The 46751-nt window shown below is 41.6% G+C and carries 49 protein-coding genes and 2 tRNA genes; 3 read left to right on the forward strand and 48 right to left on the reverse strand.

Features of this window, described 5'->3' with window-relative positions; genetic code table 11:
• Positions 1 to 62: 62 nt before the first annotated feature.
• From HMPREF2918_RS10200 to HMPREF2918_RS10220, 5 genes are all read right to left on the reverse strand, one after another.
• A complete protein-coding gene (locus HMPREF2918_RS10200) occupies positions 63 to 989 on the reverse strand; it encodes an ATP-binding cassette domain-containing protein (RefSeq protein ID WP_003010296.1) in 927 nt (308 codons plus the stop codon).
• Positions 990 to 999: 10 nt separating this feature from the next.
• The gene (locus HMPREF2918_RS10205) at positions 1000 to 2067 is read right to left on the reverse strand and encodes an ABC transporter ATP-binding protein (protein WP_070590560.1); all 1068 of its coding nucleotides are present in this window, start codon (positions 2065 to 2067) and stop codon (positions 1000 to 1002) included.
• A gap of 11 nt (positions 2068 to 2078) precedes the next feature.
• Complete coding sequence (gene oppC, locus HMPREF2918_RS10210; RefSeq protein WP_003010290.1) at positions 2079 to 3005, reverse strand: oligopeptide ABC transporter permease OppC; 927 nt, start codon at positions 3003 to 3005, stop codon at positions 2079 to 2081.
• Positions 3005 to 4504 (reverse strand): ABC transporter permease, encoded by a 1500-nt coding sequence (locus tag HMPREF2918_RS10215; RefSeq protein ID WP_070595566.1) that lies wholly within the window; start codon positions 4502 to 4504, stop codon positions 3005 to 3007. Before HMPREF2918_RS10215 ends, oppC begins: the two co-directional genes overlap by 1 nt.
• Before the next feature lie 73 nt (positions 4505 to 4577).
• Positions 4578 to 6563 carry a peptide ABC transporter substrate-binding protein gene (locus tag HMPREF2918_RS10220; RefSeq protein WP_070595567.1) on the reverse strand — a complete coding sequence of 662 codons (1986 nt, stop codon included), beginning with the start codon at positions 6561 to 6563 and terminating at the stop codon, positions 4578 to 4580.
• A gap of 205 nt (positions 6564 to 6768) precedes the next feature.
• Between HMPREF2918_RS10220 and HMPREF2918_RS10225 the strand changes: the two genes are divergently transcribed.
• Complete coding sequence (locus HMPREF2918_RS10225; RefSeq protein ID WP_070595569.1) at positions 6769 to 8010, forward strand: serine hydrolase; 1242 nt, start codon at positions 6769 to 6771, stop codon at positions 8008 to 8010.
• A gap of 58 nt (positions 8011 to 8068) precedes the next feature.
• Here HMPREF2918_RS10225 and sufB read toward each other — a convergent pair whose 3' ends face one another.
• The 9 genes from sufB to HMPREF2918_RS10270 all read right to left on the reverse strand — a co-directional run bounded on the left by sufB (position 8069) and on the right by HMPREF2918_RS10270 (position 18284).
• Positions 8069 to 9481: a Fe-S cluster assembly protein SufB gene (gene sufB, locus HMPREF2918_RS10230; RefSeq protein ID WP_003010279.1), complete on the reverse strand. Its 1413-nt coding sequence runs from the start codon at positions 9479 to 9481 to the stop codon at positions 8069 to 8071.
• A 32-nt stretch (positions 9482 to 9513) separates the two neighbouring features.
• Positions 9514 to 9948 (reverse strand): Fe-S cluster assembly sulfur transfer protein SufU, encoded by a 435-nt coding sequence (gene sufU, locus HMPREF2918_RS10235; protein ID WP_003010276.1) that lies wholly within the window; start codon positions 9946 to 9948, stop codon positions 9514 to 9516.
• Positions 9935 to 11161: a cysteine desulfurase gene (locus HMPREF2918_RS10240; protein ID WP_070595571.1), complete on the reverse strand. Its 1227-nt coding sequence runs from the start codon at positions 11159 to 11161 to the stop codon at positions 9935 to 9937. Before HMPREF2918_RS10240 ends, sufU begins: the two co-directional genes overlap by 14 nt.
• Positions 11162 to 11170: 9 nt before the next feature.
• On the reverse strand, positions 11171 to 12433 hold the full coding sequence (gene sufD / locus HMPREF2918_RS10245; RefSeq protein WP_070595573.1) for a Fe-S cluster assembly protein SufD: 1263 nt from the start codon (positions 12431 to 12433) through the stop codon (positions 11171 to 11173).
• A 66-nt stretch (positions 12434 to 12499) separates the two neighbouring features.
• Complete coding sequence (gene sufC / locus HMPREF2918_RS10250) at positions 12500 to 13270, reverse strand: Fe-S cluster assembly ATPase SufC (RefSeq protein ID WP_003004238.1); 771 nt, start codon at positions 13268 to 13270, stop codon at positions 12500 to 12502.
• Between the two features lie 134 nt (positions 13271 to 13404).
• The gene (locus HMPREF2918_RS10255) at positions 13405 to 14562 is read right to left on the reverse strand and encodes a glycosyltransferase family 4 protein (RefSeq protein ID WP_070595575.1); all 1158 of its coding nucleotides are present in this window, start codon (positions 14560 to 14562) and stop codon (positions 13405 to 13407) included.
• Positions 14559 to 15296: an adaptor protein MecA gene (gene mecA, locus HMPREF2918_RS10260; protein WP_003004768.1), complete on the reverse strand. Its 738-nt coding sequence runs from the start codon at positions 15294 to 15296 to the stop codon at positions 14559 to 14561. The genes HMPREF2918_RS10255 and mecA overlap by 4 nt, the downstream gene beginning before the upstream one ends.
• 135 nt (positions 15297 to 15431) lie before the next feature.
• Positions 15432 to 16268 carry an undecaprenyl-diphosphate phosphatase gene (locus HMPREF2918_RS10265; protein ID WP_013904699.1) on the reverse strand — a complete coding sequence of 279 codons (837 nt, stop codon included), beginning with the start codon at positions 16266 to 16268 and terminating at the stop codon, positions 15432 to 15434.
• A gap of 108 nt (positions 16269 to 16376) precedes the next feature.
• On the reverse strand, positions 16377 to 18284 hold the full coding sequence (locus HMPREF2918_RS10270) for a DUF2207 domain-containing protein (RefSeq protein ID WP_070595577.1): 1908 nt from the start codon (positions 18282 to 18284) through the stop codon (positions 16377 to 16379).
• A gap of 117 nt (positions 18285 to 18401) precedes the next feature.
• On the opposite strand from HMPREF2918_RS10270, the gene HMPREF2918_RS10275 reads away from it, so the two are divergent.
• Together HMPREF2918_RS10275 and HMPREF2918_RS10280 are read left to right on the forward strand one after the other, a co-directional pair.
• Positions 18402 to 19964 (forward strand): ABC transporter substrate-binding protein/permease, encoded by a 1563-nt coding sequence (locus tag HMPREF2918_RS10275; protein ID WP_070590528.1) that lies wholly within the window; start codon positions 18402 to 18404, stop codon positions 19962 to 19964.
• Positions 19964 to 20704 (forward strand): amino acid ABC transporter ATP-binding protein, encoded by a 741-nt coding sequence (locus HMPREF2918_RS10280; protein ID WP_070595579.1) that lies wholly within the window; start codon positions 19964 to 19966, stop codon positions 20702 to 20704. The genes HMPREF2918_RS10275 and HMPREF2918_RS10280 overlap by 1 nt, the downstream gene beginning before the upstream one ends.
• A gap of 119 nt (positions 20705 to 20823) precedes the next feature.
• Here the strand turns inward: HMPREF2918_RS10280 and HMPREF2918_RS10285 are convergent, their stop codons facing one another.
• The 34 genes from HMPREF2918_RS10285 to HMPREF2918_RS10450 all read right to left on the reverse strand — a co-directional run bounded on the left by HMPREF2918_RS10285 (position 20824) and on the right by HMPREF2918_RS10450 (position 46647).
• On the reverse strand, positions 20824 to 21039 hold the full coding sequence (locus tag HMPREF2918_RS10285) for a capsule biosynthesis transcriptional regulator (protein ID WP_003004771.1): 216 nt from the start codon (positions 21037 to 21039) through the stop codon (positions 20824 to 20826).
• Positions 21040 to 21147: 108 nt separating this feature from the next.
• On the reverse strand, positions 21148 to 22041 hold the full coding sequence (locus HMPREF2918_RS10290; protein ID WP_049475093.1) for an SPFH domain-containing protein: 894 nt from the start codon (positions 22039 to 22041) through the stop codon (positions 21148 to 21150).
• Between the two features lie 110 nt (positions 22042 to 22151).
• Entirely contained in the window at positions 22152 to 23402 is a 1251-nt protein-coding gene (gene ilvA / locus HMPREF2918_RS10295; protein WP_014712946.1) for a threonine ammonia-lyase IlvA, read from the reverse strand.
• 76 nt (positions 23403 to 23478) lie between these two features.
• Complete coding sequence (gene ilvC / locus HMPREF2918_RS10300) at positions 23479 to 24501, reverse strand: ketol-acid reductoisomerase (protein WP_049483535.1); 1023 nt, start codon at positions 24499 to 24501, stop codon at positions 23479 to 23481.
• A 68-nt stretch (positions 24502 to 24569) separates the two neighbouring features.
• A complete protein-coding gene (gene ilvN, locus HMPREF2918_RS10305) occupies positions 24570 to 25046 on the reverse strand; it encodes an acetolactate synthase small subunit (protein ID WP_023919316.1) in 477 nt (158 codons plus the stop codon).
• The gene (locus tag HMPREF2918_RS10310) at positions 25039 to 26739 is read right to left on the reverse strand and encodes an acetolactate synthase large subunit (RefSeq protein ID WP_049483534.1); all 1701 of its coding nucleotides are present in this window, start codon (positions 26737 to 26739) and stop codon (positions 25039 to 25041) included. The genes ilvN and HMPREF2918_RS10310 overlap by 8 nt, the downstream gene beginning before the upstream one ends.
• 189 nt (positions 26740 to 26928) lie before the next feature.
• Entirely contained in the window at positions 26929 to 27528 is a 600-nt protein-coding gene (locus HMPREF2918_RS10315; protein ID WP_049483533.1) for a response regulator transcription factor, read from the reverse strand.
• 1 nt (position 27529) lies between these two features.
• Positions 27530 to 28627 (reverse strand): sensor histidine kinase, encoded by a 1098-nt coding sequence (locus HMPREF2918_RS10320; protein ID WP_070595581.1) that lies wholly within the window; start codon positions 28625 to 28627, stop codon positions 27530 to 27532.
• Positions 28624 to 29364 carry an ABC transporter permease gene (locus HMPREF2918_RS10325; RefSeq protein WP_031576461.1) on the reverse strand — a complete coding sequence of 247 codons (741 nt, stop codon included), beginning with the start codon at positions 29362 to 29364 and terminating at the stop codon, positions 28624 to 28626. The genes HMPREF2918_RS10320 and HMPREF2918_RS10325 overlap by 4 nt, the downstream gene beginning before the upstream one ends.
• Positions 29333 to 30250, reverse strand: a complete 918-nt coding sequence (locus tag HMPREF2918_RS10330; RefSeq protein ID WP_031576464.1) for an ABC transporter ATP-binding protein — start codon at positions 30248 to 30250, stop codon at positions 29333 to 29335. Before HMPREF2918_RS10330 ends, HMPREF2918_RS10325 begins: the two co-directional genes overlap by 32 nt.
• A complete protein-coding gene (locus tag HMPREF2918_RS10335) occupies positions 30237 to 30434 on the reverse strand; it encodes a hypothetical protein (protein ID WP_031576466.1) in 198 nt (65 codons plus the stop codon). Before HMPREF2918_RS10335 ends, HMPREF2918_RS10330 begins: the two co-directional genes overlap by 14 nt.
• On the reverse strand, positions 30431 to 30622 hold the full coding sequence (locus HMPREF2918_RS10340; protein WP_031576469.1) for a hypothetical protein: 192 nt from the start codon (positions 30620 to 30622) through the stop codon (positions 30431 to 30433). Before HMPREF2918_RS10340 ends, HMPREF2918_RS10335 begins: the two co-directional genes overlap by 4 nt.
• A gap of 135 nt (positions 30623 to 30757) precedes the next feature.
• On the reverse strand, positions 30758 to 31312 hold the full coding sequence (locus tag HMPREF2918_RS10345) for an SP0191 family lipoprotein (protein WP_031576471.1): 555 nt from the start codon (positions 31310 to 31312) through the stop codon (positions 30758 to 30760).
• Between the two features lie 283 nt (positions 31313 to 31595).
• The gene (locus tag HMPREF2918_RS10350; RefSeq protein WP_014712937.1) at positions 31596 to 33260 is read right to left on the reverse strand and encodes a DAK2 domain-containing protein; all 1665 of its coding nucleotides are present in this window, start codon (positions 33258 to 33260) and stop codon (positions 31596 to 31598) included.
• 2 nt (positions 33261 to 33262) lie between these two features.
• Positions 33263 to 33628 (reverse strand): Asp23/Gls24 family envelope stress response protein, encoded by a 366-nt coding sequence (locus tag HMPREF2918_RS10355; protein WP_003004393.1) that lies wholly within the window; start codon positions 33626 to 33628, stop codon positions 33263 to 33265.
• A gap of 142 nt (positions 33629 to 33770) precedes the next feature.
• Positions 33771 to 33959 carry a 50S ribosomal protein L28 gene (gene rpmB / locus HMPREF2918_RS10360; RefSeq protein WP_001140948.1) on the reverse strand — a complete coding sequence of 63 codons (189 nt, stop codon included), beginning with the start codon at positions 33957 to 33959 and terminating at the stop codon, positions 33771 to 33773.
• A gap of 118 nt (positions 33960 to 34077) precedes the next feature.
• Complete coding sequence (locus tag HMPREF2918_RS10365; RefSeq protein WP_070595583.1) at positions 34078 to 34773, reverse strand: LiaF transmembrane domain-containing protein; 696 nt, start codon at positions 34771 to 34773, stop codon at positions 34078 to 34080.
• A gap of 4 nt (positions 34774 to 34777) precedes the next feature.
• Complete coding sequence (locus tag HMPREF2918_RS10370; RefSeq protein WP_003004160.1) at positions 34778 to 35224, reverse strand: LytTR family DNA-binding domain-containing protein; 447 nt, start codon at positions 35222 to 35224, stop codon at positions 34778 to 34780.
• A gap of 143 nt (positions 35225 to 35367) precedes the next feature.
• Positions 35368 to 35679 carry a LiaF transmembrane domain-containing protein gene (locus tag HMPREF2918_RS10375; RefSeq protein WP_070595610.1) on the reverse strand — a complete coding sequence of 104 codons (312 nt, stop codon included), beginning with the start codon at positions 35677 to 35679 and terminating at the stop codon, positions 35368 to 35370.
• A 200-nt stretch (positions 35680 to 35879) separates the two neighbouring features.
• Positions 35880 to 35952 (reverse strand) — tRNA-Thr (locus HMPREF2918_RS10380).
• A 46-nt stretch (positions 35953 to 35998) separates the two neighbouring features.
• The gene (locus tag HMPREF2918_RS10385) at positions 35999 to 36460 is read right to left on the reverse strand and encodes a GNAT family N-acetyltransferase (protein ID WP_070595613.1); all 462 of its coding nucleotides are present in this window, start codon (positions 36458 to 36460) and stop codon (positions 35999 to 36001) included.
• Between the two features lie 38 nt (positions 36461 to 36498).
• Positions 36499 to 37284, reverse strand: a complete 786-nt coding sequence (locus HMPREF2918_RS10390) for an ABC transporter permease (RefSeq protein WP_003017328.1) — start codon at positions 37282 to 37284, stop codon at positions 36499 to 36501.
• A 1-nt stretch (position 37285) separates the two neighbouring features.
• Positions 37286 to 38104, reverse strand: a complete 819-nt coding sequence (locus HMPREF2918_RS10395) for an ABC transporter permease (protein WP_003017344.1) — start codon at positions 38102 to 38104, stop codon at positions 37286 to 37288.
• A 1-nt stretch (position 38105) separates the two neighbouring features.
• Entirely contained in the window at positions 38106 to 39098 is a 993-nt protein-coding gene (locus tag HMPREF2918_RS10400; protein WP_013904684.1) for an ABC transporter ATP-binding protein, read from the reverse strand.
• Positions 39099 to 39256: 158 nt separating this feature from the next.
• Complete coding sequence (locus HMPREF2918_RS10405; protein WP_003017340.1) at positions 39257 to 39664, reverse strand: hypothetical protein; 408 nt, start codon at positions 39662 to 39664, stop codon at positions 39257 to 39259.
• A 53-nt stretch (positions 39665 to 39717) separates the two neighbouring features.
• Positions 39718 to 40116, reverse strand: a complete 399-nt coding sequence (locus HMPREF2918_RS10410; protein WP_031576529.1) for a hypothetical protein — start codon at positions 40114 to 40116, stop codon at positions 39718 to 39720.
• Between the two features lie 36 nt (positions 40117 to 40152).
• A complete protein-coding gene (locus HMPREF2918_RS10415) occupies positions 40153 to 40500 on the reverse strand; it encodes a hypothetical protein (protein WP_024055414.1) in 348 nt (115 codons plus the stop codon).
• A gap of 66 nt (positions 40501 to 40566) precedes the next feature.
• Entirely contained in the window at positions 40567 to 41121 is a 555-nt protein-coding gene (locus tag HMPREF2918_RS10420; RefSeq protein WP_024055415.1) for a histidine phosphatase family protein, read from the reverse strand.
• A 51-nt stretch (positions 41122 to 41172) separates the two neighbouring features.
• The gene (locus HMPREF2918_RS10425; protein ID WP_037585685.1) at positions 41173 to 42111 is read right to left on the reverse strand and encodes an alpha/beta fold hydrolase; all 939 of its coding nucleotides are present in this window, start codon (positions 42109 to 42111) and stop codon (positions 41173 to 41175) included.
• Between the two features lie 84 nt (positions 42112 to 42195).
• A complete protein-coding gene (locus HMPREF2918_RS10430) occupies positions 42196 to 43077 on the reverse strand; it encodes a class II fructose-bisphosphate aldolase (protein WP_003004573.1) in 882 nt (293 codons plus the stop codon).
• Between the two features lie 197 nt (positions 43078 to 43274).
• A complete protein-coding gene (locus HMPREF2918_RS10435; RefSeq protein WP_256263213.1) occupies positions 43275 to 43874 on the reverse strand; it encodes a hypothetical protein in 600 nt (199 codons plus the stop codon).
• 82 nt (positions 43875 to 43956) lie between these two features.
• Positions 43957 to 44042 (reverse strand) — tRNA-Leu (locus HMPREF2918_RS10440).
• A gap of 122 nt (positions 44043 to 44164) precedes the next feature.
• Positions 44165 to 45778: a CTP synthase gene (locus HMPREF2918_RS10445; RefSeq protein WP_070595585.1), complete on the reverse strand. Its 1614-nt coding sequence runs from the start codon at positions 45776 to 45778 to the stop codon at positions 44165 to 44167.
• A 173-nt stretch (positions 45779 to 45951) separates the two neighbouring features.
• The gene (locus tag HMPREF2918_RS10450; protein ID WP_049514890.1) at positions 45952 to 46647 is read right to left on the reverse strand and encodes a B3/B4 domain-containing protein; all 696 of its coding nucleotides are present in this window, start codon (positions 46645 to 46647) and stop codon (positions 45952 to 45954) included.
• Positions 46648 to 46751 lie beyond the last annotated feature (104 nt).

Below are 46751 nucleotides of genomic sequence, written 5' to 3' on the forward strand. Positions count from 1 at the left end.
CCAAAAAATTTTATTTTTTTGAAAGTTTTTTTTGAAATAAAAAAATAGAGAGGGAATCCTCTCTATTTATATTCTTGTCTGTATTTGTTTTCTTCAGCTTTGTTAGCCCATACATAATGACCTGGTTTAATTTCAACCATTTGTGGTTTATCTTCAGAGTAATCATGTTGTTCTGGATCGTAGATTTTTAGAACTTTTTTACGTTCTAGAATTGGATCTGGAATTGGGACCGCTGAAAGCAGGGATTGGGTGTATGGATGGATTGGGTGGTTAAATAGCTCTTCAGTTTCTGCTACTTCTACAATAACCCCTTTATAGATAACTGCAATACGGTCAGAAATGAAGCGCACAACTGACAAGTCATGGGCGATAAAGAGGTAGGTCAAGCCTAATTCTCTTTGGAATTTTTTCAAAAGGTTCAAGACCTGCGCACGTACTGAAACGTCAAGGGCTGAGATTGGTTCATCCGCAATGACAAATTCCGGTTCCATGACAAGTGCACGGGCAATACCGATCCGTTGACGTTGACCACCTGAGAATTCGTGAGGATAACGTGTCAAATGTTCTGCTAGAAGCCCAACTTCATGCATAATATTTTTTACTTTTTCCTGACGTTCTTCTTCGCTGTTAAACAAATGGTGGTTGATCAAACCTTCAGAGATAATATAATCAACTGTTGCACGTTCATTCAAACTTGCTGCTGGGTCTTGGAAGATCATTTGAATTTTACGGATCAACTCTGATTTTTCACTATGAGAGTTTTTTCCGTTGATCTTGCGACCGTCATAAATAATTTCTCCAGCACTTGTATCATTCAAACCGATGATAGCACGTCCAATTGTTGTCTTCCCACTTCCTGATTCACCAACAAGAGAGAAAGTTTCTCCCTTATTAATGAAGAAATTGGCATTCTTTACAGCAACGAATTTTTTACTTCCTTCACCGAAGGAAATTTCTAAATCTTTAATTTCAACTAATTTTTCAGTCATTTCCTTCCTCCTATTCTGTAATGTGGGTGAAGCCCATTTTTGAGCCAATCTTTTCGTGAAGGTTTTCGATTACTTCTGGTTTATGAACTGTTGGTGCATCTGGATGGAGCAACCATGTCTTAGCCCAGTGAGTATCGGTCACTTTGAAAGCAGGTGCCTCTTCTTCAAAATCAATCTGCATCGCATAATCTGAACGAAGTGCGAAGGCATCTCCTTTGATTGGGGCATACAATGATGGCGGAGTCCCTGGAATAGAGTATAGATCACCATCTGAGGTTGACAATTGAGGCAAGCTTGAAAGCAAGCTCCATGTGTATGGATGTTTTGGATCGTAGAAAATTTCTTCTACTTTACCAAACTCAACAATTTCTCCAGCATACATAACGGCTACTTTATCTGCAATACTTGCAACCACACCTAAGTCGTGGGTGATAAAGATAACTGTAAATTGGTATTCTTTTTGAAGGGATTTCAACAAATCAATGATTTGCGCTTGAATGGTTACGTCAAGGGCTGTTGTTGGTTCATCACAGATCAAGATATCTGGACGGCAGGCCAAGGCGATGGCAATAACGATCCGTTGACGCATCCCACCTGAATATTGGAATGGATACTCATCAAAACGACGTTCAGCATCTGGAATTCCAACTTTCTCCATATAGTCCAAAGCCATTTCTTTGGCTTCTTTAGCTGTTTTCCCTTGGTGTTTGATAATGACTTCTGTAATTTGTGAACCAATTGTGTTGATTGGGTCCAAACTTGTCATTGGGTCTTGGAAAATTGTAGCGATCTTAGATCCACGAATATTTTCCCAATCTTTATTCGATTTCAAATCTGTCAATTCTTGACCACGGTATTTAATCGAACCTTGGGCAATACGGCCGTTATCTTCTAACATTCCGGTGAACGTTTTTGTCAAAACTGATTTCCCTGAACCTGACTCACCAACTAAGGCAAGAACTTCACCTTCTTCTAGCTCAAGCGATACGCCACGAATAGCTGTCAATACGCGATCGCGCACGTCAAATTCCACTACGATATCTTGAGCAGATAAAATAATATTCTTATTTGATGTCATATCTACTCCTCCTATCTATGTGTACGTGGGTCGCTGGCATCGGCCAAGTTTTGTCCGACGATAAAGAATGACAAGGATACTAAAATCAAAACAGTAAGCGGAATCCAGAATAGGTAGGCATTTGTAGTTACGTTTTGAGAATAGTCAGAAATCAAGCGTCCCAAACTTGGAACTGTGATTGGAAGACCAAGTCCGAAGAAGGAAAGGAAAGCTTCGTAAGAAATAAAGCTTGGAAGTAACTGTGATGTTTGTGTCACGATAACAGATACCAATTGAGGCAAAATATTTTTCGTAACAATTTTCAAAGTTGGTGTTCCTAATGTTCGGCTGGCCAAGTTGTACTCCAAATCACGGTAACGCATGATTTGGACACGAATGGTATAGGCAATTCCGATCCATCCAGTTAAGGACATGGCAAGAATCAAGTTCCAGAAACCAGATCCCATTGAGTAAGTCAAGACGATAACGATCAACATAAACGGAATGTTTGAAATAACGTTATAAACTTCCATCATGATACGGTCGATGGATTTTGAGATCCCCCAAATTCCACCAACGATAACTCCGACAACCACGTTAATAACAGTGGCGATGAAGGAAATGATAATTGAATTCCGAGCACCAAACCAAACTCCATCAAAGAGGGATTTACCGTTATTATCTGTACCAAAGAAAGCTTTGGCACTTGGTGGATTCAAACGTGCTGAAAAGTCATTTACCTTACTTACGTCGTTGTAATCAAAATTTGAAAACATAGGATAGACAAAACTCATCAAGAGAATCCCAATCAAAATAGCAAGCATAATGATAGTGGTTCTTTTTTTCAAGAATTGTCTGAATACAGATTTCCAGTATGAATACGCTGGAGCATCGATTACTTCAGAGGCAAAGTCATCACGTTTTACAAACTGAAATTTATTTTTATCGATTGTAGCCATTATTTGCCTCCTTTCGTATTCGTTAATTTAATCCGTGGATCAAGCACTGTCATCAAGATATCACCTAACATGGCAGCAAAGATACCAAGTGATGTGAAGATGAAGACAAGTCCGATGACCATGGTGTTGTTTGATGCTTTAATAGAGTCAATCAACATTTTACCCATACCTGGGAAAGCGAAGACTGTTTCAGTCAACGTTGCACCTGAGATAACTCCAATGATAGCCCCTGGAATTCCAGAAACTAGTGGAACCATCGCATTTTTGAAGATGTGTTTTCTTGAGATCTCACGTTCTGACAATCCTTTTGAACGAGCAAAACGGACGAAATCCTGAGAGTGAATATCGATCATATAACGACGAATCCAAACGGCGATAAATGGCGCACTCAATAAACCAAGAATCAGAGACGGCAATACATATGAACGCCAGTCCTGTGCTCCAAGTACTGGGAATGAGTCTGGAAGTCCAAAGAATGAACCTGCTAGACGCACGATATAGACAAGGGCAATGGTTGGGAGAGACATCATAAATGTCAAGGCCGCAGTAGAGATGCTATCAAACCATGAGTCCTTGAAAAGAGCCATATAAGATCCTAGTGGGATCGCAATCAAGTAGGCAATCGCAATACCAATCAAACCAATGATTGAAGAAGATGCAATCATGGATGGATTCTCATAGTTGCTCAACGTTGCTGTATAGGCATCCCCTTTACCAAATCGACTGATATCTTGTGAGTCTGCCTTACTTGGTGATTTGTAGGTACGTGAGTAGATATCGATGGAAGATGTCTTTTTACCTGTTGGGAAGTTCACTTCACTCTTCTTAGTCGTTCCTTGTCCTTGGGTAATCACTTGAAGAACAGGGGTATTTGAATAAGTTGGATATGAATTTCCAAGGTTTAAGGTCACAAAGTTTTGGTGTACATATGGGAACTGACCATTAAAGTACAAGAGGTATTTGTGTTTCGTACCAGAACCCACTACAGACCATCCAATAGATGGATCATTTTCAATACGGATATAGCGTTTAAGATTTGGATTCGAGGCATCTTTCACCCAACCTGGATGATCAAATTGAATCAAATTCGCATAGAAGCTAATAACACGTTCAAAAACCGGAATTTCACGCACCGCATAGAAAGACTTACTTTCTGGGAAACGTTTCAACTGCCAACCATGACCTAATTTTTCAATATATTTTTTGTAGATCTTTTCATTGGCATTTGTCGCATCAACCGTTACGGAAGAATCTTCTTTACTTGCTTTTTGTTGCAAGCTCTTTGAATCCATGTATTCCAAATAACCCATGCGATCATAGACTGTATTTTCGTAGTTGATCTTCGAATCTTTTGTCTTCGCTACTTTATTGTAGTTGGGGTCATTCTTAAAGATGAGATTTCTCGGTGTTAGCGTATAGATAATCATGTAGGTTAATGTCGTGACGAGAAAGATCGACACTAACGAACGCAAAATACGCATAAAAACATATTTTTTCATATTTCATTCCTTTAATGTCCAAAAGAACTTTCTCCCCTAGAAGAGAAAGTTCTAATGAAAAGCAATAATTTAATTATTTAACGTGTTTTTCAAGATCTTGTTGAGCTTTTTTGTTTGACTCAACTTTTTCTTTTTGCCATTTCTTAAGAGCTTCATCGTATTGTTTCTTAGTAACAGGTTCATCTTGAACTTCTACATATTTGAAGTATGCTGATCCTTTGTTACCAGCTTGAGCTGAAGCACCAGAGAATGGTACCACTTTAGAGATAACAGTTGCTGCGCCTGATGATGACATTGTAGGTACTACAATTGCGCTATCTGTCAACCAAGCTTGAGCTGCTGCATATTTTTCATAACGTTTCACAACATCTTGTGTTTCGTTGTTTGCATCGTCAAGAAGTTTTGCAAACTCATCCAAACCTACAGCTTTAGCTGATGGGTTATCTACACCACCTGCAAAACCAAGGTAAACTTTTGTTTGGTCTTCAGAAGATGGTTGAAGCGTATCAAGGTAAGTTGATGGATCTTGATAGTCTGGGTTCCAACCGACCATACCTTGAAGATCCCAATCTGCATCTGCAGCTGATGGAACATTCAATGTGATGTTCAACACTTCGTCTTGGTCCATCATTTGAAGGTCAACAACTACGTTGTCTTTACCAAGAGTTTCTTCTACCGTTTGTTTCAATGATTGCATACGTGTAACTATACTTGTTGCATTTTGAATAACAGGAACGTCAATATGAATTGGGAATTGAACGCCGTCTTTTTGAAGTTCAGCTTTGGCTTTTTCAAGTTGTGCTTTGGCTTTATCTTTGTTGTAAAGACCATCTTGACCATCTTCAAGGTTGATACCCTTCCATTGGTCTCCATAAGTAGTCAACTTATCTGCAACTACATTTCCGAAGTCTTTTCCGTCTACTTGTACGAATGCAGGTGCAACATATGTATTACGGATAGCTGGTTTAGCAAATTCTTTACCATTGACTTGTGCTGAGTAGTTTTCACGGTTCAAGGCAAAAGTGATGGCTTGACGGAAATCTTTGTTCAAGATTGCTTTCTTAGTAGAAGATTTTTCAGCATCTGATTTCTTTGCAGTGTGTTTGTAAGATTGACGATCGATGTTGAAACCAAGGATTGCTACACCTGAACCAGCTGGTGTGTTATAGATATTGTCCTTGTATTTTTTCTCTACTGTTGCAAAGTTTGAGCTTGATGGGAAAAGACGAGCAGCTGTATAAGCTCCATCAGAGAAACCACGTGCCAATGAATCTTGGTCTGATCCATCGTAATAAGTAAGTTTTACTTCCTTGACGTGAACGTTTTTCTTATCCCAGTAGTTGTCATTCTTTTCAAATACAACAGATGATTTTGATGTAATAGATTTAAGAAGGAAAGGTCCGTTTGCAAGTACTGATTTCACATCGTTTGGTTGACCAAAATCATCTCCCTTACTCTTCAAGAAATCTGTGCTAATTGGGAACAAGATTCCGTTTGTTGTTTTAGAGTTCCAGAAGGTTTCAGGTTTGTTCAATGTATATTGAAGTGTGTAATCATCAACCGCTTTGACACCAACTTGGCTGAAGTCTGTAGTTTTTCCTTGCACATAATCATCCAAGCCTTTGATTGAGCCTTGAACTAGTGGAAGTTCTTCTGATTTTTTATCAGCAGCGTGTTTCAAACCAGTCACGAAGTCTTTGGCAGTCACTTCACCGCGTTCTTCACCATCTGCATCGTACCATTTAACACCCTTACGAATCTTGTAGGTATAAGTCAAACCGTCTTTTGAAACAGACCAATCTTCCGCAAGTGATGGCACAAGATTTCCATACTTGTCATTTTCCATCAAACCGTCTACGATGTTTGTAGTGAGATCTTGAGTGGCAGATTTAGAAGACACAGTATAGTCCAAAGTTGTTGGGTCAGTAGTGTAGACATAACCATAGTTTTTGTCTTCGCCTGAGCTTGCTTTGCTAGTATTTGAACTAGAACATGCAGCTAACAATCCAGCTGCAAGGAGTGTTACTCCGGCAACTGCGAATACTTTACCTTTTTTCATAGGAATTCTCCAATAGTTTTTTTAGATTTGTTTAAGATTATATCACAAGTAGAAAAAAAAGTAAACTAAATTTTCTGAATATTCGTTTTATCACTATTCAAAAACCTTGCTATGACTGACTTTTTAGCCTAATTGATGATTTTACAATTTTCCATTAATCATTTGTATGATACAATAGAGAGGACTAAGCAACGAGGAAACAACTGTGAAAAAATTCTTTCTTTCTTTTTTAACCTTCATCCTGCTGTTATGCAGTTTACCTTATCAAGTCGTTCTGGCAGATGAGCTAGAACTTCCTGCTCAAAGTGCTATTGCTGTTGAAGCTGATACAGGTAAAATTTTATATGAAAAGGATTCAGAGAAAAAGCGAGATGTGGGGGGTCTATCTACACTCTTGACCACTTATCTGATTTTCGAAGCTATTCATGAAAAAAAACTTTCTCTAAAAGATCCTATCAAATTGTCTGAGAAAGCTCTGGCTTTAAATGATATCGAAGGTGCTGGTACTCTTCCTATGGAAGCGAACCAATATACGGTTGAACAGTTATTGACTGCTCTTTTAGTTGGAAATTCTAGTACTGCTGCCTTGGCCTTAGCTGAGAAAGTGGGGGGCTCCGAAAAAAGCTTCGTTGAAAAAATGAAGCAAAAACTTTCTGAATGGGGCATTCAATCTCCTCATTTAATTAATGCTACCGGATTAAATACTCAAACCATTAGCGGAGATCCTGACGGGAAAGGAGACGAAAATCAATTGAGTGCTTATGATATTGCTGTCATTGCCAAGCACTTACTCCAGGATTTTCCTGAAGTGACCAAATATACTTCAAAACCCACTGCTCTTTTTTCAAACACGCAGATTGAAAACCCCAACCTGATGCTAGAAGGCATGCCGAATTACCGTTCGGGAGTCGACGGCCTTCGGGTCAGCAACTCTACCAAAGGTGGTATCACATTTGCTGCATCAACGACGCAAAATGGCATCCACATGATCACGGTTGTCCTAGGAGTTGAGGCAGTTGACGGTGATCCATATGCACGCTTTGTGGCTACTTCTTCTCTGATGAACTACGTGGTACGAACCTTTGTTTCTTCCATTGTCGTCAAAGAAGGAGATCCCTACGGAAAAAGTAAGGCAACTGTCATGGACGGGAAGTCCGAGACTGTTTTAGCTGTTGCAAAAAAAGACTTCTATATCGTTGAAAAGCAAGGCAGTCAAGCGGAACCAAAAATTCAATTCAAGAGTAACCAAGAATCATTCCGAGCACCTGTCAAATCAGGCACAAATCTTGGAAAATTACACTACACTGATCCAGATAAAATCGGACGTGGCTACTTAGAAGATCAAGAGCCAACGGTCGATATGGTATCGGGAAGAACCATTGAGAAAAGCTTTTTCTTAAAGGTTTGGTGGAATGAATTTGTTCGTTATGTCAACGAAAAGCTATAAGCAAAAAAATCACAATGGAGTCAAATCCATTGTGATTTTATTTTGCTATTAAAACGAATTATCCTACAGATCCTTCCATTTCGTAGCTAATGAGTCGGTTTAACTCAACGGCATATTCCATTGGAAGTTCTTTTGTAAAGGGTTCTACAAATCCCATGACAATCATTTCTGTCGCTTCTGATTCAGACAGACCACGACTCATCAAATAATACAGTTGTTCTTCTGAGATTTTTGAAACCTTAGCTTCGTGCTCCAAAGCAACTTGTGAGTTGTGGATTTCATTAAATGGAATCGTGTCTGATGCAGATAAATCATCCATGATAATAGTGTCACACTCAATGTGAGAAACTGATTTCTTAGAGTTCTTGTTGAAAGTCACTTGTCCACGGTAGTCTACCTTTCCGCCACCCTTCGCGATGGATTTGGATACGATAGACGAGCTAGTGTGAGGGGCATTGTGGATCATCTTGGCACCTGTATCTTGGTGTTGACCTGCATTCGCAAAGGCAATGGACAACATGGTCCCACGCGCTCCTTCTCCATCTAGATAAACAGATGGGTACTTCATGGTTGTCTTCGCTCCTAAGTTCCCGTCGATCCACTCAACTGTAGCATCTTTTTGAGCTTTGGCCCGCTTGGTGACCAAGTTGTAGACATTGTCAGACCAGTTTTGGATGGTCGTGTAGCGCATATAAGCACCATCCAAGGCAAAGATCTCAACAATCGCTGCATGGAGGCTATTGCTTGAATAGGTCGGTGCTGTACAGCCTTCTACATAGTGAACACTTGCTCCCTCATCCACGATAATCAAGGTACGCTCAAACTGACCTGTATTTTCATTGTTGATACGGAAGTAAGTTTGAAGGGGAACGTCTACTTTTACGCCTTTTGGCACATAAATGAAGGTTCCACCAGACCAGACTGCTGAGTTTAGGGCAGCCAATTTGTTATCCGTTGGTGGCACTAACTTCGCAAAATACTGTTTGAATAGGTCTGGATATTCTTTTAGGGCAGAATCTGTATCGGTAAAGATAATCCCCAACTTTTCAAACTCTTCTTTCATATTGTGGTAAACCACTTCTGATTCATACTGAGCAGAAGCTCCCGCTAGGTAAGCACGTTCCGCTTCAGGAATCCCGATACGCTCAAAGGTTTCCTTGATTTTCTCTGGAACTTCGTCCCATGAACGGGCAGGTTTATCCGAAGGTTTTTGATAATAGATCAAATCATCAAAGTCAATCTCTGATAGATCGGCTCCCCAGGTTTGCATGGGCATCTTTTTGAAGGTTTCAAAAGATTTCAAACGGAATTCGAGCATCCATTCGGGTTCATTTTTTGCTGCAGACAATTCACGAATAACCGCTTCATTCAATCCCTTCCCGGTAGAGAGAATGGGTTGAACGTCATCGTGAAATCCAAATTTATATTCACCGAGATCAATTGGTTTCGGTTCGACTCTTTCTTCAGCCATAATTTCCTTTCTTTCTCTGTTTCTTCTTTTAATTATTTGCTACGTTCGATCGCTTTTTTAAGAGCATTCCAGGAGAGGGTCGCACATTTAATCCGTTGTGGAAATTTTGAGACTCCAGATAAGAAGGCTGCGTCTCCTAATTCCTCTTGGCGAGGATCTGACTGGCCTTGGACCATTTCTGAAAAGACCTGCGCCAATTCCTCGACTTCCTCTTTTGTTTTTCCCATTACAGCATCCGTCATCATACTAGCTGAAGCGGTTGAGATCGTACATCCTGAATTAACAAAGGCGATATCTTCCACCCTGTCATTCTCATCAAATTTCACACTTAACTGGATCACATCTCCACAAGTTGGATTGTTGAGTTGGATCTGATCAACATCTTCAATCTGGCCCTGATGGTGAGGGTGTTTTGAATGGTCAGCTACGACCGCCATGTACAGCGAATCTAATTTAGAAAGTGCCATTGAAAAACTCCTTTGCTTTGATCAATGCCTCAATTAATTTATCACAGTCCGCTTTGGTGTTGTAGATATAAAAACTTGCTCTCGTTGTCGCTGGGACTTGTAGGTATTGAAGAAGCGGTTGTGCACAGTGGTGACCTGCACGAACAGCAATCCCTTCATAATCTAATGCTGTTGCCAAGTCATGCGGATGGAGATCTCCTAGATTAAAGGAAATGACGCCAGAACGTTGGGCTAAGTCTTGGGAACCATAGATGGTCAAGTCTTCGATAGCCTGTAATTTTGGAAACGCATAGGCAATCAATTCTTGCTCATGCGCTTCTACCTGGTCCATTCCCAACTCCTCTAAATAATCGATTGCTGCACCAAGACCGATTGCACCCGCCATATTAGGCGTTCCAGCTTCAAATTTCCAAGGCAATTCCTTCCAAGATGCAGATTGTTCGTAAACAAAGTCAATCATCTCGCCCCCAAACTCGATCGGAGACATTTGCTCTAAGATTTCTTCCTTCCCATAGAGGACACCAATCCCTGTTGGTGCAGCCATCTTATGGCCAGAAAAAGCAAAGAAATCCGCATCTAAGTCTTGTACATCAATGGCCATATGAGGGGTTGATTGAGCCCCATCTACGACCATGATCGCTCCAACTTCATGAGCTAATCGAGCAATTTCCTTGATCGGATTGACCACCCCTAAGACATTCGAAGCATGGGTGATGGAGACAAATTTTGTCTTCTCACTAAGCTTGCTCTTTAAGTCCTGCATATCCAGTAAGCCATCTTTTAGATAGACATAGACCAGTTTTGCTCCTGTCTTCTTGCAGGCTTGCTGCCAAGGAATGATGTTGGAGTGATGTTCCATGATGGAAATCAGGACTTCATCCCCTTCCCTTAGGACTTCTTCTGCATAGCGGGCTACCCAGTTGAGTCCAGTCGTTGTCCCTCTTGTAAAGAGCACCTCCTTGGTTGATGAAGCGTTGATAAATTTTCTGACTTTCTCACGCGCCGCCTCATAAGCAGCTGTCGCTCGTTCAGCCAAGGTATGGACTCCACGGTGGACATTGGCGTTATCTTGCAAATAATAGTGATTAACTGCTTCAAGAACACGTTTAGGTTTTTGCGTCGTCGCTGCATTATCTAGATAAACCAAAGGCTCATCGTGGACTAGTTGATCGAGAATGGGAAAATCTTGAGCAATCGTATTTTTATCTAGCATTGTTTCTCCTTAGCGTTGAGATAACTTTTCTTCGATGGTAGCAATCATTTCATCACGTACTTCTTTAACTGGGATTTCAACAATAACAGATCCCAAGAAACCACGCACCACTAAGCGTTCTGCTGTGTGTTGATCCAGACCACGACTCATGAGGTAATACATATCTTCTGGGTCCACTTGACCGATCGATGCAGCATGGCCTGCTGTGACGTCATTTTCATCAATCAAGAGGATTGGGTTGGCATCTGAACGTGCTTGATCCGATAACATCAAGACACGGCTTTCTTGCTGGGCATCTGCTCCTTTAGCCCCCTTGATAATATGACCAATTCCGTTGAAGGTCAAGGTTCCTTTTTCAAGAATAACCCCGTGTTGCAAGATATTTCCGATCGAGTTGCAACCAAAGTTGGTCACGCGGGTGTCAATTCCTTGTACCTGACGACCGCTTGATAAGGCAACGACTTTCAAATCTGCATGACTTCCGTTTCCAACCAAGTCACTGTCAAAATCTGCAACCACGTTACCTTCGTTCATAACACCGATAGCCCAATCAATGCTGGCATCCTGACCTAGTTTTCCACGTCGACTGATGTAGGCTGTGACATTTTCACCCAGGCGGTCAATCGCCGCAAATTTCACTTGGGCACCTGAGCGGGCGATCACCTCAACCGTCACATTAGCAGTTGCTGTTGCTGAGCCATTACCTTTTGATTCTAGGCGTTCCAAATAGCTGAACTTACTGTTTTTGCCTGCGATAATCAAAATGTGCTTATTAAAAGGTACATCACTGTCGCTATCCTGGTAGAAAATGCCTTCGATTGGTTCTGCAATTTCGATATTGTCTGGAACATAAAGGACAGCCCCACTATTAAAATAAGCTGTGTGGTATGCTGCTAGTTTGTCATCATCGTATTTAACCGAAGACATGAAGTAATCTTCTACCACCTGCGGAATTTCTTCTAGGGCAGTATGGAAATCTGTGAAAAGGACTCCTTGGTCTGCCAAGGCTTGTGGCACCTGTTCAAATACAGTTTGAGTTCCAACTTGGACCAATTTTAAGTTTGAATCGAGGGCTGTAAAATCAGGAACATTGGCAGAAGCCTCGCTTTCTGTGATCGTCCCATCTCCAAGATTCCAGCGGTGGAATTTGACGCGTTCAATGGCCGGCAATTCCAACTGATCGATCTTGTCAAAAGCTTTTTTTCGTAAATCCTGCAGCCAGCTTGGCTCAGCATGCAGTTCCGAAAAGAGGGTAATATTTTCAATACTCATTTTTTTCTCCTAATAAAGATACTATCTGTTTGATTTTATGACAACATTAGTTCACTTGTCATCAGGTTATAGTTCTTCTTTATAGTCGTAACCGAGTTCTTCTGCAAGTTGGGCATAGCCTTCACGTTCCAAGCGTGCAGCCAATTCTGGCCCACCTGAAAGCACGACACGGCCTTCCATCATCACATGAACGACGTCAGGAGTAATATAGTTCAACAAACGTTGGTAGTGGGTGATGATCATAGCTCCAAAACCTTCACCCCGCATTGCATTAACCCCTTTAGATACGACCTTAAGAGCATCGATATCCAAACCAGAGTCAATTTCATCCAAAAGGGCAAATGTTGGTTCCAACATCAACAATTGAAGGATTTCATTGCGTTTTTTCTCACCACCAGAGAAGCCTTCGTTCAAATAGCGTTCTGCCATTTCTTCTTTCATGTTGAGCAGTTCCATCTTTTCATCCAATTTTTTGATAAAATCACGAATAGAGATCTTCTCGTCTTCTTCTTTACCAGCATTCATGGCTGCACGTAAAAATTCTGCATTCGTAATTCCTGGGATTTCTGAAGGGTATTGCATGGCAAGGAACAAGCCCATCCGTGCACGTTCGTCTACTTCCAATTCCAAGATGTTGACACCATCAAACAGAATCTCCCCTTTAGTTACTTCATAGTTTGGGTTTCCCATAATGGCAGCTGACAGAGTAGATTTCCCTGTTCCGTTTGGTCCCATGATGGCTGCGATCTCACCAGTTTTTAGGGTCAGGTTTACACCTTTTAAAATTTCTTTGCCTTCAATTTCAACGTGAAGGTCTTTAATTTCTAATGTCGACATTGCATTCCCTTTCTTTTTACTTTGAAGTCTAGAAGGTTCTCAAAGCATCGATTCCTTCATCACAAAGTATTTTTTTACCTTTCAAGTATATCAAAAAAAAGCCTAAATGGCTTTTCTTTTGATTAGAACTATTCTTATTTAGTTTTTTCTTTTCGTTTTTGACGAACTTCCTCCCGATAGGAAGAATTCCCTATATAGCGCAGAACATTTAACAAAGGACTATGATGTGGCCCTAAAACCCCAATCAATTCTGCTAACAACTCTACTCCAAACAAGAGCCCGATCACAAGTAGGACGCCCCCAATGCGACTCGAGATGTTGAGCAAGAGAGAAATCAAGGAGAAAATCATCGAGATTCCATAGATCACCAATACAGTTCCCCGATGTGTCAAGCCCAGAGACAGAAGTCGGTGGTGCAAGTGATTGCGATCCGGTTTATAGAATTTTTGACCAGACAGGGTCCGACGGATAATGGCTAAAAAGGTATCTGTAATCGGTACACCAAGGATAATCATTGGGGTGACTACTGCAACAGCTGTCGCATTTTTCAAACCTTGCAAGGACAAAACAGAAATCATGAATCCGATAAACAAGGCACCGGTGTCTCCCAAATAGAGAATGGCCGGATGGTAGTTAAAGGGAAAGAAACCAGCGATGGACGCAACCAATACAAAGATCGTCATGGTCAGAAAGAGATTGGGTACTGGTAGAAAGAAATAGGATACAATCCCCATTGTCACTAGGGAAATAATAGAGACCCCACTCACCAAGCCATCTAATCCATCAATCAGATTGACCGCATTGGTAATAGCAACAATCCAAATCACTGTCAAAAGATAAGAAAGCCACGGTTCAAAATGAAGTAAGGGACCACCGAATGGAATCTTGAAATCATTCAGCCGAAAATCTGTCAAAAACCAGACCAGGCTCGCTGCCAGCAGGATGCCGATCATCTTTTTCTTGGCAGACAACTCTTTTACATCATCGATCAAGCCTGTGAGAGCGATAATCCATCCTGCGCCCACGACCGGCAAGGTATAAGATAGGTAACTTTTGATTGGTGCGGTAGTGGATGTCAGCATAGGAATAAAGATGAGAGTCGCAATTGAAAAAGCAATCACAATAGACAGTCCACCCGCGCTTGGCATGGGCTTGGTATTGATCCGACGCGCATTCGGATAATCTACGGCATCAATCTTAAAGGAGAACAAGCGAACCAAGGGCGTCAATACCAAGGCAATCATAAAAGTTCCAATCAGCACCAGAACAAATTGCAAGGAAAAAGACATCATAAGCTAGCAACTTTCTTCAAATTCTCAATCGCACCAGACACCATTAGTAAGTGACCATGTTCCTGCAGAACAGCTCGTGTCACTTCTGAATCATCCGCATACTCCCGAATGATGGCAAGTAACCAGGTTGGATATTGATTTGGTTGATCCTCTGTATCGATCAAGACGGTTAAATAATAATCAGATCCCATTTTGTATAATTCAGAGGTATCCACTGGAAAGCTGACCGTTTTTGAAAAGGCAACTGCTTGCTGGATATTTGAAAAACGCAAAATGTAATAAATATACTGACTTACTGGTGCTTCAGATGTAGGATCTTGTTCTTGATTGTCCCGCAACTCTTCTTGTTCCAAATGGTGAATGGCTTCTGCATCCCCTTTTGTCTTATCAGAGATTGTTTTTTCCAGGGTTTTGATAAATTCATCTGGCGTCATGCGCGACAACTCTTCCATATCAGGAAGATCTGACAAATCCTCAAAATCCAATTGTTGGTCAATTTTTGATTTGGTAACAAAAACATCCAATTTGTCTGGTTTTGGTGTCACACGAAAACTCAGCATCCCGCTATCCAGGAAGCTTTCTGGCATTTCGAGTTCATCCAAAATAGCGTAGAAAAATTCTTCTGTTTTTTCTTGTGGGACAAGGAAATCAGCAATTTCCATTCCACGTTCTTCTAAGTCTTCTAGTTGGATCGTGATCTTAATTGTTGAATCACTAATTTGCTTCATCTTCATAGCATAACCTCATACTTCTAGTCTTACTATTATACTAAAAAATTGGATAGAATTCAAAAAAAGGATGCATCGAAAAGAGGTCGGGACAAAAGTCTCCAACCTCAGAAAACAATTTGATCAAGTTCAACCGTTCTCTTAGAAAATAACACGGAAGAGTCCATACAATAGCAAGATGGAACCAAGAACGATCCGGTATTTCCCAAAGACGGTGAAATCATGATTTTTCACATAATCTGTCAAGAAGCGGATGGCATACATGCTGACCACAAAGGCCACTCCCATCGCTACCAGTAGAATAAAGAGTTGCCCCAGTGCTAGTGAATGTCCGCCAAGAGCGAATTTTCCAACCTTTAAGAGGCTAGCCCCAAACATGGCTGGAATCCCCAAATAAAAGGTAAATTCTGTCACCACTGGGCGGCTAACACCATTGATCAAACCACCTACAATCGTAGCACCTGAACGGCTTGTTCCTGGAAATAGCGATAAAACTTGGAAGAGTCCGATATAAAGAGCTGTTCGATAAGGGAGCTTATGCAACTCCGTTACTGCTGGCTCAACTTGTTCCCGTCTTTCCAGATAGATAAAGGCAATCCCGTAGGTGATCAACATAATCGCAACGGAAATCGAATTGTGGAAATGCGCCTCAAACCAATCATCTAATTTAAAAACAAAGACAAGCGGAAGGGTTGCAACCGCAACTTTTGCCCATAATTGCCAAGTTCGACGTACTTCTAGTGGAGATTTACCAGGTTTGAAGGGATATAATTTATCGAAATAAATCACCACAACCGCTAGGATCGCTCCCAATTGGATCACAACATTGAACATCTCCATAAAGGCTGGATCTTGATTTTTAAACTGCACAAAATCCTGTAACAGAATCAAGTGACCTGTACTTGAGATCGGTAACCATTCTGTAATCCCCTCGACAATCCCAAAAAGAACCGCCTTGATTAATTCGATCAGAAACATCTTTTTCTCCTAAACTTACATTTGCTCTATTATATCATAAATCTATGGACTGGACCAGGCCTTCTAAACTAGAAGGGACAGAGCGACCAAGACCATTCTCAGCGCTACTTAGAAGGCGCCAAAGCCTCCTCCGCCTCCTCCGCCAGAGAAACCTCCTCCACTACCAGAGGAAACTGTGAAATGACTAGCTGTCGATGCTGTCGATCCATAAGTAGACATGGCATGACTTGAGTGGGTCACATCATGATAGAACGGGGTGTAAACGAAGGCGTTTAAGGCTTGATTTTCTAAATGAATATTCCGAAGTTTCATGACCTTTGTGACCTGATCGGCTACACCATACAAGGCCGCATAGACCAATAAGCGATTCCATAGGACCAGAGACTGCAACTCTGCATCGTTGAGGTGGGCAATCTCTTTCAACATCCGACCAAAACTATCCCAGTAATAGCGTTGCTCAGCACCCGCAAGATTGACAACCCCATCTCGTAGGCAGGCTTTAAAGACACCATTGAAGCGCACTGGCATAAACCAAAGTATGAGGATCCCTATCAAACAAGGAACAGAGAACCAACCCATCCCAAAGATAGCAAAGATTTCTGCTCCAAGAGCGATAAACCAAGCAGCCCAACCAAAGAAGAGACTTCGTCTAGCTTGCGCTTCTTCTTTTGCTTCTAAAGGGCGATAGTAGCTTGGCAAATGGAGATCTTCCACCTTGCGATGAACATCTCGGGCCACTTGGTTCACAGCCGTATCAAAACGAGCCTGAGCCTTACTTCCTAGTGAACGAATCGCATCTTGATCTGCTTTTTTGGCATGTTTGTATACATCATCACTGAATTCATAATTCTCAAAGAGACGGTTAACAGGACAGGAAACTTGATCCCCAAAAGCCATATTCATAAAGGAGCGTTCAAAATCATCCACATGTCCATGAGACTTCCTGGTCAAAACGACTTCATTTCCTTGTTGCTCGTAGACAATCACTCCACGATCCATCAAATCTAGCAATGTAGCTTGAAGCATTTTTTCAAATGTAAACACCGGCGGAGTTGCCTTCTCTTTATTGGTCGGGGAAGCCTCGTCTAATTCAGCTGAATAAACAACCGAGCTCATGACAAGAGGTGCAATATCCTGTGGAATTTCATAAAGACGAGTATCAGTCGGATAGGTCACACCAGGCCAAATCATTTTTTTGAACCGATTGCGACCCAAGAAAGAAAGAAGCCAGAGTGCAATAATGAAGGCTGGCAAGATCCAGTTCCAAAACATGCGTGTCCAGTATTTTTCCTGTTCAATTTTAGCTTGGTTCTTGTGAAATTCATCCAATTTGGTTAATCCTGTATTTCGACCAGAATCATACAAGGTAGTTAGATCTGACTTCAACCAGTAACCATACAACTCCACAGCCTTTCCTTTGCCTAGGTTATAGAAAGTGGCAGAATAGATTCCATCTTCTTTCTTTACAGTCACATCCGGTCCCATAAAGGCTGTATGGATATACAGTTCCGATTGGGCATTAGCTGGTGCAAACTTAGGGATGACACGAAACTGAACTTCACCCACTTTCTGATCACCATCTGTGATCGGTTTCCAGTTCAACTCCAAGATATCCTTGTGTGAATAGAGGAGATTTTTTAATTTCCATGTAACTTTAATTTTGACTGTATCTGTCGCCACACCACTGTTATAAATTTTCACTCGGTAGCCATCACCTAGATTCGTAATCTCGGGTTCTCTTTGAAGCTCACGACCTTCCACCTCAACCTTTGGCGGTATCTCAATTGCAAAGCCTTGTGGCATGTTCCCTGCCGTTCCTAGACTGACATACTGCCCTCTATAAGAATCTTTGAAATAATAAACCAGTTCTTCCTCATAGGTGGCGTCGTCCCAAGTGTCCAAGGTCAAGGTTCCACCATAGTAAAGCACATCATAAGATGGACTAGATGCATGGACATTCTGACTGACAAAAAGGCAGGCCAGAAAGGCGAAAAAAACATACAAATACTTTTTCATTTGATCACACTCCTTTGTATTATTATAGCATTTTTTAAATAAAAAGAGGACCATGTTTGAAATGCAGCCTATTTTACTGTACAATAGGAGAAGTTAAAATAAGGAAGAGGAGAAAAAATGAAAAAAACATTATTCGCGCTCTTAACGGGGCTTTTCATTTGCCTAGGGATCACACAGGTTGCTCATGCAGATGACTATTTACGAATCGGAATGGAAGCGGCCTACGCTCCTTTCAACTGGACCCAAGAAGATGATGCAAATGGAGCTGTTAAAATTGACGGTACCAATCAATATGCCAATGGGTACGATGTCCAAATCGCAAAAAAAGTTGCTGAGGAGTTAGGTAAAAAACCTCTGATCGTAAAAACATCATGGAACGGTTTAATTCCAGCCCTCACTTCTGGTAAAATCGATATGATTATCGCTGGGATGAGTCCAACCGCTGAACGTAAAAAAGAGGTCGCCTTCTCCAAGAGCTACTATACCAGTGAGCCAGTTATGCTCGTTCGTAAAGATGGAAACTATGCAAACGCCACTAGTCTAGATGACTTTAAGGATGCAAAGGTCACCTCTCAACAAGGGGTCTACCTCTATTCTCTCATTTCCCAACTCAAGGGTGCGAAACAAGAAACTGCAATGGGTGATTTTGCCCAGATGCGTCAAGCTTTAGAATCGGGTGTTATTGATGCCTATGTTTCTGAACGTCCCGAAGCCCTAACCGCCGAGTCCGCTAATTCTAAATTTAAGATGATTCAATTCAAAAAAGGATTTGAAGTTGGGGAAGAAGATGCGACTATCGCTATCGGGATGAAGAAGGGTGACACTAGAATTGACCAAGTCAATGCCGCACTAGCTAAGATTTCGTCTGAAGACCAAGTTAAACTCATGGATGATATGATTAAGAAGCAACCAGCTTCCAGTGATGCTAGTGATGATAAGCAGACATTCTTTAGCCAAATGATGAAGATTTTAAAGGATAATGGCCCACAGTTCTTACGGGGAACTGGAATGACCCTCTTAATCTCTATGACTGGAACTATCGCTGGGTTGATTATCGGTTTGTTAATCGGTGTCTTCCGGACAGCTCCGAAGGCTAAAAATAAATTCCTTGCTGGATGCCAAACTGCCTTTGGTTGGTTCCTCAATGTCTACATTGAAATCTTCCGTGGAACTCCGATGATCGTTCAATCCATGGTCATTTTCTACGGTTCCGCCCAAGCCTTCAACATTTCCTTGGATCGTACCTGGGCCGCCATCTTTATCGTATCAATCAATACCGGAGCTTATATGAGTGAGATTGTTCGTGGTGGGATCTTAGCAGTGGATCCAGGTCAGTTTGAAGCAGCGACTGCTCTAGGAATGACCCATGGACAAACCATGCGCAAGGTCGTCCTTCCACAGGTTGTTCGCAATATCTTGCCAGCAACAGGGAATGAATTTGTTATTAACATCAAGGATACATCTGTTTTGAATGTTATCTCTGTAGTTGAACTGTACTTTACAGGAAATACGGTCGCAACTCAAAACTACCAATACTTCCCAACCTTTACGATCATCGCTGTGATTTACTTCGTTCTCACCTTTACTATCACACGAATCCTTCGCTACATCGAACGTCGCTTAGATTCTGATACTTATACTACAGGTGCAAATCAAATGCAAGTCAAAGAGGTGAAATAATGGCAGAAAAAATTCTTGAAATCCAACATTTAAAAAAAACTTACGGTCAAAATGAAGTCTTGAAAGATATTTCGCTCACCGTTGAAAAAGGAGAGGTGATCTCCATCATCGGGAGCTCTGGTAGCGGAAAATCAACCTTCCTTCGCTCCATCAATCTTCTAGAGACTCCCACAGCTGGAGAGATTCTCTATCGTGGGCAAAATGTTCTTGATCCTGAGTATGATCTTACCCACTACCGCGAGAAATTAGGAATGGTTTTCCAAAGCTTTAATCTCTTCGAAAATTTAAACGTCTTGGAAAATACGATCGTTGCACAAACAACCGTCCTCAAGCGCGATCGTGAGACTGCAGAGAAAGTTGCCAAAGAAAACCTTGAAAAAGTCGGTATGGGATCTCAATATTGGGCTGCCCGTCCGAAACAACTTTCAGGTGGTCAAAAGCAACGGGTCGCTATCGCACGCGCCCTCTCAATGGATCCTGATGCCATTCTCTTCGATGAACCAACTTCTGCCCTAGACCCAGAAATGGTTGGGGAAGTCTTGAAAATCATGCAGGACCTGGCAAAAGAAGGGCTCACCATGATTGTCGTAACCCACGAAATGGAATTTGCCCGCGATGTCTCTAGCCGGGTCATCTTCATGGACAAGGGTGTCATCGCTGAGCAAGGAGATCCAAAAGAAATCTTTAGCAATCCAAAAGAAGAACGGACCAAGGAATTCCTTCAACGCTTCTTACATTAATCTCTTGAAACAGTTTGCTTACCAGTATAGAAGCAAGCTGTTTTTTTGTACCGCTTCTGCTTTTGAGGCATAGAAAAAACCAGAGAGCAAACTCTCTGGTTTTCAATTGGAACAACAAATTAATCTTCAAATTTTTGATGATTTTTGTCATAAAAATCAATCAATCCAAGTGCCGTTTCGAACGAGATGTTCTTTACTTTTGCACGTCCTTGAGCCAAGGCAATGATAGACATTTCACGGGCATTTGTTTCTTTACTGATACGATACCCCGTAATTTTCTTATCACGTACCCATCCAACAACTGATTCTACTTTTTCAAAGTTCGATTTAGCCATGATCTTTCTCCTATATTATTATTTCCAATACTAATATAAATTTTTTTGCACATTTTGTCAACTAAAATTGCTGAAAATACGAACCTTTTTTAAAAAATGAGAAAAAGTTTACTTTGCTTTCAGGGCTGATAATATTTGTGTACGAATGTTTTCGACTCCATCCGGGTTTGCTGGTAGGAAAATCGTATTATTCCCTTCTTTATCAGCAAAATTATTCAAGGTATCTAAGTACTGATTGGTTAACAGAATAGACATGATTTGCTCTTCGGTCAAGTCTACATTGGCTCCTTTTAACTCTTTAATAGAGTCTGCCAATCCATCGACAATAGCCTTCCGTTGCTCGGCAATACCGACCCCGTGCAAGCGGTCTTTTTCCGCCTCAGCTTCGGCAGCAGTAACGATCTTGATCTTGTCTGCTTCTGCCAATTCCTGAGCTGCCACGCGTTTTCTTTGCGCCGCATTGATCTCGTTCATGGATTGTTTCACTTCGGCATCTGGCTCAACTTTGGTGATCAAGGTTTTTACAATAATATATCCATAAGTTGACATTTCTTCTGCCACTTGTTTTTGAACTTCAAGGGCGATTTCATCTTTTTTCTCAAATAATTCATCCAAGGTCAACTTGGGAACAGAAGAACGCAAAGCATCTTCAATGTATGATTTAATCTGTGACTCTGGACGCATCAACTTGTAGTAGGCATCCTTTACGTTGCTTTCGTTCACTCGGTATTGTGTCGCCACATTCATGGTAACGAATACGTTGTCCTGAGTTTTTGTTTCAACCACGATCTCACTCTGCAAGACGCGCAATTGAACTCGTGCTGCAATTTTATCGATACCAAAAGGCGCTCGCATATGAATGCCACTATCGCTAATTTTTTGATAACGTCCGAAGCGCTCAATGATGGCAACGGATTGTTGCTTGACCACATATAGTGAGCTAATCACAATGAATCCTGCAACCAGTAGCAAGAATAAAACAAAGATAATAAATCCAGGCATAAAAAGTTCCTCCTTTTAATTTACGCATATCATATCACAAGTGTTGATAAAAAAGCAATATATTCCTTAAAAATATATTGCTTAAATGGTCGATTGTTTCTGTATGATACTCAGACGAGCATATTATAGAGTGTTTCATTGCCGTTCAAGTTAATGAAAGACGGATCAAAACGCTCGATACGGTTGACCAAGCCTGCATAGTCATGTTTATTGGCTAAAGTAACCCCAATCAAGACAGGGCCTGTTCCCTTACTAGCGCGCTTGATATATTCAAAACGTGTGATATCATCATTTGGCCCTAAGATATCATTTACAAACTCGCGAAGGGCCCCTGGACGTTGTGGGAAGTTTACGATAAAGTAGTGTTTCACTCCATCGTAGATCAAGGCACGTTCTTCCATTTCAGGCATGCGGTTAATATCATTATTCCCACCTGAGATAATACAACAGATCGTTTTACCCTTGATGTATTCGCGCAAGATTTCAAGGGAGGCCACACTAGCTGCTCCTGCTGGTTCGGCTACGATCCCTTGCTTAGAATAAAGATCAATCAAAGTCTCTGAAATCAAACCTTCATCGACTCCAACAAGAGTTTCCACATGCTGGCGGGTTACTTCATAAGTCAATTGGCCCACCTTTTGCACGGCAATCCCATCTGCAAATTTATCAATTTCTGGTAATTTGACTGGCCCCCCTGCTTCAAAAGCAGCCTTCATGGAGCGCGCCCCTTCGGCCTCTACCCCAATAACCTCAATCCTAGGCTCTGTTTCTTTGATATAGGTTGAGACACCTGAAATGAGGCCTCCTCCACCAACAGGAACGAGGACTGCATCAAAAGCAATCGATTCTTTTCGGGCTTCCTCAAGGATTTCGTAGGCCACTGTTCCTTGACCAGCCTGTACGTTTGGATCATCAAACGGGTCAATAAAGGTCCGTTTTTCTGCAAGAGTAAATTCTTGGGCCGCCTTAGCTGACGCGTCAAAGGTATCCCCAACCAACTTGATCGTTACATAATCCCCACCAAAGAATCGGACTTGGCCGATCTTTTGTTGCGGTGTCGTAATCGGCATGAAGATGGTCGCTGGAATCTTCATTTCATTACAAGTATAAGCAACCCCTTGCGCATGGTTTCCCGCAGAAGCACACACTACCCCACGTTCCCGCTCTTCTTTTGATAATTGAGAGATCGCAAAGTAAGCACCACGAATTTTGAAAGAACGAACACGTTGGGCATTTTCTTTTTTCAAATAAATCTTTGCCCCATATTTTTCAGATAAATAGTGGTCGTATTCAAGAGGCGTATTAACAACGACCCCTCTTAATATTTTATGGGCCTTAGCCACATCTTTTGCTGTTATCATTTCATACCTCTGTTGCTGTGTTTTGATGAAAAAAGCAAGCCAGGGTGTCCCAACTTGCTTAGTCTTCTACAGACAATTAGTTGTAGATTTTGAAGGCGTCATCGTCGTTTTGACCAACGAACGGCATTGCTTTACGTAATTCAGCACCAACTTTTTCAATTTCAAGTTCTTCAGCTTGTTTGCGGAAGGCTTTCAAACGTGGGAAACCAGCATCGTGGTCTTCAACGAATTCACGTGCAAATTTACCTGATTGGATATCAGCAAGGGTAGCTTTCATGTTTTCTTTTACTTCTGGACCGATAACACGAGGACCAGTTACAAAATCACCAAATTCTGCAGTATTTGAACATGATTGACGCATTTTCTTGAAGCCACCTTCGTAGATCAAGTCAACGATCAATTTCATTTCATGAAGGACTTCGAAGTAAGCCAATTCAGGTGCATAACCAGCTTCTGTCAAAACTTCAAATCCAGCTTCGATCAAGCTTGTCAAACCACCCATAAGAACAGCTTGTTCACCAAACAAATCTTCTTCTGTTTCTTCTTTGAAGGTTGTTGAAAGGAGACCAACACGTGCTGAACCAACACCTTTTGCCCAGTCCATTGCGATGTCTTTCGCGTTACCAGTAGCATCTTGGTAGACAGCGTAAAGTGCTGGTACACCAAATCCTTCAGTGTAAGTACGACGTACCAAGTGACCTGGTCCTTTTGGTGCAACCATGAAGACATCTACGTCTTCAGGAGCTTTGATGTAACCAAAGTGGATATTGAAACCATGGGCAAAACCAAGAGCTTTACCAGCGCTCAAGTTTGGAGCGATTTCATCTTTGTAGATATCTTTTTGGATTTCGTCTGGTGCCAAGATCATGATGATATCAGCCAATTTAGTTGCTTCTGCAACTGGGTAAGCTTCAAATCCATCTTCTTTTGCTTTATCGAATGATTTACCAGGACGCACACCGATGATGACATCGTGACCTGAATCACGCAAGTTTTGTGCGTGAGCATGACCTTGTGAACCATAACCGATTACGGCGATTTTTTTACCATCAAGTGCTGGTACTTTAACGTCTTTTTCGTATTCCATTTGAACTGCCATAAGTAAAATCTCTTTTCTATTTTATTATTTGCCTTTTTAAGGCGGGGTTAACAATGTTAAGGCGAGAATTAATCTCGAGTAAATCCGGTTGCACCGGTGCGGGCGATGTTTTTAATCCCATAAGGTCGAATAACACGAATGAGGGCTTCGCTCTTTTCTGCATTTCCCGTCATTTGAACGGTGATAGAGCTTGGAGCTACATCGACCACAGTCGCACGGAAAGGTTGAATAATGGCCAAGATTTCCGCCCGCTTCTCAGCAGGTGCAGAAACTTTCACCAGAATCACTTCGCGCTCCAAGTGTGGTTTATCTGTGATATCACGAATGCGAATCACATCAATCTGGCGGTTGAGCTGTTTGATGATTTGCTCTACTTCATCGTGCGAAGCAACATCAATGATAATGGTAATCCGCGATACATTAGGGTTTTCAGTTGCGCCAACAGAGATACTTTCGATATTGACTTGACGTCTCGACAAGACTCCAGTAAAGCGGTTCAGAACACCTGAGCGGTTTTGAAGTTTGGCTGTTAACATTCTACGCATTAAACTTCACCCCCAACATCTCATGATTACTCTTACCAGCTGGTACCATCGGTAAGACATGCTCTTTCCGAGAAATGTCTACTTCGATGAACATTGGTACATCTTCTGTGATGACTTCCAAATCCTTCTCTAGGGTTTCAGGATTATCAAATTTATAATTCTTGATCCCGTAAGCTTGCGCCATCAATTGGAAATCCGGAAGACTATCAAAGACTGACTCTGACGTCCGACCATCATAGAAGGCTTCTTGCCATTGACGGACCATTCCAAGCGAGTGGTTGTTGAGCATAACGACCTTGATCGGAACCTTATAAATATTTAAGATCGCCAATTCTTGGTTGGTCATTTGGAAACCACCATCTCCGACAAAGAGAACAACTTCTTTATCTGGATTGGCAATTTTCGCTCCGATAGCTGCAGGAACACCAAATCCCATCGTTCCTAGACCACCAGATGTTACCAATTGGCGCTCATTTTGGTAAGGATAGTATTGAGCTGCCCACATTTGGTGTTGTCCAACGTCTGTGACGACAATAGCGTCCCCCTTGGTCAACTCTCCAATGCGTTCAATCACAGCTTGTGGTTGCACAACCCGTTCCTTCTTATCGTAAGAACGAACCCGGTTCTTATCTTGGGTCACCTTTTCGATCCACTTTTCAGTGTTGTTATGAACCGTTGGCTCTGCTAGCAACTGTTGCAAGGCTTTCTTTGCATCGCCAACCACAGGAATGTCGATAGCAATGATCTTCCCAATCTCTGCAGGATCAATGTCGATATGGGCAACCTTAGCATTTTTAGCGAAAGTCTTTGGATTCCCTGTCAAACGGTCGTCAAATCGACAACCAACACTGATCATGAAATCCGTCTCTGTCATAGCGATATTGGCCGCGAAGGATCCATGCATTCCTCCCATCCCTAGGAAAAGAGGATGACTGGTTGCAATCGTTCCTTGACCTAACAGACTGGTCACTACTGGAATCTGATAGCGCTCTGCTAGAGCAATCAACTCTTTTGCGGCTCCAGCGTAACTCACTCCACCACCAGCAAGAAGAACTGGTTTTTTAGCCTTACTCAATTGCTTCAAAATCTTTTTGATCTGCAATTCATTGGGTTCAATGGTAGGCTGGTAGCTTGGAAGCTTCACACTTGGTTCATAGATAAAATCTGTCTCTAAAGCAGACACATCCTTTGGAAGGTCAATTACCACAGGGCCAGGGCGTCCAGTCGTCGCAATATGGACAGCTTCGGTGATAATTCGCGGAATATCTGCCGTCTCACGTACTTGATAGTTGTACTTGGTGATGGGCATGGTAATTCCCACAATATCTGCTTCTTGGAAGGCGTCTTTCCCGATCCCAGCACGATTGACTTGACCAGTGAAGACTAATAAGGGAACGCTATCGCTCATGGCATCTGCAATCCCTGTAATGGCATTTGTAGCCCCCGGTCCACTAGTGACGACTGCGACACCCAGCTTTCCAGTTGATTTAGCGTAGCCTTCAGCCTCATGCAAGCATCCTTGTTCATGACGACCCAAGATATGCTGGATACCCTCAAAGCTATAGATGGCATCGTATAAAGGCAAAACCGCTCCACCAGGATAACCAAAAATCGTGTCAATACCCAAATCACGCAGGGTTTCAAGAACGAGCTCTGAACCGGTTTTTGCAGTTTCTAAGGTAATTTTCTCCATGTCTCTCCTTTCCAGTACTTTGTATATCAAATTAGCATGCTACTATCATACCATTTTTAGAAAATATTTCAAGGAAAAATAGTAAATTTTCTGAATTTTCTATCCAAATCCGAAGAATGAGAGTTTTTCTAAAAATGCTAGGTCTATCAGAAAAAAAGTCTCTAGGAAATCCTAGAAACTTTTTCTTCCTTATAACCAACCCTTTTCTTGAGCGATCTTTGCTGCCTCGGTCCGGTTTTCCGCATCCAACTTGGTCAGAATGGCTGACATATAATTGCGGATGGTCCCGTTTGAGAGGAATAAGCGATCAGCAATTTCTTGGTTAGAAGCCCCTTTTGCGACTTCTTTTAAAACTGCCTTTTCTTGAGGGCTCAGAGGATTGGGATGGGTCAAGATCCCTTCCATTAATTCAGGCGAATATTCTTTTTGCCCTGCTAAAACTGCATGAAGAGTGGCCATCAAATCCGTAATGCGGCGTTCTTTTAAGACATAGGCATCGACTCCAGCCTTGAGGGCCCGCTCAAAATAGCCCGGTCGCTTAAAGGTGGTAACGATGACGACCTTGAGCTGGGGTTGTTGACTTTTAGCCCATTCCAACACTTCTAACCCTGTTTTGATGGGCATTTCGATATCTAAAATCGCAATATCGGCTGGATGTGTTTCGAGTAAACGAATGGCCTCTTGCCCATCGCCAGCCTGCAAGACATCTTCCACATCCTCTTGTAGGAGCAAGAGCTGGCAGAGCGCATCGCGTAACATACTTTGGTCTTCAGCAACTAATAAGCGCATCTTATTTCCTTTCTTGATAAGGGATCCGTATTTCTATCCGGGTCGGCTTGTGTTGATGACTGATCTCCAGCTCTCCTCCCAACAAGGCAATCCGTTCGCGAATCGAGTGCAGGTCTTTATCGGAGACTGTGGCAAAGCCGATGCCATTATCTTCTGCGACCATTTCCACACCTGTCTCGGTGGAGCGATAAGAGAGAAGAGCTTGCGTCGCTTTGGCATGTTTGATCATATTGGTAGCTAATTCCAGAGATACCATAGCCAGAGCAGATTCTAGGATCGGCGAGATGCTAGCAGTATCAAGCTCGTTTTGAATCTCCACTTTGATTTGAGCCACTTCCAGCATTTGCTTGACGGTTTCTAGCTCTCTTGCCAGGGTTCGCTGCTTCAAGTTATCGATAATCTCTCGGACTTGGTGCATGGACTCTTGACTGATAGCTTGAATCTCTTGCACCTGCTCCTGCGCCTTCTCAACCTGACCCAATGCTAAGAATTGATCAGCTAGGTCCGCCTTGACACTGAGCATGGCAAAGGTGTGTCCTAGACTGTCATGCAGATCGCGGCCAATCCGATGGCGCTCGTTTTCTGCCAACAAGAGATTGATCTGGGCATTTTGCTTGGCATGGTCAGCTTTCAACTCTTCCACCATCCGAATCCGAATCATGCCGTAGGTCATGGCATGGGTAAAAAAGAAAATAATGATTAAAAATACCCATTCATACTCCATCGCACTCTGTTTGAAAAAGATGGCCCCAAAAAGCAGGAATTGCGATAGAAAAACTGTCCAAAGATAGGGAGAGCGAAAATTGCGAATCTCAAAGTGATAGACCAATAGGTTGCTGATGAAGAAATAAAACCAAAAATAGTTGGCGTTAATAAAAAGAGTATTTCCTGCTACATAGGCTAGGAGGTATAGCCAACAAATCCAGGTCAGCTTTTTGTTTTCAGTAATCAAGACTCCTAGATAGGAAGCAATAAACAAGAGGGCTAAAAAGAAGTGCCAGTAGGGGACCTCCCCTAATAAAATAGAGATAAAGGGAAAGCCCATAAAGACTAGGCTAGCGTAAAACATATAATGGATACGCTTGAGTTTTTCAATCATGAACGAACCTCAGAATGACGACGATAGATGATAACAAGGGCAAACAAGACCAGGGTAAACAAGGTTAAATAGACACTCGCAAAGACATTAACCTGTCCCTTGTTTAAAAAGGTCTTAATCAGTTCCATCAATTGATAGGTTGGTAAGCATTTGCCGATGGCTTGCATCCATTCTGGAAAGACACTAATAGGCATCCATAGGCCACCCATAACAGCCAGTCCCATATAGAGGAGATTGCCTGCAACCGACATCAATTGACTGGAAGGAAGCAAGGTCAAGACCAGACCGATAGCTACAAAAGCTAGACTTCCTAGGATGAGAAGGAAGGCCGCTAAGACCCAATCCTGTAGGGACATATTCACATGGCGCACCACATGGCCCACAGTAAAGACAACTCCAATCGATAGGAGAAAGTCTACAAAGAGACCCGCAACCTTTATTAGATAATATTCTACCATAGATACCGGGGTATGGCGCAAGACTTTTTGCCAATTGTTGAGTCGATCAGTTTCAAGAACTGTTGGAAAAGAAAAGATAGCCGTAGACATCATAGAAAATGCCGTCATAGAAAGGAGATAATCCCTCATAAAGTGAGCAGGTGCTCCTGGTGTTTCCTGGTACATCCCTGAAAAGAAGAGATAAAAGGCCGTTGGCATCCCAATTGATAACAAGTAATAAATGGCTTGGCGTCTAGTCAAATGCCACTCAACCACGCCGAGAGCTTTCATGCGTTTCATCTTCTCTACCTACTTCCTTTGTATTTTCAAAAATAGAATCCAATAAACTTCTATTGGTCACCTCGATCTCTTGGATCGAACAGCCTTCTTCCTGCAATCGCCTCCACAAACGATTGGCATCACCTGTCACAACCTGAAGGGCATCGGGTTTGACCGTCACTTGACCAATCCCTTCCATCTCGGCCACTAGAGCTTTGTAACGCAAAGGAAGGGTGAAATGTTTTTCTACCTCTTCGCTTCGCATGGCTAGAGGCGTCGTATCCCGAAGCAAATGGCCCTGGTGCAAGACCAAAATCCGATCAGCTGTATGCTCTACTTCCTCGATGTAATGGGAAGAATAGACAATAGTCACACCTTGGTCCTTTAAATGCCCGACGATCTCCCAAAAGCGTTGGCGAGTGGACGTATCCATGGCAGCCGTTGGCTCATCCAAAAATAGGAGACTGGGACGACCAATCAAGGTCAACACAAAGGATAAGAGACGCTTTTGCCCACCAGACAGCTTACTGGCTAATTGCTTCTTTTGTTCTGGAGTAAAACGCAATAAATCATCGATGTCATTGACCGTTAAAGGGTTGGGATAAATGGAGCGAAAGAAACTGATCAGTTCCTGCACGGTTAGCTTTTGAACGATGGCATTCTCTTGAGGGAGATAAGAGACACTATCCTTTAACTGAGGATGACCAGGAGCTTTTCCTTCTATTTTAATGATTCCAGAAGTCACCTTCCTATCCCCTAGGAGGCAATCCATCAATGTTGTTTTCCCAGCTCCGTTTGGCCCAATCAAAGCCAAGCAATCCCCTCTCTCAACTGTGAAAGAAAGATCTTCTAGGATCACCTTTCCTTTGATACTTTTGTTCAAGTTCTCTACTCTAATGACACTCATGAGACTCTCCTTTCAACCAGATTTGGCCAGCTGGAATGATGACATAGACGACCAAGGTCACTCCCCAAACCGTTTGGAAAAACCAGCTAGGAAAATGGGCAGAAAACCAGCCCGTCATCATCTCAGTCGCCCAAAGGAGCAAACACAAAACAGCTACCAATCCAATTTCAAGTTTCTTTTTCATTGCTCCATCTCCTTTTTAACAGCCTTGACCATTTTTAGACCTTCTTGAACGGCCCAACTCATGATACCAATTCCAGCAAATAATTCCCAAGGAAAATGGTAATAGAGACTATCATCCTTTGAAAAGATCAAATAGACGACCATTCCAACCACTGTTAACGTAAATACTTTATAAATCCATTGTTTCATTTTTCCTTACCTCTTACTTTCTGACTATATTATAGCGAAAGGAATAACTGCCCACTAGATGATTTTGTCACTCGCTCACATGACAAAAGTCACTAAAAAAAGCCAAGTGACTTCACTCGACTTTTTCTATTCTTCTTACTGACCTTCTTCTTTCATGCCATGCAGTTTCAAGGCCTTGACCAAGGCATCTGCCTTCATGTTTTTCAAATCATTGAGACCAGCATCTTTGAAGTAAGAAATTTCTTCTAGAGACTTGGCGTCAATTAGGTTGATGTCAATCACACTTGTTGAGAGCAATTTTTTTTCTGGTGTGACTGTGTATTCCAAACTAAAACCGGGAACGGTTTTTAGCTTCTTATAGTCTTCATTTTGCTCCAGCAAAGCTTGAATGGCTGCTGTAAGTTCTTCAGGTGACTTCTCTGCTGCGATAGTTCTAAGTTGTTGGGGCAGATCAGCTGTCACTTCGATACGAAGGTTTTCAACCTTATCTCCCTTAGACTTGATGATATCCCGGTGTTTTGTTCCATTGATATCTCCTACTAAGGTTGTGGTTTTTTCTTCATTTTTTACTTCTTTTTTAACAGAGGAACTGCTAGATGAGCTAGCGGTTGTAGTTTTCTTTGTTTGTGATTGCGAACAACCAGTCAATACCAAAATGGCTAGCCCAAGGGTTACAAAAAATTTCTTCATTTTTATAACTCTCCTTTCACATACTGATACCAGTATAACATATCGCGTCTTTCTTGTCTAAAAACTCCACTTCTCAAACCATTTCCTCCTCTTTTCAAGCTCTTCAATTTGAATAAAAATCTGATGAATATGAGACTTTTTGCAGAAACTCCTTTTTCTCACGAATAAAGCCTCAGTGGACGGTTCACTTCAGTCTCAATCCCTCTGAATCACGCCGATTTCATAGGAATCTCCTCGTTTATCTATATACAAAAAAAGGTTCCGAAAGGAACCTTCTGTTCAATTATTCTACACTAAACAAGTATGGGTAGACTGGTTGGCCACCTTGGTGGATTTCCACTTCTACATCCTCATACTTCTCAGCAAGAGCTTGGGCCAATTCATTTGCCAACTCTTCACTGCCGTCTTCACCGACATAGATGGTCACAATTTCACTGTCTTCGTCCAACATATGAGCGAATGTTTCTTCCAAGGTTTCCATCATATCTGGATTTGAAACAACGATTTTGCCATCGACCATTCCAAGATTATCATTTTCATGGATTTCAAGCCCATCAATAGTGGTATCGCGAACCGCTGTTGTCACACTACCAGACGCAACATCACCCAATGAAGCGCTCATGCGTTCGTAGTTTTCTTCGATCGATTTGCTTTCATCAAAGGCAAGAAGACTAGTCAATCCTTGAGGGATAGTCTTGGTCTCAACAACTGCTGCAGGTTGATCAATCACTTCTGCTGCAGATTGAGCCGCCATCAAGATATTTTTGTTGTTTGGCAAGATAATGATGTTGCGCGCATTCAACTCTTCAACCGCTTTGACAAAGTCTTCTGTTGATGGGTTCATGGTTTGACCACCAGAGATGATGTAATCAACTCCTTGCGCTTTAAAGATATCAGCCAATCCGTCACCAGCAACTACTGCGATGATGGCATATTCTTTTTCTTCAACTGGTTTGGCTTGACGTTCTTCTTTTTCAACTTGCGCTTCGTGTTGGTTGCGCATGTTGTCGACTTTCACCTTGACCAAGCTTCCGTACTTAAGACCTTCTTGCATGACAAGACCTGGATCTTCTGTATGGACGTGAACTTTGACAATCTCATCGTCATTCACCACCAATAGGGAATCCCCAAGGTTGTTCAAATAGTTACGGAATTCATCGTAATCGAAGTCTTTGACATAGGTTGGACCTTGTTTCAAAGCGACCATGATTTCTGTACAGTAACCAAACTTGATGTCTTCAGTAGCCACATGGCCAGCAACTGACTTGTGGTGTTCTGCATTAATCATTTCTGACATGGTTGCAGGTGTTGCTTGGAACTCTTCAGAAGCGATGAATTCACCTGTCAAAGCTGACAAGAATCCTTCATAGATGAAGACCAAACCTTGACCACCAGAGTCTACCACGCCAACTTCTTTCAAGACTGGCAACATATCTGGAGTCTTCGCAAGAGCTGTTTTAGCTCCTTCAAGAGCTGCACGCATGACTTCTACTGCATCATTAGTAGATTCTGCTTTTTTCTTGGCCCCAATGGCTGCCCCACGAGAAACCGTCAAAATGGTTCCTTCAACCGGCTTCATAACGGCTTTATAAGCAACTTCTACCCCAGATTGGAAGGCTGCTGCAAGCGCTGCTCCATCCAATTCTTCTTTGTCTTTGACACTTTGAGAAAATCCGCGGAACAATTGAGAAGTGATAACTCCTGAGTTCCCACGCGCACCCATCAAGAGACCTTTAGCGAAGATCCCTGCCGCTTCTCCAACAGTTGATGCAGAACGGTCAGATACTTCTTTGGCCCCATTTTCGATGGTCATTCCCATATTGGTTCCTGTGTCCCCGTCTGGTACAGGAAAAACGTTCAAAGAGTTTACATATTCCGCTTGTTTATTTAAGCGCGTAGCCCCCGCTTGAACCATTTCTTGAAATAAACTTGTAGTAATATTAGCCACGATTATTCTCCCACAATCTTGATATTTTGAATATAGACATTCACAGTATCCGTAGTGATTCCAAGTTGATTTTCCAAACTAAATTTCACACGTTCTTGAATATTTTTTGAGACTTCGCTAATCTTTGTTCCATAGCTCAAAACAGTGTAAACATCAACTGCGATAGTTCCTGCTTCCGTTGTTTTGACAACAACACCTTTAGAGAAGTTTTCTTTCCCTAGGAGGGCTTGGAAATTATCTTTGATCGCATTTTTGCTAGCCATTCCAACCACACCGAAGATCTCAGTAGCGGCACCGCCTACAACAGTTGCGATAACCTCATCAGTCAATTCAATTTGACCGTCCTTTGTATTGATTTTTACTGTCATAATTTCTACCTCAAAAGTATTTTATATTCTATTTTACCATAAAAGAGGTCAACTGTAAAAGGGTAGGGACTATTCTTCACCCGCTGTGACAGCTGTCTCTAGAGAAAAAGAAAAGAACCTCTATGAGGTTCTATATTCTTTATTAAACGCGTTCTACTTTACCAGATTTCAATGCACGAGCTGAAGCCCAAACTTTTTTAGGTTTACCATCGATAAGGACAGTTACTTTTTGAAGGTTTGGTTTTACGGCACGTTTTGTTTGGTTCATAGCGTGTGAACGGTTGTTACCTGATACAGTCTTACGACCTGTGAAATAACATACTTTAGCCATTTCTGTGTTTCCTCCTATTAGATCTAATATAACGGATGTGCTAGCACCACATACCGTACTATATTACCAAAAAAAATCTCTCTTGGCAAGCTTTTGGCCAAAGTTTTTCATTTCCGACTTAAGAAAACGAATTCGCTCCGACATAGATAATTTCCAGATTTCCTAAGGAAACATCGCCCGTAATGTAGAAATCCTTGCTTGTCAGAGCACTTGGATTTTCCTGATGTTGGATCGCTGAGAGGGAATTATCCACATTTACATGGACACGCCAATCACTTGGTACATAGAGACTCAAACTTCCAAGGGAAACATCGACAACAAACTGAGCAGATGGACCCTCGATGCGGCAATTGTCAAAATACACCGATGCTTCGCCCATACTCACATCTGCACTTCCGCGGGTAAAGTGTTGGTCATTGAGATATTTTGTCACTGTTGAAAAAGTGACATCAATGTCATTGCCATCCGACTTACTCATGGACCCAGCAGAATAGGAAGCTAGGCGGGCTTTTGTTTTCTTAGAGGGTTTAAACAAAATGTTGAGCCCAATCACAGCGAGAATTGAGGAAAGGATGACAACTGAATTTGAAATTGGGAGGAAATGGTATTGCCCATTGAGACAAAAGAGGGCTAAAAGTCCATAGATGAAGCCCCAACCAAAATGGCGTTTTAAGAAACTAGAGAGGGACAGGACGGCAAGCAAGGTAACCCAAGCTAAGGTCCAGATGCTGATGTCCCATTTTACAAAATAGCCCTGTAAAAGGATTAAGGCTGCTAAAAGGATTAAGAATACTCCGATTAATTTTTTTCTCATGATATTACCTCATTTCATTTAGTCGTTCTTTTAAGAGTTGATAGTAGCGTCTGGATACGTGAACCTGCTTATGGGTCTGATAGAAATTGACCGTGCTGGTTCCTGAAAAAGACTTTTCCAGAGAATAGATCTGCTTGGCGTTGACAATGGTGGATTTGGATATCCGACAAAAGGCGATGGGAAGCAGCTCCTCCAACTCATAGAGCTTCTGCTTGACCTCATAGGCTTCGTCCTTGGTGTGCCCAAAAATCTTCTCCCCGTCCGTCTCAAAAAAGAGGATCGATGCCACATCCAGAAAATACTCACTTCGATCCTTGTAAAAGGCCAAAGGAGCAACCTTTTGTTCGAGGATTCTCTCTTGCAGCTGGGTCAACTCCGGGGTCAAGCGCGGAGCTCGAATCAAGATCTCAGGCTCATCCATTGATGGATCCAATTCGATTCTAACTTTCATAAAACTCCTTTCCCAACGTTTTGATAGTACCATTATAACAGCTGTTGAAAACAAAACAAGAGCTTTTCAGTAAGTGGCACGTTTTCCCCATCAAGAGGTAGTTTTGGAGAAGTAAAAAAGCTGATCAAGTGACCAGCCCTCCTTTATTTATTGCTTTCCTTGTCCGGTAAAAGAAAACTAAGACCCAGGCAAGCTAGCACACCTGCTGTGATGACCAGACCATTTGAAACCGGCAGGACATCGTAAATCGCATTTGCGATCATAAATGCGATCAAGGCGCAGATAACACTTGCCTTGTAATCTTTTTTCAAGAGATTTTCAAGTGTAAAGAATGCAAATAAGAGAACAGGAAATAGGGGCCAGATGTTCACATCGAGCTTTGGAAAACCAACCATTCCCATTGTGACAATCACAAAAGCAGCCAAAATAAATCCCAGTCCAAGTAGTTTTTTCATCATCATATACCTCATTTTCAATATTCGGAAGTACTTCTTCCTTTGATGATTCTATGATAGCAGAGAGCCCCTAAAGCAACAAGGACTTTTGACTAAGTGGTCAAAAACGGCGCCTATGCGGTCAAAAAAAGGAGCGAGACCGAACGAATATGTGATAACCATCATTCGTCGTCTCGCTCCTTCAAAGCAGATTTTTTCTATGCCGATTGCAGGGATCGAACCTGTGACCTACGCGTTACGAGTGCGTTGCTCTACCAACTGAGCTAAATCGGCGATTACCTTCTTAGTATAGCACTCTGATAGCGGATGTCAAGCACTTTTAGTTGATCTTTTTTATCAGAATCTGACATGGATTCTGCGGATCCCATAGTTGCGGAAAAATTTCTAATTTTTTAAAACCAAGACTGCGATAAAAGACATTTGTTCGGTCATAATCTTTATTTGAACCTTCTGCGACTGTTTTGACCTGTAGGTAGTCCACTTGTTTGACTGCTTCTCTTTCTATAGTCGTAATTAATTTCCTTCCAATTCCTTGACCTTGGAATGATTTTTTCACGCCTAGACAGTCAATTTCAGCACAATCTTCACTCGAATATGATAAACTTATAAACCCTACTACATCACTTTCTTGATAAGCAGCCCAAACTCGTAAATCCTTAGCTCCTTCAATGTAGGCTTGCGTGCTTTCTGGTATTCCAAACCATTCTGGCAAATCCCTTAAAATCTCAGCGACACCTGCCATTTTTTGATCTTCACCCTTGACTTCTTTAATTACAAACATCATAAGTTCCTTTCTTGATTTTAGTCTTACTTTACCTCTTACGAACCAGCACTTTCGTAGGCATCCAATCCCCTGTCCCAAAGTTTGAGGGAAATAACAAAGAAAACAAGGGAAATCAGAATCAAACCACCAATATTAAAGAGTCCATCCTTGTCCTGCAAGAAATAGCTGGCAGGATAGTAGGCCGTAAAGGCGAAAGGTACAATAAAGCTAATTAACCAACGAAGGAGCGAATTGTAAATAGAAATAGGATACTTGGCAAAATCATTAAACATATAGAAAATGTAAATCATGGCACCTGACTGCTTGGTCCAAAAAGCGATGCTGGCTGTAGCAATTTTCAAGGAAGTATAAATCAAGGTCGCAAAAGGAATACAAACTAGAAAAATCAGGAATTTTGGAAGAGTCCAAGCAATGCTAGTCGCCGTTGTCGCTAGTAAAATTCCACCGACCAAAAGTTCACCCAAGGCATCAATCTGAAAGGTCTCAACGAGGATGTGAAAGAGAGGATTGATAGGACGAGTCAGATACTTGTCAAACTCCCCTTTTCGAACTAGTCGTTGACCTAAAGCCCATAGATTGTCAAAAAAGAGATGATCTAGTCCCTTTGGAATTAAGGAAAATCCATAGATAAAGGCAATTTCTTGAAAAGTCCAACCTTCTAGGGAGGGAATGTGTTGAAAGATGACATTGAGAAACAAGAGGTTCAGGCCTTGAGTCAGAAAGACTCCCAACACACCAACCACAAAATCTACCTTGTATTCCATGATTTGCTTGATGTACTGTCTGATAAAAATCAGATGCATGCGTTGATATTTTTTCATCCTAACCTCCCTGAATGGTGATAAATGACTGGACTCGTTTCCAAATCAACTGAGACAAGCCCACCATCACTATAAGCCAGAAAAGCTGAAGCAAAAGTGCTTGAAGAATCTGACTAGCATCGTATTTCCCAACAATAATCATGACCGGAGTGTAAATTAAGGATGAGAAAGGTAAGAAGGACAGAATATCTGAAATGACCTTTGGAAAGAAAGCCAAGGGAATCAAACTACCAGACATAAAGGCCACTATGGAAGTCTTAAGTAGGTTGGAACCCCAAAGATTTTTAAATACAAAGGCTGAAAATCCAAAGCAGATATTAAAGAAAAAGTTAATCAGATAGGCCAGCGTTAAGCTAAAAAGATAAAGGGTAGTTAGTCCCAGCACTTCTACAATCCCTTGCCCAGATAAGATTTTCATCAAAACAATGACACTTAAAAATGGCAGTCCAACAGAGATAAAAATCAACCACTTGGAACCAAGCTCCGTAAAGAGGTAAGAAGCCGCAAAATGCACTGGTCGCAACAAGCGCATGATAATGGAACCATCCTTGACCTCATCACCAATCATAAAGGAAGAATCCGACCTAGTCAGAAGATTAGTCACAAAACTCATGATGATGTAGAGGGTGATATCTGCCATACTGAAGCCCTGAATCAAAGGCTCCTGGGAGGAATCAAAGACAGCCTTCCATAGATAAAAAGCCACAAAAGCACCCATGACATCGCCAATCCGATAAAGAATAAAGTTGACTCGATAGCTAATCAACTCCTGAATCCCTGCATTGATAAAGGGTTTATAACGTCTCCACAATTTGACCATCTTAGAGCTCCTTTCGATAGAAGCGACGGATAATATCTTCAATATCCGTATCTACCATCTTCAAATCACGGACCTCAAAATCAGATAAGGTTTGCTTGATAATATCGGCCGACTGGTAGCGGGAACTATCGAATTCAATATTGAGAGTATTTCCTTGTCTATCAATGGACATATCAGGCAAGCCCTCATAATGAGAGACTAGATGATTTTGACCTGGCGTCAGGTCAAAGGAGAGAGTCTTCATCTTGCCAAAGGTCTCCTTGAGCTGGCTAACCGTTCCATCAAAAATCTCTTGCCCCTTATCAATCATAAAAATCCGATCACAGAGTTGCTCAATATCACTCAAATCATGAGTAGTCAAGAGAATAGTTGTCTCTTCCTCCTGATTAATCTGGGTAATGGCCCGACGAATGTTGTCCTTGACCGACACATCCAAACCAATAGTCGGTTCATCTAAAAAGAGAACTTTGGGATTGTGAAGCAAGGAAGCCGCAATATCCGCCCGCATCCGTTGACCTAGTGAAAGAGTCCGCACAGGATCCTTGATAAATTCCTTCAAATCCAAAACTTCATTCAAAAAGTCCATGCGCTTATGGAAAAGCGAGTCCGGTACATCATAGATCTCTTTCAAAACCGTGTAGGTCTCTTGCAAAGCCAAATCCCACCATAGCTGGGTGCGTTGTCCGAAAACGACTCCAATATCCTTGACATAATCTTGGCGATTATCCTGGGGAATCTTGCCGTTAATCCGACAAAAGCCAGATGTGGGCTTCAAAATTCCTGTCAGCATTTTGATGGTGGTTGACTTCCCAGCACCATTTGCCCCGATAAATCCTAAAATCTGCCCTTTTGGAACTTCAAAAGTTAAATCCTTGACCGCTTCAAAGGTCTGCTTTTCAGGATGAATAAAGGAGCGCAAGGCTCCCTTTAACCCCGGCTCCTTAACTGTCTTCACAAAATTTTTCCGAAGATGTTGCACTTCTATCATTGCCATATCTATCTCCTAAAATCTGCCTTTTTTTCAACATAAGGAAAGAAAGCCCTAATAACACCCTATTATAGTGCAAATGTCTAAGGAAAACAAGTGTTAATTTATATCGAAAATTTTTATCCCTAAGAAAAGATAAAAAGGTGATGCTGCATCACCTACCTCTACCAAGTTAAGTCTTCAATCATGCTTCTTACTTGTGAATCAAGAGTCTTATCCTTCTTCAGTTCTCCAACCAAAGTCTGAATCTGCCGGACTAGATTTGGATCATTGTCATTATAGCATCGATGAAGCATCCAGATGTTATGCACAGTTGGACTTTTTAGAACTGACTCCAACAATAAATCCTCATAGCCTTGATGATAAAACTTCTCCACAAAGTGTACCAATTCACCTGGAGAACCAAAATCAACTTCTGGGTGGTTAGCAATGAGTTCTAATATGGGGGCAACCAAATCAAAGGGTTGAGGGGAAGCCTCCATGGCATCTACAATCTCGTCTGCCAACTCAAATTCTTGGTCTTCAGTAATTGCATCATGCAAAGCAACTAACATATCATCTTTAGTAAGCATCTGATTCTCCTTTTCAACTGTTCCATATCATTATTCGTTTTCGAACTTTTTCTTCACTCATCAAACCTTGTTTGTAAGTAGTTTTCAAACTCCTTTTGGGATAAATCACTAGGAAGTTCAAACATATACTCATATCCTTCATCACAAAAGGAAACATTCTCTTCAGGTGGAAACCATTTCCGAAGCCAGATGATATAGGAGGCATAATCTTGTAACCTGTTCGTTGAATCAAAGTAATCAATCACAAAAACATTTTTCTTGCTACTCAGTGAACTTTCCAAAGTAAGCTGAGGACTTTGATAATCCCAAGAAAGCGAGTAAGCTTTTTCAGGATTCGTCCTTTCTCTGATCAAAATACCTGGGAATTTTCCTCTCAAAGCAGTACAAAAGGCTTGTAAATCTAGGAATATGGGGCCTTTACTCTCAATAAAGACAAAATCAGCAGTACTCATCAGTCTCTCTCCTTCTTTTTAAAACTGAAAACAGACTTAACCATCAATGGCAAAATTCTCCAGACTCTCAAATGCCTGCCCCTGATAGTCAAAAGAAAAGATATGAATATCATCAAAAGTTTGATCGCAGAAAGTAACGGTTTGTCTTTCTGGCTCGATGATGGGTTTACCCAATTTTTCAGTAGCTTCTTCATCTGTGAAATACCCATAAAATTCTTGTAAATGAGGCAGTATAAATGCAAGAATACGGTAAAGATTTTTATGGTAATTGGCTGCAAGCAACTGAGCTTCCATCTCAAAGTTTCCACTTGGTTTTTCTTCCCAAGCTACAAGAACATCATCTACTTCATGTAGGTAGGCTTGCAAGGACTGATCGAATATCATGGCTATTTTTCCTTCAATTCTATTTGTAATAACAGAAAATAAAATCACATAGATTGAACTAAATGATTACCTAGATGTAACTTTCATAATTCTTTTCACACTCTTATCTTTGTCAACTAGAAAGCAATCTGGAAAAGTCATCTGTCCCCATTTTTTATAATCAAAACTTGAATCAAAATGATTGATTAAGATTCCTAGCAAATTTCCATGAGAACTCAGTAAAATGGTTTTATCTGAATACCTTTCTTCCAAGTCCTCAAATAAATCTAAAATTCTATTTAATGCTTCTCGATTGGACTCGCCTCCAATAAGAGATTTATCTGGATTTTGCCATAAATATTGAATTGTTTTTTCAAACTCAGTATCTTCAATAAATCTTGAGGATAATTTTCGCTCTCGTAACCGATTATCAAGAACTATTTTATCAAATTGAATTGGCGAGCTATTAATCGTTTCAAATGCTCGTTTATAAGGACTAGAAAAATAATAATCAATATTAAAAGAATTCAAAAAATCTAACTGATTAAGAGATGAAAATCCTTTTTCTGACAAAGTTCTATTAAAATCATCACTTGAAAATCTTGAATGAGCATGTCTAAGTAAAATATAAGAATTATTCATAAGTCATTACCTTTCAATTATTATCATCAGTCTCAATGGATTTTTAAGCCCTCAATTATTCTCTAAAAATTCTTTAATACGAGAAACAATAGCATCGCTTTGATAATGATAGAGGTCGTGAGGCGCATCCATATAGTCGACTTGAATATTCGACTGGTCGCTTGCAAATCTCTCTGCATAACGTTGCCACTCTGATTGGCTAAAGGTCGTGCCTTCACCGTTAGAAACCAGGAGTAAGGCTGGAATTTTCGGATTAATGCTAGATGGAACTTTCTTGGCATTTTCCTTTGCCAAACGGGATTCATGAAGCATGGCTTGTGACATCAACTGCTTATATGCTAGTAATTTATATTGTTGTCGTTCAGTTTCAGTCAGAGTTGGATTTTTTATATAAAAGGACTCAGGGAAATAGCGTAATAAGCCAATCTTACTGCTCCAATAGGCCACAGTAAGCAAGGCCTGATTATCCTTTAAATCTTCATAACTCGCTGGCAAGGCCCAATCCAGACCAATCAAAGCCTTCACTTCATTTGGATATTTCTCTTGCCAAGCAAGACTCTCTAAACTAGCCATAGAATGCGAAATAATCACATAAGGACCTGAAACATGAGCTTGCGCCAAAGCTTGACGGGTCTCAGAAAGGACCTCCATCACATCTCTTGAACGATCACTATCTTCACTAAAACCATATCCTGCTCGCTCCACGACAACAACTTTGTATTTTTTGGATAGGGAATCTGATAGATTCTTAAAGTCTAAAATAGGAGAGGCGATACCTGCACCGGAAAGAAAAACGATTGTTTCAGATCCTTCTCCTTTAACAGAGACATTCATTCGATGTCCATTGACTGTAACTTGTTTACCAATGGGTGTTAGAAGCTTACTTTCATTTCGTAAACTAAATTGATGAAAAACAAATGTAGCACCTAAAAAGAGCAGGAGAAAGCCACAAACGATCCAGCTAAACTGTTTAAATTTTTTCATAGGCATATTGTACAAAAATTAAATCCCGGAAGCAACTTTTCCCATACAAAAAAACAAGATCCACATGGGACCTTGCTTTCCTGTTTTCAATTAAGCTTTGCCTTCTGAACCGAATACGTCGATACGTTCTTCAACAGCTGCTGTAATTGCTTCGAAACCTGGTTTCAAGAATTTACGTGGGTCGAAGAGTTTCTTCTTATCGTATTCTGCTTCGTTTGCATCGTATTCACGTACGAATTGACGAGTAGCATTTGCAAATGCGATTTGGCATTCAGTGTTAACGTTAACTTTTGCAACACCAAGTTTGATAGCTGCTTGGATTTGATCGTCAGGGATACCTGATCCACCGTGCAATACGATTGGGAATCCTGGAACAGCTTCAGTCAATTTTTGCAAGTGGTCAAGGTGAAGACCTTTCCAGTTTGCTGGGTAAGGACCGTGGATGTTACCGATACCTGCAGCCAAGAAGTCGATTCCTGTAGCAACCATTGCTTTAGCGTCTTCGATTGGTGCCAATTCACCGTCACCGATGATACCGTCTTCTTCACCACCGATAGTACCAACTTCAGCTTCTACTGAGATACCTTTAGCATGAGCTTTTTCAACGACATCTTTCGCCAATTTAAGGTTTTCTTCAACTGGAAGGTGTGAACCGTCAAACATGATTGAAGTGTAACCAGCTTCGATACATTCAAGAGCATCGTCGTAGTGACCATGGTCAAGGTGAATAGCAACTGGTACAGTAATACCCATTGATTCTACAAGGTTTTCAATAAGGGCTTTACATACTTTGTAACCACCCATGTATTTAGCAGCACCCATAGAAGTTTGGATAAGTACTGGAGCTTTCTTAGCTTCTGCTGCACGCAAGATAGCTTGAGTCCACTCAAGGTTGTTTGTGTTAAATCCACCAACTGCATAACCATTGTCACGAGCTGCTTGGACAAATTTTTCTGCTGAAACGATTGCCATTTGTTATAGGCCTCCTATAAATTTTTGTGGGGTTAATCCCACTTACATTGTTTATTTTATCACTTTTTAGATGAAATTGCTAGCTTTTCCTGTAGCTTTAAGCGATTTCTTCCGATAAATAGGACGGAATCTCCTATCTCCTAAGACTCTCATCCTAGCAAACAAGTAAAAGAAGCTGGGACAAAAGTCCTAGCCTCTCAATTATTTTTGGTTTGTCGAGCAAGACGCAGTGGTTGAGCGAGCTCTACTACACTGGTTTCATCAGCTTTTACAGCCCTACTCAACTGTGCGGAGGTGTGACGACGAAATCGAATTCTAACGAATGACCAATTTCTGTCCCACTCTCTATTCTCTTCTTTAAAATTTTTTAGTGAAAGGAGAAAGGCAATCCCGCAAATCACAAGGAGTGCTGCTACAACCCATTGAGAATAGAAATAAGCAGCAAATAACTGACTGTCGGTAAATATTTTTCCAAGAAGTCCGTTTAGCACTCCCTCAAGAAAGGGAATATTCTCACACACTGCAAGGATTGACGCAAGAAAGAGTATACTGCCTGCTATCAGAAAAAGATGAAGAATCCATTTTTTGATTCTTTTTTCATCTCTGAGCAGATACTGAGAAGCAATCGCCACTAAAAAAATGAAAACATTCCATATGTTTAAGGCGATAAAATATCTAAAAGTATCCTTGTATGCGCCTATCCCCATCGCTAAAATCAGGATAGGACCGAAAAAATTAATGGCACTTCCCAATAGTACAAAAAGGCCATCGGCCAATACCAGATCCTTTTTCTTCATGTTCTCACCTCATCTCACACCTATTCTATCATAAAGTTTTGAAAAACAAAAAAAGACAGCCGAAGCTGTCTTGATTATCCGATGCGGAGAGAGGGACTTGAACCCTCACGACCTAAAGCGGTCACAGGATCCTTAGTCCTGCGCGTCTGCCAATTCCGCCATCCCCGCGATTGAGTACTTTACTAGTATATCAATCATCCACATGTTTGTCAAGATTTTTTTCAAACTTTTTTCAATGTTTGTTATTTCTTCACAAAAGGGATCAGGTCACGAAACCTGACCCTTGATTCTTATTTGCTATCGTGATTTTCAACGGCCGCTGTGATAAAGGCTGTGTAAAGTCCTTCTGGGCGGTTTGGTCGACTTGACAATTCTGGGTGGTATTGGCAAGCGACAAAGAATTTGTTGTCTGGTATTTCAACAATTTCGACCAAACGGTTGTCTGGTGAAACGCCTGAGAAGACAAAACCTGCTTCTTCGAACTGCTCTCGGAAGGCATTGTTAAACTCATAGCGGTGACGATGGCGGCGTTGCACTACTTCTTGATGGTCATAGGCTGCTGCTGCTTTCGATCCTCGCTTGAGCTTCGATGGGTAGAGTCCTAAACGAAGGGTTCCTCCCATGTCTTCCACATTGATTTGGTCCCGCATGATATCGATAATCGGGTACTTGGTTTCTGGATCCAATTCAGATGAATTAGCCCCCTCCAAGCCTAAGACATGACGGGCAAACTCGATACAGGTCAACTGCATACCGAGACAGACCCCTAACATTGGCACATCCTGTTCACGCGCATACTTGATGGCTTGAATTTTTCCTTCTGTTCCCCGTTGACCAAAACCACCTGGGACAATGATCCCATCCGCATCTCCAAGGAGTTCTGCCACATTTTCAGCTGTCACATCATTGGCATTGACCCAATTAATCTTGACTTCTGCATCATTGGCATACCCTGAGTGCTTCAAGGCCTCAACGACAGAAATGTAGGCATCTTGCAATTCTACGTATTTTCCAACCAAGGAAATCTTGACCTGCTTCTTGAGGTTCATGACCTTGTCGACCATTGCAGACCATTCTGTCATATCTGCTGCAGGAACATCCAATTTCAAATGGTCACAAACGATTTGGTCCATATTTTGTGCTTGCAAGTTCAATGGGATTTGGTATAAATGTTCCACATCAAGTGACTCGATGACAGCTTCTGGTGCGACATCACAGAATTGAGCCAACTTGTTCTTAATTCCTTGACCAGCTGGTTTTTCTGTACGGATGACCAACATATTTGGTTGAATTCCAAGACCACGCAATTCTTTCACAGAGTGTTGGGTCGGCTTGGTTTTCATTTCTCCCGCAGCCTTCAAGTAAGGTAGAAGAGTGGTGTGGATGTACATAACGTTTTCAGCACCGACATCTGCCTTCATTTGACGAAGAGCTTCAAGGAAAGGAAGGGACTCAATGTCTCCAACTGTTCCCCCGACTTCTGTGATGATGACATCTGAATCCGTCGTCGTCGCTGCTCGTTTGATCTTTTCTTTCAAGGCATCTGTAATATGAGGAATCACCTGTACAGTCGCACCCAAGTATTCTCCACGACGTTCCTTGCGAAGGACTTCGCTATAAATTTTCCCTGTTGTCACATTTGAATACTTATTCAGATTGATATCAATGAAGCGTTCATAGTGACCAAGGTCCAAGTCTGTCTCTGCGCCATCGTCTGTGACAAATACTTCCCCGTGTTGGTAAGGACTCATTGTCCCTGGGTCAATATTGATATAAGGGTCAAATTTTTGGATAGTCACTTTCAATCCACGATTTTTGAGCAAGCGACCAAGACTTGCTGCGACAATCCCTTTTCCGATGGATGATACGACACCACCCGTGACAAAAATATATTTTGTTGACATGTGCTTTCCTCTTCTTCTAATGTTGTAGAGGCCATTCCTCTTTGCAGAAAAAACAAAAATAGCTCCCTAATCCTTAGGGAGCTCCGACCTCAAAATGAGGTGCCCGAACAATATCTTACCGCAAATGGTCTACTTTGTCAAATTGAAAATTTCATGAAAATAATGTTCGCTGTTTACACGACCTTTTCCACTCCATTTTGTGTGACGAGAAATTTCTCAAATTGAAGTTGAGGAATGCAAAGAGCAAGGTCCTTGTGGATTCGTTCTAGCGCTTCTAAACGCATCTCGACTGACGTCTCGGCATTTCCTTGGATGACAAAGAGGGCGTTTTGCGTGGTCTCCTCAAATTTGTAATGGTCACTATCGCGTACATCCAACCAAGCCAGAACTCCTTTTTGATCCCGGTAGACAGGATCTGTCGGTGCGACATGTTTTTCGCTAGAAAGGATCGGGAGGAAGATATCGTCTCTTTGACTCACTGTAAATTCAATCGGTCCCTCAATCTTATCTAGGTCATGTCCTCCGATCGCGAGAAAAGACTTCAGAGATTCGACATTATAGATATCAATGATGCTATTGATCTGAGGAAGAGCACCTCGATGCTGGATGTTTCGGATAAGAGCTAGGACTGTTGGTGGATTTTTCTTGATGCTACGCCCTACTTTTTGCAAGAGGTCTGTATACCCTTTGATGACAGGAGATGCCACTACTTCTTCTATCTGACACTGGAGCGCCCATTGTTCAAGCTCTTTCTTCTTTTCAAGAAAAGAAGGGGGCAAAACTGCTTGGGGATCCACATTTCTAGCAATTCCGACCACAACTGTATCAATACCAAGAGCTACTAAACTTTGATCTAAACGAAAGTCCATCTGGAACACCTCCTATTGGGAAACCTTACACGTTTATCATACGACATTTCATCACTTTTTTCAATGCAAACAAAAAGAGAGTGGGACAGAAATCGGTCATTCGT

Origin of the sequence: Streptococcus sp. HMSC065C01 (genome assembly GCF_001813525.1) — a bacterium.
GTDB classification, from domain to species: Bacteria; Bacillota; Bacilli; order Lactobacillales; family Streptococcaceae; genus Streptococcus; species Streptococcus parasanguinis_V.

Coding starts and splice junctions, on each gene's coding strand:
- HMPREF2918_RS10200 (WP_003010296.1), bottom strand. CDS start 989: ATGACTGAAAAATTAGTTGAAATTAAAGATTTAGAAATTTCCTTCGGT.
- HMPREF2918_RS10205 (WP_070590560.1), bottom strand. CDS start 2,067: ATGACATCAAATAAGAATATTATTTTATCTGCTCAAGATATCGTAGTG.
- oppC (WP_003010290.1), bottom strand. CDS start 3,005: ATGGCTACAATCGATAAAAATAAATTTCAGTTTGTAAAACGTGATGAC.
- HMPREF2918_RS10215 (WP_070595566.1), bottom strand. CDS start 4,504: ATGAAAAAATATGTTTTTATGCGTATTTTGCGTTCGTTAGTGTCGATC.
- HMPREF2918_RS10220 (WP_070595567.1), bottom strand. CDS start 6,563: ATGAAAAAAGGTAAAGTATTCGCAGTTGCCGGAGTAACACTCCTTGCA.
- sufB (WP_003010279.1), bottom strand. CDS start 9,481: ATGGCTGAAGAAAGAGTCGAACCGAAACCAATTGATCTCGGTGAATAT.
- sufU (WP_003010276.1), bottom strand. CDS start 9,948: ATGGCACTTTCTAAATTAGATTCGCTGTACATGGCGGTCGTAGCTGAC.
- HMPREF2918_RS10240 (WP_070595571.1), bottom strand. CDS start 11,161: ATGCTAGATAAAAATACGATTGCTCAAGATTTTCCCATTCTCGATCAA.
- sufD (WP_070595573.1), bottom strand. CDS start 12,433: ATGAGTATTGAAAATATTACCCTCTTTTCGGAACTGCATGCTGAGCCA.
- sufC (WP_003004238.1), bottom strand. CDS start 13,270: ATGTCGACATTAGAAATTAAAGACCTTCACGTTGAAATTGAAGGCAAA.
- HMPREF2918_RS10255 (WP_070595575.1), bottom strand. CDS start 14,562: ATGATGTCTTTTTCCTTGCAATTTGTTCTGGTGCTGATTGGAACTTTT.
- mecA (WP_003004768.1), bottom strand. CDS start 15,296: ATGAAGATGAAGCAAATTAGTGATTCAACAATTAAGATCACGATCCAA.
- HMPREF2918_RS10265 (WP_013904699.1), bottom strand. CDS start 16,268: ATGTTTCTGATCGAATTAATCAAGGCGGTTCTTTTTGGGATTGTCGAG.
- HMPREF2918_RS10270 (WP_070595577.1), bottom strand. CDS start 18,284: ATGAAAAAGTATTTGTATGTTTTTTTCGCCTTTCTGGCCTGCCTTTTT.
- HMPREF2918_RS10275 (WP_070590528.1), top strand. CDS start 18,402: ATGAAAAAAACATTATTCGCGCTCTTAACGGGGCTTTTCATTTGCCTA.
- HMPREF2918_RS10280 (WP_070595579.1), top strand. CDS start 19,964: ATGGCAGAAAAAATTCTTGAAATCCAACATTTAAAAAAAACTTACGGT.
- HMPREF2918_RS10285 (WP_003004771.1), bottom strand. CDS start 21,039: ATGGCTAAATCGAACTTTGAAAAAGTAGAATCAGTTGTTGGATGGGTA.
- HMPREF2918_RS10290 (WP_049475093.1), bottom strand. CDS start 22,041: ATGCCTGGATTTATTATCTTTGTTTTATTCTTGCTACTGGTTGCAGGA.
- ilvA (WP_014712946.1), bottom strand. CDS start 23,402: ATGATAACAGCAAAAGATGTGGCTAAGGCCCATAAAATATTAAGAGGG.
- ilvC (WP_049483535.1), bottom strand. CDS start 24,501: ATGGCAGTTCAAATGGAATACGAAAAAGACGTTAAAGTACCAGCACTT.
- ilvN (WP_023919316.1), bottom strand. CDS start 25,046: ATGCGTAGAATGTTAACAGCCAAACTTCAAAACCGCTCAGGTGTTCTG.
- HMPREF2918_RS10310 (WP_049483534.1), bottom strand. CDS start 26,739: ATGGAGAAAATTACCTTAGAAACTGCAAAAACCGGTTCAGAGCTCGTT.
- HMPREF2918_RS10315 (WP_049483533.1), bottom strand. CDS start 27,528: ATGCGCTTATTAGTTGCTGAAGACCAAAGTATGTTACGCGATGCGCTC.
- HMPREF2918_RS10320 (WP_070595581.1), bottom strand. CDS start 28,627: ATGATTGAAAAACTCAAGCGTATCCATTATATGTTTTACGCTAGCCTA.
- HMPREF2918_RS10325 (WP_031576461.1), bottom strand. CDS start 29,364: ATGAAACGCATGAAAGCTCTCGGCGTGGTTGAGTGGCATTTGACTAGA.
- HMPREF2918_RS10330 (WP_031576464.1), bottom strand. CDS start 30,250: ATGAGTGTCATTAGAGTAGAGAACTTGAACAAAAGTATCAAAGGAAAG.
- HMPREF2918_RS10335 (WP_031576466.1), bottom strand. CDS start 30,434: ATGAAAAAGAAACTTGAAATTGGATTGGTAGCTGTTTTGTGTTTGCTC.
- HMPREF2918_RS10340 (WP_031576469.1), bottom strand. CDS start 30,622: ATGAAACAATGGATTTATAAAGTATTTACGTTAACAGTGGTTGGAATG.
- HMPREF2918_RS10345 (WP_031576471.1), bottom strand. CDS start 31,312: ATGAAGAAATTTTTTGTAACCCTTGGGCTAGCCATTTTGGTATTGACT.
- HMPREF2918_RS10355 (WP_003004393.1), bottom strand. CDS start 33,628: ATGACAGTAAAAATCAATACAAAGGACGGTCAAATTGAATTGACTGAT.
- rpmB (WP_001140948.1), bottom strand. CDS start 33,959: ATGGCTAAAGTATGTTATTTCACAGGTCGTAAGACTGTATCAGGTAAC.
- HMPREF2918_RS10365 (WP_070595583.1), bottom strand. CDS start 34,773: ATGAGAAAAAAATTAATCGGAGTATTCTTAATCCTTTTAGCAGCCTTA.
- HMPREF2918_RS10370 (WP_003004160.1), bottom strand. CDS start 35,224: ATGAAAGTTAGAATCGAATTGGATCCATCAATGGATGAGCCTGAGATC.
- HMPREF2918_RS10375 (WP_070595610.1), bottom strand. CDS start 35,679: ATGAAAAAACTACTTGGACTGGGATTTATTTTGGCTGCTTTTGTGATT.
- HMPREF2918_RS10385 (WP_070595613.1), bottom strand. CDS start 36,460: ATGTTTGTAATTAAAGAAGTCAAGGGTGAAGATCAAAAAATGGCAGGT.
- HMPREF2918_RS10390 (WP_003017328.1), bottom strand. CDS start 37,284: ATGAAAAAATATCAACGCATGCATCTGATTTTTATCAGACAGTACATC.
- HMPREF2918_RS10395 (WP_003017344.1), bottom strand. CDS start 38,104: ATGGTCAAATTGTGGAGACGTTATAAACCCTTTATCAATGCAGGGATT.
- HMPREF2918_RS10400 (WP_013904684.1), bottom strand. CDS start 39,098: ATGGCAATGATAGAAGTGCAACATCTTCGGAAAAATTTTGTGAAGACA.
- HMPREF2918_RS10405 (WP_003017340.1), bottom strand. CDS start 39,664: ATGCTTACTAAAGATGATATGTTAGTTGCTTTGCATGATGCAATTACT.
- HMPREF2918_RS10410 (WP_031576529.1), bottom strand. CDS start 40,116: ATGAGTACTGCTGATTTTGTCTTTATTGAGAGTAAAGGCCCCATATTC.
- HMPREF2918_RS10415 (WP_024055414.1), bottom strand. CDS start 40,500: ATGATATTCGATCAGTCCTTGCAAGCCTACCTACATGAAGTAGATGAT.
- HMPREF2918_RS10420 (WP_024055415.1), bottom strand. CDS start 41,121: ATGAATAATTCTTATATTTTACTTAGACATGCTCATTCAAGATTTTCA.
- HMPREF2918_RS10425 (WP_037585685.1), bottom strand. CDS start 42,111: ATGCCTATGAAAAAATTTAAACAGTTTAGCTGGATCGTTTGTGGCTTT.
- HMPREF2918_RS10430 (WP_003004573.1), bottom strand. CDS start 43,077: ATGGCAATCGTTTCAGCAGAAAAATTTGTCCAAGCAGCTCGTGACAAT.
- HMPREF2918_RS10435 (WP_256263213.1), bottom strand. CDS start 43,874: ATGAAGAAAAAGGATCTGGTATTGGCCGATGGCCTTTTTGTACTATTG.
- HMPREF2918_RS10445 (WP_070595585.1), bottom strand. CDS start 45,778: ATGTCAACAAAATATATTTTTGTCACGGGTGGTGTCGTATCATCCATC.
- HMPREF2918_RS10450 (WP_049514890.1), bottom strand. CDS start 46,647: ATGGACTTTCGTTTAGATCAAAGTTTAGTAGCTCTTGGTATTGATACA.